The organism is Clostridium sp. 16K-1-R1 (assembly GCF_023921145.1).
GTDB lineage: Bacteria > Bacillota > Clostridia > Clostridiales > Clostridiaceae > Sarcina > Sarcina perfringens.
The window spans coordinates 2,902,843-2,960,513 of sequence record NZ_CP046515.1 but is presented as its reverse complement, the minus strand read 5'-3'; the positions used below and the strand labels follow the sequence as shown (position 1 = coordinate 2,960,513).

Annotated in this window: 66 protein-coding genes (1 of these 66 running past the window's edge); 62 read left to right on the top strand and 4 right to left on the bottom strand. The window is 30.7% G+C overall.

The features are described from left to right. Positions 1-49 precede the first annotated feature (49 nt). From rplC to cwlD, 39 genes are all read left to right on the top strand, one after another. The gene (gene rplC / locus GOM42_RS13310; RefSeq protein WP_003476250.1) at positions 50-679 is read left to right on the top strand and encodes a 50S ribosomal protein L3; all 630 of its coding nucleotides are present in this window, start codon (positions 50-52) and stop codon (positions 677-679) included. 24 nt (positions 680-703) lie between these two features. Continuing rightward, positions 704-1,318, top strand: a complete 615-nt coding sequence (rplD, locus tag GOM42_RS13305; protein WP_003454270.1) for a 50S ribosomal protein L4 — start codon at positions 704-706, stop codon at positions 1,316-1,318. Continuing rightward, positions 1,318-1,611 carry a 50S ribosomal protein L23 gene (rplW, locus tag GOM42_RS13300; protein ID WP_003454311.1) on the top strand — a complete coding sequence of 98 codons (294 nt, stop codon included), beginning with the start codon at positions 1,318-1,320 and terminating at the stop codon, positions 1,609-1,611. Before rplD ends, rplW begins: the two co-directional genes overlap by 1 nt. A 54-nt stretch (positions 1,612-1,665) precedes the next feature. Beyond that, a complete protein-coding gene (gene rplB / locus GOM42_RS13295) occupies positions 1,666-2,499 on the top strand; it encodes a 50S ribosomal protein L2 (protein ID WP_003460473.1) in 834 nt (277 codons plus the stop codon). A gap of 70 nt (positions 2,500-2,569) precedes the next feature. Continuing rightward, positions 2,570-2,851, top strand: coding sequence for a 30S ribosomal protein S19 (gene rpsS / locus GOM42_RS13290; protein WP_003454422.1), 282 nt, complete (start codon positions 2,570-2,572; stop codon positions 2,849-2,851). 27 nt (positions 2,852-2,878) lie between these two features. Further along, positions 2,879-3,214: a 50S ribosomal protein L22 gene (gene rplV, locus GOM42_RS13285; RefSeq protein WP_003454177.1), complete on the top strand. Its 336-nt coding sequence runs from the start codon at positions 2,879-2,881 to the stop codon at positions 3,212-3,214. A gap of 20 nt (positions 3,215-3,234) precedes the next feature. Then, the gene (gene rpsC / locus GOM42_RS13280; RefSeq protein WP_003454406.1) at positions 3,235-3,903 is read left to right on the top strand and encodes a 30S ribosomal protein S3; all 669 of its coding nucleotides are present in this window, start codon (positions 3,235-3,237) and stop codon (positions 3,901-3,903) included. A gap of 30 nt (positions 3,904-3,933) precedes the next feature. Continuing rightward, on the top strand, positions 3,934-4,368 hold the full coding sequence (rplP, locus tag GOM42_RS13275) for a 50S ribosomal protein L16 (RefSeq protein WP_003454381.1): 435 nt from the start codon (positions 3,934-3,936) through the stop codon (positions 4,366-4,368). Next, a complete protein-coding gene (gene rpmC, locus GOM42_RS13270) occupies positions 4,368-4,577 on the top strand; it encodes a 50S ribosomal protein L29 (protein ID WP_003454396.1) in 210 nt (69 codons plus the stop codon). Before rplP ends, rpmC begins: the two co-directional genes overlap by 1 nt. Positions 4,578-4,598: 21 nt before the next feature. Continuing rightward, complete coding sequence (gene rpsQ, locus GOM42_RS13265) at positions 4,599-4,853, top strand: 30S ribosomal protein S17 (RefSeq protein ID WP_003454312.1); 255 nt, start codon at positions 4,599-4,601, stop codon at positions 4,851-4,853. 30 nt (positions 4,854-4,883) lie between these two features. After that, complete coding sequence (gene rplN / locus GOM42_RS13260; protein ID WP_003454425.1) at positions 4,884-5,252, top strand: 50S ribosomal protein L14; 369 nt, start codon at positions 4,884-4,886, stop codon at positions 5,250-5,252. Positions 5,253-5,275: 23 nt separating this feature from the next. Beyond that, on the top strand, positions 5,276-5,590 hold the full coding sequence (rplX, locus tag GOM42_RS13255; protein WP_003454257.1) for a 50S ribosomal protein L24: 315 nt from the start codon (positions 5,276-5,278) through the stop codon (positions 5,588-5,590). Positions 5,591-5,612: 22 nt separating this feature from the next. Beyond that, the gene (gene rplE / locus GOM42_RS13250) at positions 5,613-6,152 is read left to right on the top strand and encodes a 50S ribosomal protein L5 (RefSeq protein WP_003454431.1); all 540 of its coding nucleotides are present in this window, start codon (positions 5,613-5,615) and stop codon (positions 6,150-6,152) included. Between the two features lie 16 nt (positions 6,153-6,168). Beyond that, positions 6,169-6,354, top strand: coding sequence for a type Z 30S ribosomal protein S14 (locus GOM42_RS13245; protein WP_003470274.1), 186 nt, complete (start codon positions 6,169-6,171; stop codon positions 6,352-6,354). Between the two features lie 33 nt (positions 6,355-6,387). Continuing rightward, positions 6,388-6,786, top strand: coding sequence for a 30S ribosomal protein S8 (gene rpsH / locus GOM42_RS13240; RefSeq protein ID WP_003454446.1), 399 nt, complete (start codon positions 6,388-6,390; stop codon positions 6,784-6,786). A 96-nt stretch (positions 6,787-6,882) separates the two neighbouring features. Beyond that, positions 6,883-7,422: a 50S ribosomal protein L6 gene (gene rplF / locus GOM42_RS13235; protein WP_003454268.1), complete on the top strand. Its 540-nt coding sequence runs from the start codon at positions 6,883-6,885 to the stop codon at positions 7,420-7,422. Positions 7,423-7,452: 30 nt separating this feature from the next. Beyond that, complete coding sequence (gene rplR, locus GOM42_RS13230; protein WP_003454424.1) at positions 7,453-7,812, top strand: 50S ribosomal protein L18; 360 nt, start codon at positions 7,453-7,455, stop codon at positions 7,810-7,812. A gap of 20 nt (positions 7,813-7,832) precedes the next feature. Then, positions 7,833-8,330, top strand: a complete 498-nt coding sequence (rpsE, locus tag GOM42_RS13225) for a 30S ribosomal protein S5 (RefSeq protein WP_003454272.1) — start codon at positions 7,833-7,835, stop codon at positions 8,328-8,330. A gap of 5 nt (positions 8,331-8,335) precedes the next feature. Next, positions 8,336-8,515 carry a 50S ribosomal protein L30 gene (gene rpmD, locus GOM42_RS13220; protein ID WP_034824315.1) on the top strand — a complete coding sequence of 60 codons (180 nt, stop codon included), beginning with the start codon at positions 8,336-8,338 and terminating at the stop codon, positions 8,513-8,515. Between the two features lie 33 nt (positions 8,516-8,548). After that, complete coding sequence (gene rplO, locus GOM42_RS13215) at positions 8,549-8,989, top strand: 50S ribosomal protein L15 (RefSeq protein ID WP_003454379.1); 441 nt, start codon at positions 8,549-8,551, stop codon at positions 8,987-8,989. A 2-nt stretch (positions 8,990-8,991) separates the two neighbouring features. Beyond that, complete coding sequence (gene secY, locus GOM42_RS13210) at positions 8,992-10,269, top strand: preprotein translocase subunit SecY (RefSeq protein ID WP_003460476.1); 1,278 nt, start codon at positions 8,992-8,994, stop codon at positions 10,267-10,269. Between the two features lie 26 nt (positions 10,270-10,295). Continuing rightward, positions 10,296-10,946 (top strand): adenylate kinase, encoded by a 651-nt coding sequence (locus GOM42_RS13205; protein WP_003454337.1) that lies wholly within the window; start codon positions 10,296-10,298, stop codon positions 10,944-10,946. Next, positions 10,946-11,695 carry a type I methionyl aminopeptidase gene (gene map / locus GOM42_RS13200; protein ID WP_003454388.1) on the top strand — a complete coding sequence of 250 codons (750 nt, stop codon included), beginning with the start codon at positions 10,946-10,948 and terminating at the stop codon, positions 11,693-11,695. Before GOM42_RS13205 ends, map begins: the two co-directional genes overlap by 1 nt. A gap of 88 nt (positions 11,696-11,783) precedes the next feature. Then, positions 11,784-12,062, top strand: a complete 279-nt coding sequence (locus GOM42_RS13195; RefSeq protein WP_003460478.1) for a KOW domain-containing RNA-binding protein — start codon at positions 11,784-11,786, stop codon at positions 12,060-12,062. A gap of 7 nt (positions 12,063-12,069) precedes the next feature. Next, the gene (infA, locus tag GOM42_RS13190) at positions 12,070-12,288 is read left to right on the top strand and encodes a translation initiation factor IF-1 (protein ID WP_003454491.1); all 219 of its coding nucleotides are present in this window, start codon (positions 12,070-12,072) and stop codon (positions 12,286-12,288) included. A 12-nt stretch (positions 12,289-12,300) separates the two neighbouring features. Continuing rightward, positions 12,301-12,414 carry a 50S ribosomal protein L36 gene (gene rpmJ, locus GOM42_RS13185; RefSeq protein WP_003373491.1) on the top strand — a complete coding sequence of 38 codons (114 nt, stop codon included), beginning with the start codon at positions 12,301-12,303 and terminating at the stop codon, positions 12,412-12,414. A 236-nt stretch (positions 12,415-12,650) separates the two neighbouring features. Then, positions 12,651-13,016, top strand: a complete 366-nt coding sequence (gene rpsM, locus GOM42_RS13180) for a 30S ribosomal protein S13 (RefSeq protein ID WP_003454489.1) — start codon at positions 12,651-12,653, stop codon at positions 13,014-13,016. A 16-nt stretch (positions 13,017-13,032) separates the two neighbouring features. Further along, positions 13,033-13,428, top strand: coding sequence for a 30S ribosomal protein S11 (gene rpsK, locus GOM42_RS13175; RefSeq protein WP_003454436.1), 396 nt, complete (start codon positions 13,033-13,035; stop codon positions 13,426-13,428). Positions 13,429-13,451: 23 nt separating this feature from the next. Next, entirely contained in the window at positions 13,452-14,072 is a 621-nt protein-coding gene (gene rpsD, locus GOM42_RS13170; RefSeq protein WP_003470276.1) for a 30S ribosomal protein S4, read from the top strand. Positions 14,073-14,156: 84 nt separating this feature from the next. Further along, positions 14,157-15,104: a DNA-directed RNA polymerase subunit alpha gene (locus GOM42_RS13165; protein WP_003454404.1), complete on the top strand. Its 948-nt coding sequence runs from the start codon at positions 14,157-14,159 to the stop codon at positions 15,102-15,104. 16 nt (positions 15,105-15,120) lie between these two features. After that, positions 15,121-15,462, top strand: coding sequence for a 50S ribosomal protein L17 (gene rplQ, locus GOM42_RS13160; protein ID WP_003454231.1), 342 nt, complete (start codon positions 15,121-15,123; stop codon positions 15,460-15,462). 422 nt (positions 15,463-15,884) lie between these two features. After that, positions 15,885-16,730: an energy-coupling factor transporter ATPase gene (locus GOM42_RS13155; protein ID WP_003454376.1), complete on the top strand. Its 846-nt coding sequence runs from the start codon at positions 15,885-15,887 to the stop codon at positions 16,728-16,730. Next, a complete protein-coding gene (locus GOM42_RS13150) occupies positions 16,715-17,572 on the top strand; it encodes an energy-coupling factor transporter ATPase (protein ID WP_003454522.1) in 858 nt (285 codons plus the stop codon). Before GOM42_RS13155 ends, GOM42_RS13150 begins: the two co-directional genes overlap by 16 nt. A gap of 15 nt (positions 17,573-17,587) precedes the next feature. After that, entirely contained in the window at positions 17,588-18,394 is an 807-nt protein-coding gene (locus GOM42_RS13145; RefSeq protein WP_003454368.1) for an energy-coupling factor transporter transmembrane component T, read from the top strand. Positions 18,395-18,551: 157 nt separating this feature from the next. Further along, the gene (gene truA, locus GOM42_RS13140; RefSeq protein ID WP_003460461.1) at positions 18,552-19,286 is read left to right on the top strand and encodes a tRNA pseudouridine(38-40) synthase TruA; all 735 of its coding nucleotides are present in this window, start codon (positions 18,552-18,554) and stop codon (positions 19,284-19,286) included. 146 nt (positions 19,287-19,432) lie between these two features. After that, positions 19,433-19,867 (top strand): 50S ribosomal protein L13, encoded by a 435-nt coding sequence (rplM, locus tag GOM42_RS13135; RefSeq protein ID WP_003454462.1) that lies wholly within the window; start codon positions 19,433-19,435, stop codon positions 19,865-19,867. A 26-nt stretch (positions 19,868-19,893) separates the two neighbouring features. Beyond that, positions 19,894-20,286 (top strand): 30S ribosomal protein S9, encoded by a 393-nt coding sequence (gene rpsI, locus GOM42_RS13130; RefSeq protein ID WP_003454434.1) that lies wholly within the window; start codon positions 19,894-19,896, stop codon positions 20,284-20,286. Positions 20,287-20,676: 390 nt separating this feature from the next. Continuing rightward, the gene (locus GOM42_RS13125; protein WP_003454505.1) at positions 20,677-22,290 is read left to right on the top strand and encodes a Na/Pi cotransporter family protein; all 1,614 of its coding nucleotides are present in this window, start codon (positions 20,677-20,679) and stop codon (positions 22,288-22,290) included. Between the two features lie 190 nt (positions 22,291-22,480). Then, positions 22,481-23,152 carry an N-acetylmuramoyl-L-alanine amidase CwlD gene (gene cwlD / locus GOM42_RS13120; RefSeq protein WP_011591131.1) on the top strand — a complete coding sequence of 224 codons (672 nt, stop codon included), beginning with the start codon at positions 22,481-22,483 and terminating at the stop codon, positions 23,150-23,152. Between the two features lie 260 nt (positions 23,153-23,412). On the opposite strand, the gene GOM42_RS13115 is transcribed toward cwlD, so the two are convergent. Continuing rightward, the gene (locus tag GOM42_RS13115) at positions 23,413-24,270 is read right to left on the bottom strand and encodes a YitT family protein (RefSeq protein WP_003454377.1); all 858 of its coding nucleotides are present in this window, start codon (positions 24,268-24,270) and stop codon (positions 23,413-23,415) included. A 253-nt stretch (positions 24,271-24,523) separates the two neighbouring features. Here GOM42_RS13115 and GOM42_RS13110 point away from each other — a divergent pair, with 253 nt between their 5' ends. The 6 genes from GOM42_RS13110 to rpsD (GOM42_RS13085) all read left to right on the top strand — a co-directional run bounded on the left by GOM42_RS13110 (position 24,524) and on the right by rpsD (GOM42_RS13085) (position 32,192). After that, positions 24,524-25,222 (top strand): response regulator transcription factor, encoded by a 699-nt coding sequence (locus GOM42_RS13110; RefSeq protein ID WP_003454428.1) that lies wholly within the window; start codon positions 24,524-24,526, stop codon positions 25,220-25,222. Further along, positions 25,200-27,026: a HAMP domain-containing sensor histidine kinase gene (locus GOM42_RS13105; protein WP_003457943.1), complete on the top strand. Its 1,827-nt coding sequence runs from the start codon at positions 25,200-25,202 to the stop codon at positions 27,024-27,026. Before GOM42_RS13110 ends, GOM42_RS13105 begins: the two co-directional genes overlap by 23 nt. A gap of 171 nt (positions 27,027-27,197) precedes the next feature. After that, complete coding sequence (locus tag GOM42_RS13100; protein WP_252597668.1) at positions 27,198-27,554, top strand: arsenate reductase family protein; 357 nt, start codon at positions 27,198-27,200, stop codon at positions 27,552-27,554. Positions 27,555-27,837: 283 nt separating this feature from the next. Beyond that, complete coding sequence (locus GOM42_RS13095) at positions 27,838-30,069, top strand: ribonucleoside-diphosphate reductase subunit alpha (RefSeq protein WP_003482361.1); 2,232 nt, start codon at positions 27,838-27,840, stop codon at positions 30,067-30,069. A 95-nt stretch (positions 30,070-30,164) separates the two neighbouring features. Beyond that, positions 30,165-31,199: a ribonucleotide-diphosphate reductase subunit beta gene (locus tag GOM42_RS13090; RefSeq protein ID WP_003454288.1), complete on the top strand. Its 1,035-nt coding sequence runs from the start codon at positions 30,165-30,167 to the stop codon at positions 31,197-31,199. A gap of 399 nt (positions 31,200-31,598) precedes the next feature. Then, on the top strand, positions 31,599-32,192 hold the full coding sequence (gene rpsD / locus GOM42_RS13085) for a 30S ribosomal protein S4 (RefSeq protein WP_003457936.1): 594 nt from the start codon (positions 31,599-31,601) through the stop codon (positions 32,190-32,192). 170 nt (positions 32,193-32,362) lie between these two features. On the opposite strand, the gene GOM42_RS13080 is transcribed toward rpsD (GOM42_RS13085), so the two are convergent. Then, the gene (locus tag GOM42_RS13080) at positions 32,363-34,369 is read right to left on the bottom strand and encodes a sigma 54-interacting transcriptional regulator (RefSeq protein ID WP_003457867.1); all 2,007 of its coding nucleotides are present in this window, start codon (positions 34,367-34,369) and stop codon (positions 32,363-32,365) included. Between the two features lie 474 nt (positions 34,370-34,843). Here GOM42_RS13080 and ptsP point away from each other — a divergent pair, with 474 nt between their 5' ends. From ptsP to GOM42_RS13060, 4 genes are all read left to right on the top strand, one after another. Further along, positions 34,844-36,463 (top strand): phosphoenolpyruvate--protein phosphotransferase, encoded by a 1,620-nt coding sequence (gene ptsP, locus GOM42_RS13075; RefSeq protein WP_003457916.1) that lies wholly within the window; start codon positions 34,844-34,846, stop codon positions 36,461-36,463. A gap of 164 nt (positions 36,464-36,627) precedes the next feature. Continuing rightward, the gene (iadA, locus tag GOM42_RS13070) at positions 36,628-37,797 is read left to right on the top strand and encodes a beta-aspartyl-peptidase (RefSeq protein WP_003457933.1); all 1,170 of its coding nucleotides are present in this window, start codon (positions 36,628-36,630) and stop codon (positions 37,795-37,797) included. Positions 37,798-37,913: 116 nt separating this feature from the next. Further along, positions 37,914-38,228, top strand: coding sequence for a thioredoxin (trxA, locus tag GOM42_RS13065; protein WP_003457895.1), 315 nt, complete (start codon positions 37,914-37,916; stop codon positions 38,226-38,228). A gap of 26 nt (positions 38,229-38,254) precedes the next feature. Beyond that, positions 38,255-39,115, top strand: a complete 861-nt coding sequence (locus tag GOM42_RS13060; RefSeq protein WP_003457940.1) for an NAD(P)/FAD-dependent oxidoreductase — start codon at positions 38,255-38,257, stop codon at positions 39,113-39,115. A 31-nt stretch (positions 39,116-39,146) separates the two neighbouring features. Here the strand turns inward: GOM42_RS13060 and GOM42_RS13055 are convergent, their stop codons facing one another. Next, positions 39,147-39,749 carry a cell wall hydrolase gene (locus tag GOM42_RS13055; protein ID WP_003457891.1) on the bottom strand — a complete coding sequence of 201 codons (603 nt, stop codon included), beginning with the start codon at positions 39,747-39,749 and terminating at the stop codon, positions 39,147-39,149. A gap of 70 nt (positions 39,750-39,819) precedes the next feature. After that, complete coding sequence (locus GOM42_RS13050; protein ID WP_252597667.1) at positions 39,820-40,782, bottom strand: hypothetical protein; 963 nt, start codon at positions 40,780-40,782, stop codon at positions 39,820-39,822. Between the two features lie 160 nt (positions 40,783-40,942). Between GOM42_RS13050 and cdaA the strand changes: the two genes are divergently transcribed. The 13 genes from cdaA to GOM42_RS12985 form a co-directional block, all read left to right on the top strand. Beyond that, positions 40,943-41,800: a diadenylate cyclase CdaA gene (cdaA, locus tag GOM42_RS13045; RefSeq protein WP_003454389.1), complete on the top strand. Its 858-nt coding sequence runs from the start codon at positions 40,943-40,945 to the stop codon at positions 41,798-41,800. Beyond that, entirely contained in the window at positions 41,767-43,095 is a 1,329-nt protein-coding gene (locus tag GOM42_RS13040; RefSeq protein WP_003457872.1) for a CdaR family protein, read from the top strand. Before cdaA ends, GOM42_RS13040 begins: the two co-directional genes overlap by 34 nt. A 75-nt stretch (positions 43,096-43,170) precedes the next feature. Further along, entirely contained in the window at positions 43,171-44,772 is a 1,602-nt protein-coding gene (locus GOM42_RS13035) for an FAD-dependent protein (RefSeq protein ID WP_003457870.1), read from the top strand. 181 nt (positions 44,773-44,953) lie between these two features. Further along, entirely contained in the window at positions 44,954-45,862 is a 909-nt protein-coding gene (gene ptb, locus GOM42_RS13030) for a phosphate butyryltransferase (RefSeq protein ID WP_003454254.1), read from the top strand. A gap of 23 nt (positions 45,863-45,885) precedes the next feature. Next, positions 45,886-46,956, top strand: a complete 1,071-nt coding sequence (gene buk, locus GOM42_RS13025; RefSeq protein WP_003454444.1) for a butyrate kinase — start codon at positions 45,886-45,888, stop codon at positions 46,954-46,956. Positions 46,957-47,181: 225 nt separating this feature from the next. After that, positions 47,182-48,900: a ferredoxin hydrogenase gene (locus GOM42_RS13020; RefSeq protein WP_003457946.1), complete on the top strand. Its 1,719-nt coding sequence runs from the start codon at positions 47,182-47,184 to the stop codon at positions 48,898-48,900. Positions 48,901-49,118: 218 nt separating this feature from the next. Next, positions 49,119-50,228, top strand: a complete 1,110-nt coding sequence (ugpC, locus tag GOM42_RS13015; RefSeq protein ID WP_003454369.1) for a sn-glycerol-3-phosphate ABC transporter ATP-binding protein UgpC — start codon at positions 49,119-49,121, stop codon at positions 50,226-50,228. Positions 50,229-50,262: 34 nt separating this feature from the next. Then, positions 50,263-51,204 (top strand): helix-turn-helix domain-containing protein, encoded by a 942-nt coding sequence (locus GOM42_RS13010; RefSeq protein WP_003462361.1) that lies wholly within the window; start codon positions 50,263-50,265, stop codon positions 51,202-51,204. Positions 51,205-51,661: 457 nt separating this feature from the next. Then, complete coding sequence (locus GOM42_RS13005) at positions 51,662-52,888, top strand: maltose ABC transporter substrate-binding protein (RefSeq protein ID WP_003467481.1); 1,227 nt, start codon at positions 51,662-51,664, stop codon at positions 52,886-52,888. 86 nt (positions 52,889-52,974) lie between these two features. Next, the gene (locus GOM42_RS13000) at positions 52,975-53,928 is read left to right on the top strand and encodes an ABC transporter permease subunit (RefSeq protein WP_025648348.1); all 954 of its coding nucleotides are present in this window, start codon (positions 52,975-52,977) and stop codon (positions 53,926-53,928) included. A 1-nt stretch (position 53,929) separates the two neighbouring features. Further along, positions 53,930-54,823 (top strand): sugar ABC transporter permease, encoded by an 894-nt coding sequence (locus tag GOM42_RS12995; protein WP_003454394.1) that lies wholly within the window; start codon positions 53,930-53,932, stop codon positions 54,821-54,823. A gap of 294 nt (positions 54,824-55,117) precedes the next feature. Further along, positions 55,118-56,131: a LacI family DNA-binding transcriptional regulator gene (locus GOM42_RS12990; RefSeq protein WP_003457851.1), complete on the top strand. Its 1,014-nt coding sequence runs from the start codon at positions 55,118-55,120 to the stop codon at positions 56,129-56,131. A 23-nt stretch (positions 56,132-56,154) separates the two neighbouring features. Continuing rightward, positions 56,155-57,671, top strand: the 5' portion of a protein-coding gene (locus tag GOM42_RS12985; RefSeq protein ID WP_003457922.1) for a TIM-barrel domain-containing protein. The gene runs 631 nt beyond the window's last position; 1,517 of the gene's 2,148 nt are visible here — the first part of the coding sequence; it begins with the start codon at positions 56,155-56,157; its stop codon lies beyond the right edge, outside the window.

Here is a 57,671-nt window from a genome sequence, read left to right as displayed (position 1 = left end):
GTTATGATTGCAGAGGCAATCCGCTAATATGTTTAGGAGGTGTAACCACATGAAAAAAGCTATAATAGGTAAAAAAGTTGGAATGACTCAAATATTCGATGAGAATGGTAGAGTAATCCCTGTAACTGTAGTTGAAGCTGGTCCATGTGTTGTAGTTCAAAAGAAAACAGTTGAAACTGATGGATATGACGCAATACAAGTTGGATTCGGTGAATTAAGAGAAAAATTAGTTAACAAACCAAGAAAAGGACATTTCGCTAAAGCAGGTGTTTCTTTAAGAAGAACTTTAAAAGAGTTCAGAATGGAAGATGTTGCTAATTACAATGTTGGAGACGAAATAAAGGTTGACACATTTGAAATTGGAGACAAAGTAGACGTATCAGGAGTTTCTAAAGGTAAGGGATTCCAAGGTACAATCAAAAGATGGAATGCTAGTAGAGGACCAATGTCTCACGGTTCTAAATTCCACAGAGCACCAGGTTCAATGGGAGCTGCTTCAGACCCATCAAGAACTTTCAAGAACAAAAGAATGCCTGGACATATGGGAGCTAAGAACACAACTGTTCTTAACTTAGAAGTTGTTAAGATAATGCCTGAAAAGAACATCATCTTAATCAAGGGTGGAATCCCAGGTCCAAATAAAGGCACAGTAGTTATAAGAAACAGCGTTAAGGCTTAATTTCTGTAGAAAGGAGGAAGCGTAATGCCTAAAGTAGGTTTATTTAATAAAGAAGGACAACAAGTTGGAGATATCCAATTAAATGAGCAAGTATTCGGAGTAGAAGTAAACAAATATGCTTTACACCAAGTAGTAGTAGCTCAATTAGCTAACAAGAGACAAGGTACTCAATCAGCTAAAACAAGATCTGAGGTAAGAGGAGGCGGAATCAAGCCTTGGAGACAAAAAGGAACAGGTAGAGCAAGACAAGGTTCTATCAGAGCGCCTCAATGGATCAAAGGTGGAGTTGTATTTGCACCAAAACCAAGAGATTACAGAATGTCAATACCAAAGAGCATGAGAAAAGTAGCTATGACTTCTGCTTTAACTAGCAAAGTTGCAGATATGGTTGTTTTAGAAGACTTAACTTTCGAAGCTCCAAAAACTAAGGAAGCAGTTAAAATGTTAAATGCTTTCGAAGCTAAGAAGACATTAATAATAACAGCTGAAGTTAATGAAAATGTATATAAATCAGCAAGAAACATAGAAGGTGTAACAGTTATGCCTGTTAACAACATCAATGTTTATGATTTATTAAACTGCAAAACATTAATGATAACTAAAGAAGCTGTAAACAAAATTGAGGAGGTGTACGCATAATGAAGTTAACAAGCCATGATATAATCAGAAAACCAGTTATAACTGAAAAGAGTATGGCAGCTATGGCTGAAAATAAATACACCTTCATAGTTCATATGGCAGCTAACAAAGTACAAATAAAGAGAGCTGTAGAAGAAGTTTTCAACGTAAAAGTTGCTGACGTTAAGACTATGAGATTCGAAGGAAAAACTAAGAGAGTTGGAGTTCACATCGGAAAAAGAGCTGACTTCAAAAAAGCTGTTATAACTTTAGCAGAAGGTAGCAGCATCGAATTCTTCGAAGGAATGCAATAATAAAAAGCAGGTATTGGTTGAAGGCCAGATAAGCTATAAGAAGGAGGGACAATAATGGCACTTAAAAAGTTTAACCCAACTACACCATCAAGAAGACAAATGACTATGCCAACATTTGAAGAAGTTACTACAAATGCACCAGAGAAGTCACTTCTTGTTTCTTTAAAGAAAACTGGTGGTAGAAACGCACAAGGTAAAATAACTGTTAGACACCATGGTGGTGGAGCTAAGAGAAAATATAGAATAATAGATTTCAAAAGAAATAAGGATGGAATCCCAGCAAAAGTTGCTACAGTAGAGTACGATCCAAACAGATCAGCTTACATAGCACTTGTTGTTTATGCTGATGGAGAGAAGAGATACATACTTGCTCCTGTAGGTTTAAAAGTAGGAGATACAGTAGTATCAGGACCAGAGGCTGATATCAAGCCAGGTAACGCTCTTCAATTAAAACACATGCCAGTAGGTACTTTTGTTCATAACATAGAGTTACAAGCTGGAAAAGGTGGCCAAATGGTAAGATCAGCAGGTACTTCAGCTCAGTTAATGGCTAAAGAAGGAAACTATGCTACATTAAGATTACCATCAGGTGAAATGAGATACGTAAGAATCGAATGTAAAGCTACTGTTGGAACAGTATCAAACACAACTCATGAGATCGTAAATATCGGTAAAGCTGGTAGAAAGAGACACATGGGATGGAGACCAACAGTTAGAGGTTCTGTAATGAACCCTTGCGATCACCCTCACGGTGGTGGAGAAGGTAGATCTCCTATCGGTAGACCAAGTCCAGTTACTCCATGGGGTAAACCAGCACTTGGATACAAAACTAGAAAGAACAAAAAATACTCAGATAGATTCATCATTAAGAGAAGAAACGCTAAATAGTTTGGAGAGAATTAAATATTCTCTTCACAGTTTGGCGGCATAATTAAGTTTATGAAGGGAGGAAATTCTAGTGAGTAGATCAATTAAGAAAGGACCTTTCGTGCATGCAGGTCTTTTAAAGAAAATAGAAGAAATGAACCAAAATGGAGATAAGAAAGTTATCAAAACTTGGTCAAGAAGCTCAACTATATTCCCACAAATGATAGGCCATACAATAGCTGTTCATGATGGAAGAAAACATATCCCAGTTTATGTTACAGAAGATATGGTTGGACATAAATTAGGAGAATTCGTTTTAACAAGAACTTTCAAAGGTCATATTAAAAACGAAAAAACATCAAAGAGAAAATAATAGTATCCGGGAAAGGAGGATCTTTAGATGGAAGCTAAAGCTATAGCTAAATATGTAAGAATGTCTCCAACTAAAGTAGGAGTTGTTCTTGATTTAATAAGAGGAAAGAACGTAAACGAAGCTTTCGCAATTTTAAAATATACTCCAAGAGATGCTGCTGAGGTTATAAGCAAAGTTTTAAAATCAGCGGTAGCTAATGCGGAGAACAATCACGAATTAGATGCTAACAGATTATTCGTTGCAGAAGCACATGTAGGTCACGGACCAACATTAAAAAGATTCAGACCAATGGATCATGGTAAAGCATTCAGAATAAACAAGAGAACAAGTAACATAACACTTGTTGTTAAAGAAAGAGCTTAATAAGGTAAGGAGGGAAAAGCATGGGACAAAAAGTACATCCTCACGGACTAAGAGTTGGTGTAATTAAAGATTGGGATGCAAAATGGTATGCTGATAAGAAAAATTTTGCTGATAACTTAATCGAAGACCAACAAATAAGAAAATTCATAAAGAAAGAACTTTTCTCAGCTGGAATCGCTAAGATTGAAATCGAAAGATCAGCTAAAAGAGTTAAGTTAAACATACACACAGCTAAGCCAGGTGTAATCATCGGAAAAGGTGGTTCAGGAATCGAAAGATTAAAAGCTAGCTTAAAAAATATAATAGCTGAGAAAAATGTTTTAATAAACATTGTTGAGGTTAAGAACGCTGAAACTAACGCTCAATTAATGGCTGAAAACATTGCTGCTCAATTAGAAAAGAGAATATCATTCAGAAGAGCTATGAAGCAAACTATCCAAAGAGCAATGAAAGCTGGCACATTAGGTGTTAAAACTGCTTGTTCAGGAAGATTAGGTGGAGCTGAAATAGCAAGAACTGAGCAATACAATGAAGGAACAATCCCACTACAAACAATAAGAGCTGACATCGACTATGGATTTGCTGAAGCTGATACAACTTACGGTAAAATCGGTGTTAAAGTGTGGGTTTACAATGGAGAAGTTCTTCCAACTAAAAAAGTTGAAAAAAAGGAAGAAGCTAACGCATAATAGGATGCACTAAGAAAGGAGGAATATAACATGTTAATGCCTAAAAGAGTTAAACATCGTAAGGTACAACGTGGTAGAATGAAAGGTAAGGCAACTAGAGGAAACTTTCTAGCTTACGGAGATTTCGGAATCCAAGCTACAACTTGTGGATGGATCACTAGTAACCAAATAGAAGCTGCGAGAATAGCTATCAATAGATATATAAGAAGAGGCGGAAAGCTTTGGATAAAAATATTCCCAGACAAACCTGTAACTGAGAAACCAGCTGAAACAAGAATGGGTTCAGGTAAAGGTTCAGTTGAATACTGGGTAGCAGTAGTTAAACCAGGTAGAGTTTTATTCGAGTTATCTGGAGTTGATGAAGAGAAAGCAAGAGAAGCTATGAGACTTGCTTCACACAAACTTCCTGTAAAGACTAAGTTCGTTACAAGAAGAGATTTTGAGGAAATGGGTGGTGAAGAATAATGAAAGCTAGAGAGTTAAAAGAACTAAGAACAAGCAATCCTCAAGATTTAATAAAGAAATTAGGAGACCTTAAAGCTGAGTTATTCAATTTAAGATTCCAATTAGCTACAGGTCAATTAGAAAACCCAATGAGAATCAGAGAAGTAAAAAAATCAATAGCTCAAATCAAAACAATCATAAGAGAAGAAGAGTTAAAGATTGAGCAGTAATCCTGAAAGGAGGTAACCGCTGTGGAAAGAAATTTAAGAAAAAAGAGATTAGGTAGAGTTGTTTCTGATAAAATGGATAAGACTATCGTTGTTGCGGTTGAAACAAAGGTTAGACATCCACTATACGGAAAAACTGTTAACAGAACAACTAAGTTCAAAGCTCATGATGAAAATAATGAGGCTAGATTCGGAGATAGAGTTCTTATAATGGAAACTAGACCATTATCAAAAGATAAGAGATGGAGACTTGTTGAGATAGTAGAGAAAGCAAAATAGTTTTCTAAAGTCTGAAAGGAGGTTAATTTCATGATACAACAACAAACCTTACTAAAGGTTGCTGACAACTCAGGTGCAAAAGAAATAATGTGCATAAGAGTTTTAGGCGGATCTAAAAGAAAATTCGGAAATATCGGAGATGTAATAGTTGCTAGCGTTAAAAGTGCAACACCAGGCGGAGTTGTTAAAAAAGGCGAAGTAGTTAAAGCAGTTATTGTAAGATCAGTAAGAGGACTAAGAAGAGCTGACGGTTCATACATCAAATTTGATGAAAATGCAGCTGTAATAATAAAAGATGATAAGCAACCAAGAGGAACTCGTATCTTTGGACCAGTTGCAAGAGAGCTAAGAGATAATGAGTTCAATAAAATCTTATCATTAGCACCAGAAGTTCTATAATAAACGATTAGGAGGTGGCTAAGATGAAGGTACATGTTAGAAAGAACGACACAGTAGTAGTTATATCAGGTAAAGATAAAGGAAAAACTGGTGAAGTTTTAAGAGTAATTCCTAAGACTGGTAAAGTAGTAGTTAAAGGAGTTAACTTAGTTAAAAAGCATCAAAAACCTAATAGACAAAACATGCAAGGTGGAATAATAGAAATGGAAGCTGCAATAAACAGCTCAAAAGTTATGTTATTCTGTGAAAAATGCAAAAAGGCTACAAGAATAAGCCATAAGTTATTAGAAGACGGTGCAAAAGTAAGAGTATGTAAGAAGTGTGGAGAAACATTCTAAAATTTGAAAGGAGGTACTTTACGTGAATAGACTTCAAGAAAGATATGAAAAAGAAGTAGTTCCAGCTATGATGGAAAAGTTCGGATACAAAAACATAATGCAAGTTCCTAAAATAGAAAAAGTTGTTATAAACATGGGAGTAGGAGAAGCTAAAGATAATCCTAAGGTTCTAGAATCAGCTGTTAGTGATTTACAAATAATCGCTGGACAAAAGCCTGTATTAACAAGAGCTAAAAAGTCAGTTGCTAACTTTAAAATAAGAGAGAACATGGCTTTAGGATGTAAAGTTACTTTAAGAAAGACTAATATGTACGAATTCGTAGATAAATTAGTTTCAATAGCTTTACCAAGAGTAAGAGACTTCAGAGGAGTTTCAGCTAAAGCATTTGATGGAAGAGGAAACTACTCATTAGGAATTAAGGAACAATTAATATTCCCAGAAATCGAGTATGATAAAGTAGATAAAGTAAGAGGAATGGATATAATCTTCGTTACTAGTGCTAACACAGACGAAGAAGCAAGAGAATTATTAAGATTCCTTGGAATGCCATTCGCTCAATAATAAGGAGGGGATACGCATGGCTCGTAAGGCAATGATCGAAAAATGGAAAAAAGAACCTAAATACAAAACTAGAGCGTATACTAGATGTAGATTATGTGGAAGACCACATTCTGTATTAAAGAAATTCGGAATTTGCCGTATCTGCTTCAGAGAATTAGCTTACAAAGGTGAAATTCCTGGATGTAGAAAGGCAAGCTGGTAATATAACTAGTAGAATGAAAGGAGGCACAATATAATGGTTATGACAGATCCTATCGCAGACTTACTAACTCGTGTGAGAAACGCGAACTCAGTAAGACACGAAGTTGTTGAAGTACCTTCTTCAAGTGTTAAGAAGGCTATCGTAAATATATTATTACAAGAAGGTTATCTTAAAGGAGTAGAGGAGTACAACGATGGTGTAGTTCCTATGATGAGATTAACTTTAAAGTACGGAGCAAACAATGAAAGAGTTATAACTGGTTTAAAGAGAATATCAAAACCAGGTTTAAGAGTTTACTGCAAGAAAGATGAAGTTCCTAGAGTATTAAACGGATTAGGTATCGCTTTAATATCAACTTCAAAAGGATTAGTAGTTGACAGAGAAGCTAGAAAATTAGGATTAGGCGGAGAAGTTATCTGCTACGTTTGGTAATTTTTTAGAGTGAGAAAATAACATAGATTTAAATAGATTGAAGCAAAGAGATGATTTAAAAAAATATAAGGACCAAATTCACAGGAGGTGCGCATTATGTCAAGAGTAGGTAAAATGCCTATAGCTATCCCTGCTGGAGTAACTGTTACTGTAACACCAGAGAACGTTGTTACAGTAAAAGGCCCTAAGGGTGAGTTAGTTAAAGCTATGCACAAAGACATTAATATAGCTGTAGAAGATGCTCAAGTAGTTGTTACTAGACCAAGTGACGTTAAAGAACACAGAGCACTTCACGGATTAACTAGAGCTTTACTTAACAACATGGTTGTTGGAGTAAGCCAAGGTTTTTCAAAAACTTTAGAGTTAAACGGAGTTGGATACAGAGCTCAATTACAAGGAAAGAAACTTGTTATGAACTTAGGATATTCACATCCAGTAGAAGTTGAAGCAGTTGATGGAGTAGACTTCAAATTAGACGGAACAACTAAAGTTATCGTTGAAGGTATCGATAAAGAAAAAGTTGGAGCAGTTGCTGCTAACATCAGATCATGGAGAAAACCTGAACCATACAAAGGTAAAGGAATCAAGTACTCTGATGAAGTTATAAGAAGAAAAGAAGGTAAAACTGGTAAATAATAAATACTAATATAGAAAGGAGTGAACCTTATGTTCAAAAAGGCAGACAGAAAAGAAGCAAGAGAAAGACGTCACCTAAGAGTTCGTAAGAAGGTATTCGGAACTCCAGAAAGACCAAGATTATCTGTATATAGAAGTGAAAAGAACATATATGCTCAAATAATAGACGACGTTAATGCTGTTACTTTAGTAGCTGCTTCAAGCTTAGATAAAGCTATCGAAGTTAAAGGAAGCAACAAAGAAGCTGCTAAATTAGTTGGAGAATTAGTTGCTAAAAGAGCTATAGAAAAAGGAATAAATGATGTAGTATTCGACAGAGGTGGATACGTATATCACGGAAGAGTTGAGGCTTTAGCTAGCGGAGCAAGAGAAGCCGGATTAAAATTCTAATCTACAAGGAGGGGAAATACATGAGAATCGATCCTAGCACACTAGACCTTAAAGAAAAGGTTGTTAGTATAAGCAGAGTTACTAAGGTTGTTAAGGGTGGTAGAAACTTCAGATTCAGTGCGTTAGTTGTTGTTGGAGACGAGAACGGACACGTTGGTGTTGGAACTGGTAAATCTATCGAAATCCCTGAAGCAATAAGAAAAGGAATAGAAGATGCTAAGAAAAACTTAGTAGAAGTTTCAATCGTTGGAACTACTGTTCCTCATGAAATACACGGAAAATTCGGTACAGGAGATGTACTTATAATGCCAGCTACTGAAGGTACAGGAGTTATAGCTGGAGGTCCTGCAAGATCAGTTCTTGAATTAGCAGGATTAAAGGATGTTAGAGCTAAATCATTAGGTTCAAACAACCCAAGAAACATGGTAAAAGCAACTATCAACGGATTAGCTAACTTAAGAACAGCTGAAGATATAGCTAAATTAAGAGGAAAATCTGTTGAAGAGATAATAGGTTAGGAGGGATAGCGATGCTAAAGGTAACATTAGTTAAAAGCTTAATTGGTAGAAAGAAAGACCATATCGCTACTGCACATGCCCTTGGACTTAGAAAAATAGGTAAAACAGTAGAGCATGAGGGAACTCCTCAAATAAAAGGTATGATAAACAAAATAAGTTATCTACTAAAAGTTGAAGAAGCATAATTAAATAGAGCGTTAGAGGAGGTGTAATAACATATGAAACTTCATGAATTAAGACCAGCAGCTGGTAGTAAATCAGCTCCAAAAAGAGTTGGTAGAGGTACTGGTTCAGGCTTAGGAAGAAATGCCGGAAAAGGTGAAAAAGGTCAAAATGCTAGATCAGGTGGTGGAGTTAGACCTGGATTCGAAGGTGGTCAAATGCCATTATACAGAAGACTTCCTAAAAGAGGATTCACTAACCCATTTACAAAACATTTTGTAACAATCAATGTTGATAGATTAAACATATTCGATAATGGAACAGAAGTTACTCCAGAATTACTATTAGAAAGAAGAGTAGTAAGTAAACTAATGGACGGAGTTAAGATCTTAGGAAATGGAAACATAGAAAAGAGCTTAACTATCGCAGGTTGCAAGTTATCAAAGCAAGCAGCTGAAAAAATAGTTGCAGCTGGAGGAAAAGTTGAGGTGAAATAATCGTGCTATCAACCCTACGTAATGCCTGGAAGGTTCAAGATTTAAGAAAAAAAATAATTTGGACTGTATTCTTAATAGCAATTTTCAGGATGGGAAGTTATATTCCTGTTCCTGGAATTGATACAGATAGTCTAAAAGCTTTAACACAATCAGGAAGCTTAGTAAGCTTCTATGATTTAATTTCTGGTGGTTCTTTTAGTAGATTTAGTATATTCGCTTTAGGTGTTGTACCATACATCAATGCTTCAATCATTATGCAACTTTTAACAGTTGCAATTCCTAAATTAGAACAATTATCTAAAGAGGGAGATGATGGAAGAAAGAAAATCCAAAAGATAACTAGATATGCTTCAATTGTTATTGGAGCAATCACTGCTTATGGAAGTTATGTGATAATTAACAATGTTGGCGCACTTAAGAGCAATTCTCCAGTTAGTATGTTTTTAATATTACTAACACTAGTAGTTGGATCAACTTTCTTAATGTGGTTAGGAGATCAAATTACAGTTAAAGGAGTAGGAAATGGTACTTCTTTGATAATATTTGCAAATATATTATCAAGCTTACCAATGACTGGTTATCAAATATATAACTTAAGTAAGATAGGTAAAATAAATGTTGTTGAAGTAGCATTATTTATTTTCTTTACATTAGCTTTATTAGCAGGTGTAATTTACTTATCATTAGCTGAAAGAAGAATTACTGTACAATATGCAGGTAAAGCCGTAGGTAATAAAATGATGAAGGGACAATCAACTCATATTCCATTAAGTATTATTGGAACAACTGTTATAGCAATAATCTTTGCTATGTCTGTTATGAGTTTCCCAACAACTATAGCTCAATTCTTCCCAGAAGCTGGATGGTCACAATGGATTACAGGATCTTCTTACAGTCCTTTCAATGCAAAGACTTGGATGTATCCAGTATTATATGCATTACTGACTATATTCTTTACTTGGTTCTATACTCAAATAACATTTAAGCCAGATGAAATGGCTGAGAATATGCATAAATCATCAGGTTTCATTCCTGGAATAAGACCTGGAAAACCAACAGAGATTTATTTAGAGAAAGTATTAAATAGAATTTCAATGTTTGGTGGATGTTTTGCTGCTATTATAGCAGTAGTTCCTATTTTAGTTGCAAACTATACTCCTTTCCAAGGAATACAGTTTGGAGGAACATCACTGTTAATTCTAGTTTCTGTTTCATTAGAGATAATGAGACAATTAGAATCTCAATTAACAATGAGACATTACCAAGGATTCTTAAAATAGAAATACAAGTTATGGAGATGATGCCCGTGAAGATAGTTTTATTAGGTCCTCCTGGAGCAGGAAAAGGAACACAGGCAAAATCAATTAGTAATAGATATTCAATTCCTCATATATCTACAGGAGATATCTTTAGAAAAAATATTTCAGAGAACACTCCTTTAGGTATTGAGGCTAAATCATACATGGATAATGGACAGTTAGTTCCAGATGAAGTAACTATCAACATGGTAAAAGATAGACTTCAACAAGATGATTGTAAGAATGGATATTTATTAGATGGTTTCCCAAGAACAGTTCATCAAGCAGAAGCTTTAGATAACTTTTTAACTGAAAGAGAAGAGTCAATAGACACAGCTCTTTTAATAGAAGTACCTAAAGAATTCATACTTGAAAGAATGACAGGAAGAAGAGTTTGTCCTTCATGTGGAGCAAGTTATCACATAAAGTTTAATCCACCAACTAATGATGGAAAATGTGATCTTTGCGGATCAGATGTTATTCAAAGAAAAGATGACACTGAAGAAACAGTTAAGGAAAGACTTGATGTGTATGAAAATCAAACACAACCATTAATTGATTTTTATAAAAACAAAAAGCAACTTTCAGTAGTAGATGGAACACAAGCAATAAACGAGGTCTTTGAGAGTATCTGTAAAATATTAGGGAGCGACAAGTAATGATAATTCTTAAGAATGAGAATGAAATCGACCTAATGAGGAAAGCAGGAAAGATTCTTGGAGAGACACTTAACCTGCTTAAGGAGAAAGTAAGACCTGGTATTACTACTACGGAATTAGATAGAATAGCTGAAGAGTTTATAACTAAGCATGGAGCTACACCATCCTTCAAAGGATTGTATGGTTTCCCAGCTTCATTATGTATATCTGTTAATAATCAAGTAATTCATGGTTTCCCAGGAAGTTATGAATTAAAGGATGGAGACATTGTTTCTATTGATTGTGGAGTTTGTCTAAATGGATTTCACAGTGATGCTGCTAGAACTTTTGGTGTAGGTAATATATCAGAAGAGGCAGAAAAGCTTATTAGAATTACTGAAGAATCCTTTTTTAAAGGTATAGAAAAGGCATATGTAGACAATAGATTAACGGATATTTCTAATGAAATACAGCAATATGTTGAAGCCAATGGATTTTCTGTTGTTAGAGACTTTGTAGGACATGGAATTGGCCGAAAAGTCCATGAAGATCCTGAAGTTCCTAATTTCGGTAGACCAGGCAGAGGTCCAAAGTTAATGGCAGGAATGGTATTAGCTATTGAACCGATGGTAAACATGGGATCATATAGAGTCAAGACTTTAGATGATGGCTGGACAGTAGTAACAGCAGATGGGAAACTTTCTGCACACTATGAAAACACAGTTGCAATTTTACCTAATGGTCCTGAAATATTAACACTTATAAAATAGTTTTAATATATATTGCTTAGTTATAAATTAACATTTGCCTATAAGGAATTTGTAGTTTATGACTAAGGTAATCTTTGAGGTGGATAAGTTGCAAGAAACTGATTTAATCGGTAGATTAGTTACTTCAAATGCTGGAAGAGATACAGGAAAATCATATATTGTGATTGGATTGGTAGATGATGATCTACTAGTGGCAAATGGAGCAACTAAGACTATTGAAATGCCAAAAAAGAAAAAAATAAAACATGTAGTGCTTACTGAGATATTGGATGATGAGTTAAAATCATGTATAATATCAAAGGATAAGAATGCAAATCTTAAAATAAAAAGATTTTTAAAGCTTAGTAGCACTAACAAGGAGGTTTGATTACCTTATGTCAAAAAGTGATATAATTGAAATGCAAGGTACAGTTTTAGAAGCTTTACCAAATGCAATGTTTGAAGTTGAATTAGAGAGTGGGCATAAAATATTAGCACATATCTCAGGAAAGTTAAGAATGAACTTCATAAGAATTTTACCAGGAGATAAGGTTACTGTGGAACTTTCACCATATGATCTTACAAGAGGTAGAATTACATGGAGAGCAAAATAAGGAGGGTTAGCGATGAAAGTAAGACCATCAGTTAAGCCTATTTGCGAAAAGTGCAAAGTTATAAAAAGAAAAGGAAGAGTAATGGTAATCTGTGAAAATCCTAAGCACAAACAAAAACAAGGCTAATAGGTAAATAAAACATAATAAAAAGGTCAATTGGGAGCGAATTCTTATTGACTTTTATTTAAAAGTAAAATATGATTATATAGGCATTTAAATAATAGCAAATAAATTTTAGGTGCGGCTGTGATGGATAAAACCATCAACCTAAAATTTTAAATATAAATAAACAATAGAGCAATTGAGTTACTTATTTAATGTAAATCAATTTCGTATTTTAATTACCAGGAGGTGTAACATTAATGGCAAGAATAGCAGGTATCGACCTACCAAGAGAAAAAAGAGTTGAAATAGGTCTAACTTATATATATGGTATAGGATTACCTACATCACAAAAAATTCTTGAAGTAACTGGAGTTAATCCTGATACAAGAGTTAAGGATCTTACTGAGGAAGAAGTAAACTCAATAAGAAACTACATTAAAGATTTAACAGTTGAAGGTGACTTAAGAAGAGAAGTTGCTTTAAACATAAAGAGATTAGTTGAGATTGGTTCATATAGAGGAATCAGACATAGAAAAGGTCTTCCACTTAGAGGACAAAAAACTAAGACTAATGCTAGAACTAGAAAAGGTCCTAAGAAGACAATAGCTAATAAGAAGAAATAGTTAAGGAGGGAAGACAATGGCAGCTCAAAAAGTTAAAAAAACTAGAAGAAGAAAAGAAAGAAAAAATGTTGAGCATGGTGCAGCACACATCCAATCAACATTCAATAACTCAATAGTTACTTTAACTGATGCAAAAGGAAATGCATTAGCATGGGCAAGTGCTGGTGGCCTTGGATTCAAAGGTTCAAGAAAGAGCACACCATTTGCAGCTCAAATGGCAGCTGAAACAGCAGCTAAAGCAGCTATGGAACACGGATTAAAAAGCGTTGAGGTTTACGTAAAAGGACCAGGTGCTGGAAGAGAAGCAGCTATAAGAAGCTTACAAGCAGCTGGATTAGAAGTTACTTTAATAAAAGATGTAACTCCAATCCCACACAATGGATGTAGACCACCAAAAAGAAGAAGAGTTTAGTAACGTCACGGGAGGTGTAATGAATGGCAAGATATACTGGAGCTACATGTAAGTTATGTAGAAGAGAAGGTATGAAATTATTCCTAAAAGGGGATAGATGTTATACAGATAAATGTGCTTTCGTTAGAAGAAGTTATGCACCAGGACAACACGGAGCAAGCAGAAAGAAATTATCTAACTACGGAACACAATTAAGAGAGAAGCAAAAAGCTAAGAGAATATACGGAGTTCTTGAAGGTCAGTTCAGAAACACATATGAAAGAGCTGAAAAAATGAGAGGAATCGCCGGTGAAAACTTACTTAAATTATTAGAAATGAGATTAGATAACGTTGTTTACAGATTAGGATATGGTGCTTCAAGAACAGAAGCTAGACAATTAGTAAACCACGGTCATTTCTTAGTAAATGGTAAAAAAGTTGATATAGCATCATTCAAAGTATCAGTTAACGATGTTATAACAGTTTGTGAAAAGAGCAGAGGATCAGAAAGATTCAAAATGTTTGCTGAAAATCCAAAAGCTTTACCAAAATGGTTAGAAGCTAACGTTGAAAATTTCGAAGGTAAAGTTGTTGCTGAGCCTGCAAGAGAAGATATCGACGTACCAGTTAACGAGACTCTAATCGTCGAGTTATACAGCAAATAATAATTATTGATCTTAAGAGTACTTTTACAATTGGATCAGTTGCCCTCATAAGGTTGCCATTTTAATATTAAGGAGGGTTTTTAAATGTTAGAAATAGAAAAGCCAGTAATTCAATGTGTTGAATCAAACGATAACGGAACATATGGTAAGTTTGAGATAGAACCATTAGAAAGAGGTTATGGAATAACTCTTGGTAATGCATTAAGAAGAATATTACTTTCTTCTTTACCTGGAGTGGCTCCAACTTCAGTTAAAATAGATTCAGTTCTTCATGAGTTTTCAACAATAACAGGTGTTAAAGAAGATGTTACAGAGATAATCTTAAATCTTAAAATGTTAGCACTTACTATGGAAGGTGAAGGACCAAAAACTATTTATATTGATGCTCAAGGACCAGGTGTTGTTACTGGAGCAGATATAAAAACAGATGGTGATGTAGAAGTTGTAAACAAAGATCTACATATCGCTACATTAGACAACGATGGTAAGTTATATATGGAAATCGTAGTTAATAGAGGAAGAGGATATGTTACTCAAAACAAAAATAAAACAGAAGATCTTCCATTATCAGCTATTGCTATAGATTCTATATACACTCCTGTAAAGAGAGTTAATTTCTCTGTTCAAAATACAAGAGTTGGTCAAATTACTGACTATGATAAACTTACATTAGAAATTTGGACTAATGGAACTATAAGAATAGAAGAAGCGATTTCATTATCAGCTAAAATTCTTATAGAGCACTTCAAATTATTCATGACTTTAACTGACAACGCTAATGATGTTGAGATAATGATTGAAAAAGAAGAAGATAAAAAAGAAAAAGCTTTAGAGATGACTATAGAAGAGCTTGACTTATCAGTAAGATCATACAATTGCTTAAAGAGAGCAGGTATAAACACTGTTCAAGAGCTTGCGGGCAAGAGCATGGATGATATGATGAAAGTTAGAAACTTAGGTAAGAAATCTCTAGAAGAAGTAGAAAGAAAGTTAAACGAGTTAGGCTTAAATTTAAGACTAAATGACGAGTAGGTGAGGAGGTAAAGCCATGGCAGGATATCGTAAGTTAGGTCGTCCTACTGATCAAAGAAAAGCTATGCTTAGAAATCTTGTTACAAGCTTCTTAAAGCATGGTAAAATAGAAACTACTGAAACAAGAGCTAAGGAAACTAGAAGCCTTGCAGAAAAAATGATCACTCTTGCAAAAAGAGGAGATTTACACGCAAGAAGACAAGTGTTAGCATTTGTTACAGAAGAAGAAGTTGTTAAAAACTTATTTGACAACATAGCTCCAAAGTACGCTGAAAGAAACGGTGGATACACTAGAATGTACAAAGTTGGTCCTAGAAGAGGAGACGGAGCTGAAGTTGTTATACTTGAATTAGTATAATATATTTCTTTAGAGAGGATTAAGTTTTTACTTAATCCTCTTTTGTCATATAAAATATTTTATATTATTTTTTATCATGAGTATTTTAAATATATATAACAAAGTAATATATAATAAAACAGAATATATTATTTTTACTACTAGTATAAAATTTTAGATTTAACCTATAATAGTTTTGAATTTAAAGGTATATTATGTGTTTAAAGAAATTTTTTAATAAACATATTTTAAGGAAGATAATTTTATATAAAAGGTTAAAATAAGGAAATATCTATTTACAAAATAAAATTATTAATAGTATTATTTTATAAGTAGGTATTTTTTTTATACATAAAAAAATTATTAAACTCAATACATATTGAGAAAAAGAGTTATGTATTTTAACTCTAAAGTAGTTAAAGGTAGCTTTACAGGAGGCTAGTATGGGAGAAAATATGATTAAAAGTGAAGACTTAGTTTTTAAATATGTCAATGCTGAAGAACAAACTGAAAAGGTTGCAATAAATCACGTTTCTATGGAAGTTAAAAAGGGAGAATTTTTAGTTATATTAGGTCATAACGGTTCAGGAAAATCAACTATGGCAAAGCATATGAATGCTTTATTACTTCCTAGTGGTGGAAAGATGTATGTAGATGGATTAGATACTTCTGATATAGAAAATCTTTGGGAAGTTAGAAGAAGAGCTGGAATGGTTTTTCAAAATCCAGATAATCAATTAGTAGCAACAATAGTTGAAGAAGATGTGGCTTTTGGACCAGAGAATTTAGGTGTTGATCCGAAGGAGATAAGAGAAAGAGTAGATGATTCATTAAAAGCAGTAGGTATGTATGAGTATAGAAAACATGCACCACATTTATTATCAGGAGGGCAAAAGCAGAGAATTGCTATTGCGGGTATATTAGCAATGAGACCTAAATGCATAGTATTAGATGAACCTACAGCAATGCTAGATCCTTCAGGTAGAAATGAAGTAATGAAAACTATAAAGGAAGTAAATAAAAAGTTTGGAATTACTATAATACTTATAACTCACTATATGGATGAAGCTGCACAAGCTGATAGAATAATAGTTATGGATAAAGGTGAAAAGGTAATGGAAGGGGTTCCTAGGGAAATTTTTTCTCAAGTAGAAAAAATAAAGTCAATTGGGTTAGATGTTCCTCAAGTTACTGAATTAGCTTATGAGCTTCAAAAAGAGGGAGTAGATATATCAACAGAAATATTAAATATAGATGAGATGGTGAATGCTTTATGTCAATTAAAATAGAAAATTTAAATCACATATATATGCCTAAAACACCTTTTGAAAAAATAGCATTAAATAATATAAACTGTGAAATAGAAGATGGAGAGTTTGTAGCATTAATTGGGCATACTGGCTCAGGAAAATCAACATTTATACAGCATTTAAATGGATTATTAAGTCCTACTAGTGGGAATATAATAGTTGATGGTGTTAATATAGCAGATAAAAAAGTTAAATTAAGCGATATTAGAAAAAAGGTAGGATTAGTATTTCAATATCCAGAGTATCAATTATTTGAAGAGACTATTGAAAAAGATATTGAGTATGGTCCAAGAAACTTAGGAATCAGTGAAGAAGAAATAAGTAAAAGAGTTAAAAAGTCCATGGAGATGGTTGGGCTTGACTATGAAACATATAAAGACAAATCTCCTTTTGATCTAAGTGGAGGTCAAAAGAGAAGAGTTGCCATAGCTGGGGTTATAGCTATGGAGCCTAAGGTTCTTATATTAGATGAACCAACAGCTGGGTTAGACCCAAAGGGAAGAGAAGACATACTTGCTCAAATAAGACTTCTTCATAAAGAGTATGGAATGACTATAATAATGGTTAGTCACAGCATGGAAGATGTAGCTAAGATTGCTGATAGAGTAATTGTTATGAATAGTGGAGAAATAGTTTTAGATGGAAAGATTGCAGAGGTATTTAAAGAGGTTGAAACTTTAGAAAAAATAGGATTGGCCGTTCCTCAAGTAACTTATCTAATAAGAGAGTTAAGAAACAAGGGCTTTAATATATCAGAAGAGATATTTACAATTTCTCAAGCTAAGGAAGCTCTTTTAGAAATAATAAGGAATAATAATTAGGAAGGATAAGAAATTATGTTAAAGGACATTACTATAGGTCAATATATTCCTGGGGATTCTTTTGTACATAAATTAGATCCAAGGACTAAGATATTAATATCATTTATTTTTATTGCTTCATTATTTATAGTAGATAAGTTTTGGGGATATATATTCATAATTGCCTTTTTAGGTGCAACAGTATTAATATCTAAATTACAATTTAAATATTTATATAAAGGACTTAAACCTGTATTTTTATTAATAGCTATAACAGCAGCACTTAATATTTTTATGATAAAAGGTACAGAAGATACCCTTATATGGCATTGGAAGTTTTTATATATTTATAAGGAAGGAATAAGAACAGCTATATTTATGGCATTAAGACTTATCTTGCTTATAATGGGAACTTCAGTATTAACACTTACAACATCACCAATAGAATTAACTGATGGTATTGAAAGTTTATTAAAACCATTTAAAAAGATAGGGGTTCCAGCTCATGAATTAGCAATGATGATGACAATTGCTTTAAGATTTATACCAACTTTAATTGATGAAACTGATAAAATAATGAAAGCACAAAAAGCTAGAGGTGCAGATTTTGAATCAGGAAACATAATACAAAAAGCTAAGAGTTTAATACCACTATTAATTCCTTTATTTATTAGTTCTTTTAGAAGAGCTGATGAGTTAGCTATGGCTATGGAAGCAAGATGCTATAGAGGTGGCGATGGAAGAACTAGAATGAAGATATTAAAGTATTCTAAAAATGATTTTATTTCTTTTGGAATGGCTGGAGTACTTTTAGTTTTATCAATAGTAGTAAGAGTTTTCTAGTATAAATTAAATTTTGTTTTTACATTTAGACTTTTAATATAAAATAAATATTGATAATATAAAAGAAAGACTGCAAATTTGTAGTCTTTCTTTGTTTGAAGAATTAATTATTTATGATTTAAAATATTGTTTTATAAAAAAATAAAGGAATGATTATATGAGGAATATAAAATTAACTATAGAATATGATGGAACATCTTATTTTGGGTGGCAAAAACAGCCTATAGGAAATACTATTCAGCAGAAGGTAGAAGAGGCTATAAAGAAGGTTACTAAAGAAGAGGTAGAAATATTAGGAAGTAGTAGAACAGATTCAGGAGTCCATGCTAAGGCCTATGTGGCTAATTTTAAAACTAATTCTAATATACCAGGAAAAAATTTTAAGGCTGCATTAAATTCAAAATTACCAAAGGATATAGTAATAATGAATTCAGAAGAGGTAGCTGAGGATTTTCATGCTAGGTATATGACTACAGGTAAAACTTATTGTTACACAATACTAAATAGAGAAGAGCCACCAGCCTTAGAAAGAAATTATGTATATCATGTTAAAAAGCAATTAGATGTTGAATCTATGAAAGAAGCATGTAAATACTTTTTAGGAAAACATGACTTTAAGGCCTTTCAAAGACCAGGTGGGACAGTTAAGACCTCTGTAAGAACAATAACCGATATTCATATTGAAACAGAAGGAAATAAAATTAAAATATATGTGTCAGCAGATGGTTTTTTATATAATATGGTAAGATTAATTGTAGGAACATTACTTAAAGTGGGAAGAGGAAAAGAGAAGCCAGAATATATAAAGGAAGTCATAGATTCTGGTGATAGAAAAAAAGCTGGAATTTGTGTTCCTCCAACAGGATTATGCTTAGAAAAAGTTTTTTACTAAAAGTAGATGAAATGTATTGACACGCCCGTAAGCGTGTATTATAATTGTATTTGTTTGTAAGAGAGATGTACGGGATTCAATATGAATCTTAACATAAAGTACGAGGACATATAAAACCTATTTTAAAATTCTAGGGAGGGAAAACGATGAAATCATACATTGCAAAAGCACAAGAAGTTGAAAGAAAATGGTATGTTGTTGACGCTGCTGGAAAGCCACTAGGAAGAGTTGCTAGCCAAGTTGCTTCAATATTAAGAGGAAAGAACAAGCCAACATTTACACCAAATGTTGACTGTGGAGATTTCGTTATCGTTATAAACGCTGAGAAAGTTGTTTTAACTGGTAAGAAATTAGACCAAAAAATGTTAAGAAAACACAGCTTATACGCTGGTGGATTAAAAGAAACTCCATACAGAGAAGTTTTAGAAAAGAAACCTGAATTTGCTTTCGAAGAAGCAGTTAGAAGAATGCTTCCAACAGGCGTTTTAGGAAGAAAAATGTTAAAGAAATTAAACGTGTACAGAGGAGCTGAGCACGATCACGCTGCTCAAAAACCAGAAGTACTTGAGTTAAGATACTAATTATAAGCTCGGGAGGAGGAGTTCAAATGGCAAAAGTTCAATACATGGGAACTGGAAGAAGAAAGAAATCAGTTGCAAGAGTAAGACTTGTACCAGGTGAAGGTAGAGTTATAGTAAATAATAGAGAAATCGAAACATATTTCGGATTAGAAACTTTAAGAGTTGTAGTTAACCAACCATTAGTTTTAACTGAAACTAAAGACAAATATGACGTTTTAGTTAACGTTCATGGTGGTGGATTATCAGGTCAAGCAGGAGCTATAAGACATGGTATATCAAGAGCTTTATTAAAAGCTGACGAAAACTTAAGACCAGAATTAAAGAAAGCTGGATTCTTAACTAGAGACCCAAGAATGGTTGAAAGAAAGAAATGCGGTTTAAAGAAAGCAAGAAGATCTCCACAATTCTCAAAGAGATAATATATTGCTTTTATGGAAAGAAGGAGGAATACCTCCTTCTTTTTTTATACATTTATATATTTTAAAGAAGTTATTTTTAGTTTCAGTTATTAACAAATTAGAAACAAATATGAGAAAATATATGCTTTGACAATAAATATTAAAAAGTTTTACAAATGGCTATATAACTAAGTATTAGAGGAGTATTATTTTAGTTTGTTTTAATAATTTGGATATTATTTGTAGAAAATTTCAATTAATTGGATACTGTATTAAGTTTAGGTTAAAAAGAAGCTTTAAAACTTAACAAAGCAGATATTATATTGTAAAATGTTATAGGATTGATATTTTAAAATTAAAAATAAAATAAGTTTGTATTTTACAAATTAAGCAAAGTGGAGGAGAAGTATCTTGAAAGATGCAATTTTTACCTTAATTCAAGTTGCCGGTGGATTAGGTCTATTCCTTTTTGGAATGAAGTTAATGGGAGAAGGATTAGAAAATGCCGCAGGTGATAAATTAAAAAGTATATTAGAGAAAGTTACTAAAAATCCTATATCAGCAGTTTTAGTTGGTGCCTTTGTTACAATGGTAATACAAAGTTCAAGTGCCACTACGGTAATGGTAGTTGGATTTGTTAATGCTGGACTTATGAATATAGCACAAGCTGCTGGGGTAATCATGGGAGCAAATGTAGGTACTACCATTACTGCACAACTTGTTGCTTTTAAGTTAGATGAAATAGCGCCATTGTTTGTTATAATAGGTGTTGTTTTATTAATGTCAGCAAAACAAAAGAAAAGAAAAGATATTGCTGATATAATATTAGGTTTTGGTATTTTATTTATGGGAATGGGAATAATGAGTTCAGCTTTAAAACCATTAGCTGATTCACCAATGTTCTCAGAACTTATAATGGCTATAGGTGAAAACTGGGTATTAGGAATATTTACAGGTTTAGCACTTACAGCTATATTACAAAGTTCATCAGCTACTACAGGTATATTAATTGCCTTAGCATCAACTGGTTCTATAAATATAAATATAGTTCTGCCAATATTATTTGGATGTAATATAGGTACATGTGTAACTGCGTTGATAGCAAGTATTGGGGCAAATAAAACAGCACATAAGGCTGCTGCCATACATTTAATGTTTAATATACTAGGTACACTTATATTTATACCATTTTTAAAACCTTTAGCATATATTGTTCAAGAGATTAGCCCTGGAGATGTTCAAAGACAAATAGCTAATGCTCATACAATATTCAATATAACTGCTACTATAATACTTGTACCATTAAGTAAGTACATGATTATGATAGTTAACAAATTAATAAAAGGTGAAGATGAAATTGAACTTTGTGGACCTAAGTATCTTGATGAAAGATTATTAGAAACACCAGTAATAGCTGCAGGTCAAGTTCAAAAGGAAACTTTAAGAATGGCTAATAAAGCTAAAGAAAACTTAGAATTAAGTATGAAGGCTTTTAGAGAAAATAATGAAAGCTTAGTTAAAAAAGTATATGATAATGAAAAACTTATAAATATATTAGAAGAAGAAATAACTGCTTACCTAGTTAAATTATCTAAATGTGATTTATCTGCTAAAGAAAGTAATTTAGTAGCATCAACTTTCCATATTGTAACTGATATTGAGAGAATAGGTGATCATGTTGAAAATATAGCCGATTTAACTTTAGAAAAGGTAGGAAGAAAATTAAAATATAGTGAAGATGCTTTAAAGGAAATAGATTATATATATGATCAAACAATTAGAGCTCTAGACATAACAATTGATGCTTATGCAAATGAAAATGTAGAGGAAGCTGGAACTATCTATGAAATAGAAAGAAAGATAGATGCTTCTCAAAAAGAATTTAGAGAAAATCATATTAAGAGATTAAGCCAAGGTTCTTGCAATGCTTATGATGGTGCAATATTTATGGACTTATTAAGCAACTTTGAAAGAATTGGTGATCATTCTACTAACATAGCTGAAAGTGTTATGGAAGTGCATTAAAGATATTAAAGAATACCTAACATTAGGTATTCTTTTTTCTTTTACTTAGAATATTTCTTTATATATAGGAAAAAATAAATTGAGTTTCATAATTCTAAAAGAGATAATATTTTGAAGTATTTACTAGTAAATATATTCTTTTTAGGATTTAGGATTATAATAATTTAGATTTAAATAGGAGGTATTCTTAATGAAGAAAATAATGAAAATAGTGTCAATTATGATGATATCTTTTTTAGTATTAAATATTAGCTTATTAAAGGTTAATGCAGAAGAAAATAATAAGGTAATAGTTATTGACCCAGGTCATGGAGGCATAGATGGTGGCGCAAAGAGTGAAAATGGAGTAATTGAGAAGGACATTAATTTATCAATATCACTTAAAACAAAAGCTGCCTTAGAGAGTAAGGGATATAAAGTCATAATGACTAGAAGTGAGGATGTAGGACTATATACTGAGGGCAAAAAGGTTAGAGAAAAGAAAATAGAAGACTTAGGAAATAGAGTTAAGATTAAAAAAGAAAATAAGTGTGATGCTTTTATAAGCATACATCAAAATATGTTTCCTCAAAAGAATTGTAAAGGGGCACAAGTATGGAGTGCCAACAATGAACCAAGTCAAAAGCTAGGCAAAATAATACAACAAAAATTTAAGGAAGAAGTTGACCAAAATAATAAGAGGGAAGCAAAAGTTGCAAAAAAAGAATATAAGATTTTAAATGATGGATATGAAGGAGCTTCTGTAATAGTTGAATGTGGTTTCTTATCTAATCCAGAAGAATGCGAACTATTAGGTAAAGAAGATTATCAAAATAAAATTGCAAATACCTTAGCAAATGCTATAGATGAATATTTTAAATAATATAATTTAAAGAAAATTTAGTAATGGCAAACTAACTTCCATATCATTTGGGGTAATTGAGTAAAATTTATAAGATGAAAATATAAGGTTTATAATTAAGAAAAATAATATAATAAATAAAAAACATATTAAGAAATTCACTAACTTAAACTTATTCATAAAAGCTCCTAAAAATCATTCCACTATTATATATATTTTAGTAGATTAAGTTATTATGACATTAAAAAAGCTATGCCCTATGAGCATAGCTTTATTTGCTTTTATATATTTTTAAAGCCTTTTCCTTTAACTTCTGAAACGTCCATTATAGTTATAAAGGCATTTGGATCTATATAATGTATTGTATTTTTTAATTCAATCATTTGTCTTGTAGTAACTAGACAGTAAAGCATTTTCTTTCTGTCATGAGTATATTCTCCTTCAGCTAAAAGAGAAGTTACTCCTCTATGAAGATCTTCTATTATATAATTTATAACTTGTTGTTCCTTATCTGTTATTATAAGCAATAATTGTTTTGAATGTATTCCTTTAATAACTTTATCAACTAAAACTGTTTGTACAAATATAGATATAAGAGTATAAAGCGCTGTTTCTAGTCCAAAGAAAATTGCTCCTACAGCAACGATACACATATTTAATACGAAGCTTAATGAACCTATATTAAAATTTGAATATTTTTTACGTATAATCATGGTAACTATATCTGTTCCACCAGTTGATCCACCTTTAGAAAATACTAAACCATAACCAAATCCACAGATAGCACCACCAAAAACACAGTATAGTAATTTATCATCTAAGGTAATAAGATGTGATACTGGTGCTGTTATCATTAATGAAAGTGATAAAGCTAGCATTCCTATAGCTGAGTTAAATGTAAACTTCTTTGATAGTTTAAAATAACTAAGTATAAATAATGGAATGTTTATAAGTAAAACAACAATACCTGAGTTAACTCCCATTAAGTATTGAAAGATAAGTGCAATACCTGTTGCTCCACCACTAAGAAGTTTTGCATTTGATAAAAATAGGTTTACTCCTAAAGATGCAATAAAGCAACCTATGAGAATAAATGCATTATCAATTAGTAATTCTTTTTTCTCTTTGATGTAATTCATTGGGATTCTCCTAAATTTACAATAAATAATTTCATAGGTAATTATAATGCTTTTTTTGGTAAAGTAAAGCCAATAAATACATTGAAAAAGCAACTAATGTGTTTTTATGGTAAAATACATTGTATATACTAAGAATTTCATTAAATTAATAGTAGAAGGTATATCTTAAGAAAATCGTAATAAATAAATAGGTTAATTTTAATTTTCCTCCTTTACTATTTAGAGGAGGCATAAGTTTAAGGAGTGCTTTATTATGGAAAAAGAAAAGTTTAATGTTTTAGTTGTAGATGATGAAAAAGAAATAAGAGATGCAATAGATATATATTTAAGAGGAGAAGGAATAAATGTAATAAAGGCTGGAGATGGATTTGAGGCCTTAGAGATTTTAGATAAGGAAGACATACATCTAGTGGTTTTAGATATAATGATGCCTAAGTTAGATGGAATGAGAACTTGTTTAAAAATAAGAGAAAGTAGAAATATACCAATAATATTACTATCAGCAAAATCAGAAGATAGTGATAAGATATTAGGTTTAAACATAGGGGCAGATGATTACGTTACAAAACCTTTTAATCACTTAGAACTTGTTGCAAGAGTAAAATCTCAATTAAGAAGGTATGATTATCCTTTAAATAGGGAAAATACTCAAGATTTAATAGTAATAAAAGATTTAACTATAGATACTGTAAATAAGCAGGTTTCTTTAAGAGGAGAAAATATAAAATTAACTGCAACAGAGTATAAGATATTAACACTTTTAGCATCACATCCAGGAAGAATATTTTCAATTAAGGAAATTTATGAAAGAGTTTGGGAAGAACCTTTTTATAAAAGTGAAAATACAGTAACAGTTCATATAAGAAGAATGAGAGAAAAAATAGAAATAAATTCGAAAGAACCTGAGTATATAAAGGTGGTGTGGGGACTTGGGTATAAAATTGACAAATAGTTTTTCAAGATGGTGGAAAAACTATAGCCTTTCAGTAAGAAGCATAGAAAATATGTTTATAGTAATATTTGCTGTGTTTATACCTGTTTTATATATTATCTTATTTGGAGGATACTCCTTTGATAATATAGCAAAATTAAATTCTAAGGCAAATCCTGATATATGTAATAGAGTTATTTATAGGGATGCATTAATAAATCCACATAAGTATAAAGAGTGTAGGTTATTAGCTCAATCTGTAGATATATCAGATTTTCTTTATAATGAGACTAACTATTTAAGCAAATTAGATAGCTTAGAGACAAAAGAACAAAAACAAGCATTTATTGCAAAGCTTCAAGAAAGGGCTACTAGTTATTCTGGTGTAGTTCTTATAAATAAGAAAACAGGAGAATATTACTCTAATAGAGTATGGTTTTATGAAAAACCTTATAATCTTTCAACGCCAAAAGAAGTTTTAGAAAGTTTATCTAAAAATGATAATGTAGTCTTTAAAGAAATAAATTCTTCAGATAATTATGAAGAAATATATTTCTCAAGAGGAGAACTTTATGATTCTGAAATAAATTCAATTAGAATTGCTTTTATAGCAACTATGACTACAACTCTTTTAATGTTACTTTTAATCATAAAAAAATTAGTTATGATTAAAAATATGGGAATAAGAGCATATAAAGACAGCTGGAAAAATGGATATTTCTTTAGATTTTTAGATAGTTTAAATGTTTTAATAACAAAGAAGATGTTTATAGAAGAATTTTTAAAAGATAAGGTTGTTATGTTTGTTATTTCATTTACTATAATATATATTCTTATAAATGGATTTATGAGAAATATAGAATTTGTATGGAAGCAATATCACTATGTTTTAACAGACAATAGATACCTATGGATAATTCCAATTGTTTTAGTTATTCATTTTATAGTAAAGTTTATAAGAAAATATGATGGATTAGATACTGTAATAAAAGGAATAGAAAAAGTTAAAAAAGGTGATACGGATATAGAGATAAAAGATAATGACGATAGACAAATAAGGGAATTAGCAGATGATGTTAATGATTTAAGATTAGGCTATAAGGAACTTGTTGAAGAAGGTATAAAGAATGAAAAGTTAAAAACTGAGCTTATATCAAATGTTTCACATGATTTAAAAACTCCATTAACATCCATAATAAATTATGTAAATATACTTCAGTTAAATAATATAAAGGAAGAGGAAAGAAAAGAATATATAGAAATACTAGATAAAAAATCTCAAACTTTAAAGAAACTTATAGATGATTTGTTTGAGGTTTCTAAGATGTCTTCAGGAAAGGTAGAATTATTTAAATACAATATAGATATAATTCAACTTGTATATCAATGTATAGCTGAAGTAGAAGATGTATATTCAGAAAAGGAAATTGAATTTAAAATAAATGGGCCAGAGGAATGCATGGTTAAAATAGATCCTCAAAGAATGTCTAGGGTATTCCAAAACCTAACTACTAATGCTTTAAAATATAGTTTAGAAAAAACTAGGGTCTATGTGGAAATAAAAGATTTAGAAAATTACGTGGAAATATCATTTAAAAATATTTCTTCCTATGCTTTAGATTTTGATGAGAAGGATATTTTAGAAAGATTTGCAAGAGGAGATGAATCAAGAAATTCAACCATAGAAGGATCTGGATTAGGATTAGCAATCGCTAAAACTATTGTAGAACTTCACAACGGAAAGTTTAGGGTTGAATGTGAAGGTGACTTATTTAAAGCCTTTGTAATAATTCCTAAAAATAAAGATGATAATAATGAAGAATAATAACATAGAGGTTGTTTAACTTAATTTCAATAAATTTTAAAAAATCTATAGCTGTAAAAATTTATGAAGGTTTTTAATTAACATATTTAAAAATAAAGTTATAAGGAGTATAATTACTATATAATAATTTTTATTGTATAAATATTATGATTTTAAAGAAGGTGTAAGAAAATGAGTTGTTTATTTTTAGAATATCCTAAATGTAGTACTTGTAGAAAAGCTAAGAAATGGTTAGAAGCAAACAATATAGATTTTACAGATAGAATGATTGTGGAAGAAAATCCTACTAAAGAAGAATTAAAGGCTTGGTACGATAAGAGCGGAGTTAAATTAAATAAGTTCTTTAACACTTCAGGCAAGCTTTATAGAGAGATGAATCTTAAGGATAAAGTAAAAACAGCTAGTGAAGATGAACTTTTAGACATCTTATCAAGCAATGGTATGTTAGTAAAAAGACCTTTACTTATAAAAGAGGATTTAGTTCTTATAGGATTTAAGGAAGAAGAATGGGCTGAAAATTTAAAATAATAAAAAGACTACAGAGTAAATATCTGTAGTCTTTTTATTTATGCCTACTTAAAAGCTCTAGTACTCTTATTGCAGAAGTAACTTTAAAATGTCAATAATCATTATTAGTCGAATAAAACTAAAAAAAGAAAATATGACTTATATAATAAGAGTTATTCATAGAATAAGCTAACTTTTTCAAGAAATCTGAGTTTTACAAAACAACTTTAAATTATTATAATAAATTGTCAAGATATTGTGCGAAATTTAAAAATAATTACTATATATTGTGGAGGGCTAGTTGATGACACTATTAGAGAGATATTGTGCATGGTCTATAGAAGAACTGAATGATGAAACAGGATTATATACTGAAGAAAAGTTAATGGTTGCTTTAGATAATATAGTTACATCAAAAATGGGAGAAAAAGAGATAATAAAATCTTTCATACAAGTTTCGTTAGAGTTAACTTCTCAAGTAGAACCAAGATGGCAGGAAATTGCGGCGAAGTTATATGTTAAAAATTTATATGAAGAAGTAAGAGTAAATAGAGGACTAGAAGAAGGGGCAAATCCATATGATAATTTCTATGGTTTTATAAAGGAACTTACTGATAAAGGATTATACGGAAAATATATTTTAGATAATTACTCTAAGGAAGATATAGAAGAATTAGAAAAAGAAATAAAAAGAGAGAGAGACTTTTTATTTACATACAGTGGAATAAATTTATTAGCAAAAAGATATTTAGTTCAAGATTTTAATAGATTACCATTAGAACTTCCTCAACAAATGTTTATGGGAATTGCTATGCACCTTGCTATCCCTGAGAAGAAGGAAAAAAGACTTTATTGGGCAAAAAGATTTTATGATGTTTTAAGTTCTATAAAGGCTACAATGGCTACTCCAACTATGTCTAATGCTAGAAAGCCATTCTACCAATTAAGTTCATGTTTTATAGATACTGTAGATGATAGCTTAGCTGGTATATATAAATCATTAGATAATTTCTCAAAGGTTTCTAAGTTTGGTGGCGGAATGGGAATTTATATGGGTAAGGTAAGAGCCTTAGGCTCAGCCATAAGAGGTTTTAAAGGTGCATCAGGTGGAATTATACCTTGGATAAAATTATTCAATGATACAGCCATAGCTGTTGACCAATTAGGAGTTAGAAACGGATCAGTTGCTATTTGGTTAGATGCATGGCATAAAGATTTACCAGAGTTTCTTCAAATAAGAACAAACAACGGAGATGATAGAAAGAAAGCTCATGATATATTCCCAGGACTTTGTTATCCAGATTTATTCTGGAAGTTAGCAGAAAATGATATAGATGCTAACTGGTATATGATGTGTCCTCATGAAATAAAAACTGTTAAAGGATATTCTTTAGAAGATTTCTATGGGGAAGAATGGGAAAAGAAATATTATGAGTGTGTAGAAGATGATAGAATAGAAAAGAGAGTTATGAGTGTTAAGGATATTGTAAGACTTATCATAAAAAGTGCTGCAGAAACAGGAACACCATTTGCTTTCTATAGAGATACAGTAAATAAATTTAATCCTAATAAACACAAAGGAATGATATATTCATCAAATCTTTGTACTGAAATAATGCAAAACATGAGTGCTATGGAGATAGAACAAACAGAAATTAAGGACGAAAATGGTGATGTAGTAGTTATTGAAAAAACTAAGCCAGGAGACTTTGTTGTTTGTAACCTTTCTTCAGTGGTATTAGGAAATGTTGATGTTACATCAGATGAAGAAGTGGAATACGTTGTTGAAACTCAAATAAGAGCAATGGATAACGTAATAGACTTAAATTATTATTCAGTTCCATTTGCTGAAATAACAAACAAGAAATATAGAGCTGTTGGATTAGGAACATCAGGATACCATCATATGCTTGTAAATAATAAGATTGTATGGGATTCAGAGGAACACTTAAACTTTGTAGATAAAGTTTATGAGAGAATAAACTTCTATGCTATAAAAGCTAGTTTAAACATAGCAAAGGAAAAGGGAAGCTATCCATTATTTGAAGGATCCGACTGGAGTAATGGTGATTATTTTGAACTAAGAGAATATAATTCACCACAGTGGAAAGAACTAAAAGAAGAGATTGCTAAATATGGTATGAGAAATGGATACCTATTTGCGGTAGCTCCAAATGGTTCAACTGCCACTTTAGCTGGAACTTCAGAGGGGGTAGATCCTGTTATGAATAGATTCTGGTTAGAAGAGAAAAAAGGAAGCATAACTCCAAAGGTAGCACCTGGATTATGTCAAGAAAATTTCTGGTACTATGTTTCAGCTTACAATGTAAATCAAGAATTTACAGTTAGAGCAAACGGAGTAAGACAAAGACATATAGACCAAGGACAATCATTTAACCTTTATATAACTACAGATTATACTATGAGACAAATAATGAATCTTTATATTTCAGCTTGTAAAAATGGAGTTAAAAGTATTTATTATGTAAGAAGTAAATCTCTAAGTGTTGACGAATGTGAGAGTTGTTCAGCTTAGAATATAAATTAAGAATTTTAAAGATACTCATCTAGGCTTAGGTGAGTATCTATTAATTATAGATAGAGAAATAAAGAGATGAAAGGTGACGTAAAATGGAAATAAATAAAAGACCGCTTTTTAATGAGTTTGGAGATATTGAAACTAATAAAAAGAAAATGATAAACGGTAATACAACTAATTTAAATGACTTTAATAATATGAAATATACTTGGGTTTCAGAATGGTACAGACAAGCAATGAATAATTTCTGGATACCAGAGGAAATAAACTTAGCTCAAGACTTAAAAGATTATAAAAAGTTGACTAAGGAAGAAAAAACAGCATATGATAAAATCTTATCTTTCTTAATATTTTTAGATTCAATACAAACAGCTAACCTAGGAAATATAAATAGTTATATTACTGCTTCAGAAGTTAACTTATGTTTAACTATACAAGCTTTCCAAGAAGCGGTTCACTCACAAAGCTATAGTTATATGCTAGATAGTATTTGTTCACCAGAGGAGAGAAACGAAATATTATTCCAATGGAAGGATGATGCTATATTACTTCAAAGAAATAAATTTATAGGAGACTTATATAATAATTTCTTAGAAGATTCAAGTATGGAAAACTTTATAAAATCAGTAATGGCTAACTATATTTTAGAGGGTGTTTATTTCTATTCAGGATTTATGTTTTTCTATAATTTAGAGAGAAATGGAAAAATGCCTGGTTCAGCTCAAGAGATTAGATATATAAACAGAGATGAAAATACTCATTTATGGTTATTTAGAAGTATAATAAAAGAATTAAAAGAAGAAATACCAGAAGTATTCACTAAAGAGTTAAAAGAAGAATTAAGAGAAATGGTGAGAACTGGTGTTGAACATGAAATCGCATGGGGTCACTATGTTATAGGTGATAATGTTACTGGAATAAATAAAAATCTTATAGAAAGATATATAAAATATATAGGAAACTTAAGAGTTAAAGCTATAGGTTTAGAGCCTTTATTTGAAGGATATAATGAGAATCCAGCACCATGGGTAGATTATTATGCTGATGCAAACCAAGTAAAAACAGACTTCTTTGAGGCAAAATCAACAGCATATGCTAAAGCAGGAGCTTTAATAGACGATCTATAAAAATAGAATTTAATATTTAATTGCATGAATTATAAAGAGAGCTATATCAATACTATTTATGAGAGAATTTATAAATATAAAATTTATGAATTCTTCTAAGTTAAGGTTTGATATAGCTTTTTTATGCCTATACTAAAATTCATATATAAATAAGAATGATTTAAGTGGTAATAGATTAAGAGTTAATGGAAGATAATTACTAAAATTAGAGTTTATTATAAATGAATTTATTTTATAGAATAAATAAGTTTAAATTTATAAGCATAAGTTAGTATTTTAAAGATTTAATAAGATAATTTTAATTAAATGAGTTATACAATAATGATAATCATTTTCAATAAGTAAGGTTTTATGTTAATATAGCATCATAGAAAACAAAAAAACATTTGGAGGTTAAGTATGGCTAAGATGATGGGACCTCGTTTCAAAATGTGCAGAAGACTTGGATTAAATGTAGTTGGACATCCAAAAGCAATGAAACGAGCTGATAGAGGAACAAGCAGAGCAGATAAGAAATTATCTGATTACGGTATTCAATTATTAGAAAAGCAAAGATTAAGAGCTTACTACGGTGTTATGGAAAGACAATTTACTAGATACGTAGATCAAGCTTTCAATAGTAAAGAACAACCTGGTGAGGCTTTACTTATGATTTTAGAATCAAGACTTGATAATATGGTATATAGAATGGGTTTTGCTAGCTCAATAAGACAAGCAAGACAAATGGTTAACCATGGACATTTCTTAGTAAATGGAAAGAAAGTTAATATACCATCTTTCAGATTAAATATAGGTGATGAAGTTGTTTTAAGAGAAAAATCAAGAAAAACAGAAATGTTTGTAAACAACTTTAAAGATAGCATAGGAAGTGAAGTTCCTTACGTAAGTAAAGAAGAAGATAACTTTAAAGGAATTTTCACTAGAAAGCCTAAGAGAGAAGAAATTCCAATAACAATACAAGAGCAATTAATAGTTGAATTCTATTCTAAATAATAGAAATACTGTATAACTTGTTTAATATTAAATTTAGTTTTAATTATTAGCTGTTCCCGTAGTTAAAACTAAAAAAGTCTTGTCATAATTATACTTCAGAATGTTACTAAACTCTTACTAATAAAAAAACACTTGGAGATGTGCTGGTCTCCAAGTGCTTTTTTCTTTTATTATTTTTTTACATCTATATTATACTTTTTACATTTCAAAGAAACTGTTCTATGAGTTAATCCTAAAGCTTTTCCAGCCTTATTAAAGGATTTGTACTTCTTCATAGCTGCTTCTATTATTTGTTTTTCATATTCTTCAAAGGGAAGTATATGATCAATATCAATATTTAAATTAAAAGACTTTGATTCAACTGGCTTTAAATATGAAGGCAGATAAGAACTATCTATATAATCTCCATCACAAAGATTTATGGCCCTTTCCATTATATTTTCAAGCTCACGTATATTTCCAGGCCAAGAATACTCAATTAGTAGATTAAGGGCATCTTGTTTTATTCCTAATATAGTTTTATGTAACTTTTTATTTAGCTTAGTTATAAAATGTTCGGCTAGTTCAGGAATATCTTCTTTACGTTCTCTAAGTGGAGGAAGATTAATACCTAAGACATTAAGTCTGTAATAAAGATCCTCTCTAAAGGAACCCTCTTCAATCATTTCTTCTAAATTTCTATTAGTTGCAGCAATAACCCTCACATCAATATTTCTAGGAGTTATTCCTCCAACACTTTCAATCTCTCTTTCTTGTAAAACTCTAAGGAGTTTAACTTGCATTGATAAGGGCATATCACCTATTTCATCTAAGAATATAGTACCTGTATCAGCAATAGCAAATTTACCAGGTTTGCTTTGAACTGCCCCAGTAAAAGCTCCCTTTTCATATCCGAACAATTCACTTTCTAAGAGATTTTCAGGAATTGAAGCACAGTTAACCCTTACGAAAGGCTTATTTTTTCTATTACTATTATTGTGTATAGCCTTTGCAATAAGTTCCTTACCTGTACCACTTTCACCACGAATAAGAACAGTTGATGTGGTTTCTGAAGCCTTTTGACACATGTACATTATATCCTTTAGAGTTCTAGTTGAACCTATAATATTATTAAAAGAAGAATTTTTAGATAACTGTCTTAAAAACTCATTTTTATAATAATCTAATTCCTGTTCAGATTTATTTAGTTTTGACATAAGTTCTTTAATTAAACTAACTGGTCTAGAAGTAGAAATAACTCCTTTAAACTGTCCATCAATAAATAAAGGATCAATAGTACTTATAACATTTATACCGTTTTTCTTATGAATTACATCTTTTAATAAAGTTTTTTCTTTAAATACTTTAGCTCTAAGTCCATTAGGAGCAATATCAAAAATACTTTTTCCTATAACATCAGAACTAACTTTAGAAAAGTTTTTAATATATGCAGGATTTAAATAATTTATTATACCATTTTCATCTACAAAGCAAATCATATCCTGTGAATTTTCAAGTATCTTAGTAAATTTCTCATTTATTTCTTTCATACCTATAATATCAGATACATCTTGAATAACACTTACAGCCCCTATAATCTTATCGTTTATGAAAAGAGGAGAGCTATTTACTAAGCCAACTCTGTTATTTATATGAAGAGTTGAGCCATACTTTTTTAAATTACTAAGCATAACATGAGGAAGCTGAGATGATGGAATAACTTCATTAATCTTTTTTCCTTTAACATCTTTTTTATTGCATCCAATAAATCTTAAAGCATATTGATTAATTGTTATTATATTTTGATCTATATCTATAACAACAATACCTATTGGCAAACTTTCAAGAACCTGTTCATTAGCTACTATGCTAGCATCTATTATTTCATCTATTTCACTATCCTCAGATTCAATGGGATTATTTATGTTTTTATCAATAAACTCAAGAAGAGATTGAACAGCTAACTTTTCAATCATTCCTTCATTTTTAGATCCAATTAATATACTTTCATTAGGCAACACCTTAAGAGAAAGTATTGCAAGCATACTTATTCCAAGCCAATCTGTATAGGATTCTTTTTTTATATAGAGTTTAACTTTATACTTAGACTCTATTTCAGAAGCCTTATTAACAATCATAGCAGAGTATCTAGTGTGTAATCCTAAGGGCGTCTTTATAATCAATTCTCTTGAATACATGGAGTAAATCACCGTCCAAAGTTTTATTTTTTTATGAATTTATATAAAAAGTGAATAAGGTTGATATTTTTTATCAAGTATTAATAATATATTATCAGAAAAAAGTACTATTTTAAAGGCTTTATGTATATATATCTTAATAAAAAGATTATTTCAAAAAGAAAATTTGATAAAAAATATCAATGGTAAAATTAGTTTGATATTTTTTATCACATTTAGTATAATAAAAACAACTAATATGACTGAGTATTTTAACGTAAGTTTTTAATAAATAAAATATTTTTATAAGATTTATAGGCATTTTTACTAGGGTTTATGAGTATAATATATTTTGAAAAATATTAATAATTAAAAACTTGGCACGCAAATTGCTGTTATATATAAGCAGTGAATTTGAAAAGTGAATTTAGTTGAATTGTGATTGATATTTAATGTTGTATTTAGTTGAGTACGAACTTAAAGGAGGACTACATAATGAAAAAAGGTATTGCTGCTTCAAAAGGATATGCAATAGGAACTGTATTTATACAAGAACATGAGGAAATAATAATATCTGATGCGAAGGTTTCAGATATAGCAGCTGAAAAAGAAAAATTATCTAAAGCTTTAGCTCAATCAAAAGAGCAATTAGAAGCAATAAAAGAAAAAACAGCTAATGAAATTGGAGAACATGAAGCTCAAGTTTTTGAAGCTCATTTAATGTTATTAGATGATGTAGAGTTTACTGGTCAAATGGAAATGACTATAGAAAATGACCAATTAAACGCTATGAAAGCTGTTCAAAATGTTACAGATACTTTCGTTATGATATTTGATTCTATGGATGACCCTTACATGAGAGAAAGGGCAGCAGATATAAAAGACGTTTCTAAGAGAATAATAGCTAACCTAGCTGGCAAGGGTGGAAACGGAATGGAAAATGTAGGAGCTAACACTGTTGTTGTAGCTCATGACTTAACACCTTCAGATACTGCTCAATTAGATAGAAGTAAAGTTATTGGTTTCTTAACTAATATCGGGGGAAGAACTTCTCACTCAGCTATAATGGCTAGAACTTTAGAAATACCAGCTGTTGTTGGATTAGGTAATATAACAACTTCAGTTAAAAATGGGGACACTGTAATAGTTGATGGTATTGAGGGTGTAGCTATAATCAACCCAGATGAAGCTACTATAAACGAATATAAAGCTAGATTAGAAAAATTTAAAGCAGAACAAGAAGAATTAAAGAAGTTAATAGATGTTAAAACAACTACTAAATCAGGTAGAAGAATAGAGGTTTGCGGAAACATAGGTAAACCAGAAGATATAGATCAAGTTTTAGCAAATGGTGGAGACGGAGTTGGACTATTTAGAACTGAGTTCTTATACATGGACAGAGATGAAGCTCCAACTGAAGATGAACAATTTGAAGCATACAAATATGTTTTAGAAAAAGCAGATGGTAAGCAAGTTGTTATCAGAACATTAGATATCGGTGGAGATAAAACTCTTCCATACTTACCATTACCAGAAGAGATGAATCCATTCTTAGGATACAGAGCTATAAGATTATGCTTAGACAGAAAAGATATCTTTAGAGTTCAAATAAGAGCTTTATTAAGAGCTTCTGTTTATGGAAATCTTGCAGTAATGTTCCCAATGATTTCAGGATTAGAAGAATTCCAACAAGCTAAAGCATTTGTTGAAGAATGCAAAGCTGAGTTAAAAGCAGAAGGTATAGCATACTCAGATTCAATTCAATGGGGTATCATGGTTGAAATCCCAGCTGCAGCAGTTTATGCTGATGAATTAGCTAAGCATGTTGATTTCTTCTCAATAGGAACTAACGATTTAATACAATATACATTAGCTGCTGACAGAATGAGTGAAAAGGTATCATACCTTTACAATCCAATGCATCCAGCTGTATTAAGATTAATCAAAATGACAATAGATGGAGCTCACAAACATGGTAAGTGGGTAGGAATGTGTGGAGAGATGGCAGGAGATGAAAGAGCTATACCAACATTAGTTGAATATGGTTTAGATGAATTCTCAATGAGTGCTACATCAATCCTAACTGCTAAGAAAATAATAATGGAACAAGAATAGTCAATAATATTAAAAATTAATATAGAACACTCAAAACCCTAAGTTTTGGCACGAATTAATTCGTGCCTTTTTTTTATAAAAAAATAAGTTTTTATAAAATTAAATTATTTATTATTGAGTTTTAGGTAAAAATAATAATAATTTAAATAAAGGAGGTGTATTTTTTGTTAAAAGTAATAAAAAATATTGAGGTTTATGACCCAGAGTATTTAGGGAAAAAGGATATTGTTATATTAAGTGATAAGATTGAAGGATTATATGATTCTGTGAATATTCCTAAAGATTTTATAAACATACAAGTAATTGATGGAGAAGGGATGATAGCTGTACCAGGCTTTATAGATTGTCATGTCCATATAATTGGTGGCGGTGGTGAAGGTGGTTTTAGAACCAGAACTCCAGAATTACAATTAAGTAGTATAGTAAAAGGTGGAATAACTACCCTAGTAGGGTGTATAGGAACTGATGGTGTTTGTAGAGATATGAAAGGATTAGTGGCAAAAGCTCATGCTCTTTGTGAAGAGGGAGTAACTTGTTACTGTTATACTGGGTCTTATGATGTACCTGTAAATACCATAACTAAAACTATAAAAAGTGACTTATTATTAATAGATAAAGTTATAGGTGTAGGGGAAATAGCATTATCAGACCATAGAAGTTCTCAACCAACATACGAGCAATTCGTCAATATAGTAGCTCAAGCAAGAGTTGGAGGACTTTTATCAGGAAAGGCTGGAATAGTAAATGTTCATTTAGGTAATGGGAAAAGAATGATTGAATATATAACTAGACTTATAAATGAAACAGAGATTCCAGCAAATCAAATAATTCCTACTCATATGGGAAGAAGTAGAGAGCTTTTTGAAGCAGGAATAAATCATGCTAAGGCTGGAGGCCAAATTGATTTAACCACATCTTCAGATCCTCAACATTTAGAAGAAGGAGAAGTAAGAGCAGGTGAAGGGCTTAAAAAGCTTTTAGATGCTGGAGTAGATATAGAAAAAATAACTTTTTCTTCAGATGGTAATGGAAGTATGCCATTATTTGATGAAAATGGAGAGCTTAAAGGTTTAGGAATCTGTTCTGTTGAAAGTCTTTTTAATGAAGTAAAGGAAGCTATAAAGCTTGGAGTACCTTTAGAGAAAGCAATAAGAGTTATAACTAGTAATGTTGCCAATGTTTTAAAACTATCTCATAAAGGATTTATATCAACAGGAAAAGATGCAGATATAATTTTATTAGATAAGAAAAATTTAGACATAAATTCTGTTATATCTAGAGGTAATATTTTAATGGATAATAAAAAATTATTAGTAAAAGGCACCTTTGAATAACAAAATTATAAAAATTAGATAATAATTATTATTTGTAACATTGACTTAATTTTTTAAATATAATATAATTGTAAATAATAAAGTACCCCTTAGGGGTATATCGGGAGGCGTATATAATGGTAAAACATATAAATGATCAAGATTTTAATACAGAAGTAATAGAAGCAAGTGAAGTAGTAGTTGTTGATTTCTGGGCAACTTGGTGTGGACCTTGTAAAATGATAGCACCAGTTATAGAAGAATTAGCAAATGAAATGGAAAATGTTAAATTTGTAAAGGTTGATGTTGATAAAAACCCAGGTTCAGCTGGAAAATATCAAATTCAAAGCATACCAACTTTATTAATATTTAAAGATGGAAAAGTTGTTGATACTTTAGTTGGCTTTAGACCAAAGGCTGCATTAGTTGAAGCCATCAAAAAATACGTTTAATAAGCTTCTTAAGGAGATGAATAATTTTGAGCGAAAGATATGATATAGCTATAATAGGAAGCGGACCAGCTGGCCTTTCAGCTGCATTAAATGCGAAAATTAGAAATAAAAAGTTTATTCTTTTTGGTAATAATGATTTAAGTACAAAGCTTGTTAAAGCTCCAAAGGTAAATAACTATCTTGGATTCGTTGGAAAAGATGGTATGGATCTTAAGAATCAATTTATGGGTCATCTAAAAGAGATGGATATAGAAATAACAGAGGAAAGAATAAATAGTATTTATGCTATGGGAGAATATTTCGCTCTTATGGTAAATGAAAAGATGTATGAAGCCACTTCAATAATCATAGCAACAGGTATTGAGTACACAAAACCTATGAAGGGTGAAGAAGAATTCTTAGGTAAAGGTGTAGGATACTGTGCCACTTGTGATGCCCCTTTATATAAAGAAAAAACTGTAACTATAATTGGCTATAATAAAGAAGCTGAAGAGGAAGCTAATTTTGTAAGTGAATTAGCAGCTAAGGTTTACTATATTCCTAGATATAAGGGAGAATTTGATTTAAATTCAGAAATTGAAGTTATTAATGATATTCCTGTAGAAATACAAGGGGATAGTAAGGTTACTAAATTAGTAACTAAAAATGGTGAAATAGAGACTGATGGTATATTTGTATTAAGAGATAGCATATCACCAGGACAATTAGTGCCAGGATTAAAAATAACTGATGATCACATAGAAGTTGATAGATTAATGAAGACTAATATAGAAGGCTGTTTTGCTGCGGGAGATTGTACTGGTAGACCATACCAATATATGAAGGCTGCAGGTGAAGGAAATGTGGCTGCTTTAAGTGCAGTAGCATACTTAGACAGTAAGAAATAAAAAAAGCTAACACATTGTGTTAGCTTTTTCTTTAGGTAACATTAAAAAATACATGTTGACCTATACTTTTTTCTCCTGTCTTTTCGACGCCTTTCATCCACGAGCATGTAGCGATTTTAGGGTTATAAAAATATAATGCCTCATTTGTTGGGTCATATCCTTCTATGGCTTTTAGAACGGCATTATAGCTATCACCATCAGGTACTACGTCAATTTTGCCATTTCTAACACAAGAAAAGGCATTTTTCTGTGTTATTACTCCATGAATTGTATCTGGAAATTGAGAATCCGTTGTTCTATTAAGTATTACTGATGCAACGGCTATTTTTCCATCAAAAGGTTCACCTTTACTTTCAGCATAAACTACTTGAGACATTAAATATATGTCATCTTTAGTAAGTGAAATTGTAGAGTTTGAACTTTGGAATACAGCAACAACTTCATTATTTGAATTACTACTTTGTTCTGCTTCAGGATTTGGCGAATTAGAAGCCATTTCTGTTAATTCTATATAATTATTTTTGGTTACATGCTCATTTGATAGAGAAAGCCCTAAAACTTCTTTCTCATTAAGTGTAGTGATAATTAATAAGGCGAAGGTGAAGATAAAGTAATTATAAATACTTTTTTTCATAAGAACCTCCTTTTAGGTAATTATTTTACTTTGTATATTGTAACCAAAAAAATAGAATTAATACTCCTATTTAATTTTTATTATAGTTATCTAAAGACTTTTCAGCGGCTTCTAAGGAATAGATAAACTCATCAAATAAAGTCGAAGATTTATCATAATAATCTTCTGGTGTCTTTTTATTTTCAATTTCATCTAAAAGGCCTTTATAGAAATAGTTAATATACTTATCATAGGATTTTAATGCATTTTCAAGAGCTAAGAAAGAATCATTAGCTTGTTCGGGAATAGGTAAGGAATATAAATTATTTTTTAACTCTTGAATAGAAGAAAGTTTATTTTCTATATCTGTAACTAAAACCTTTAAATCTCTATTTGATTCTTTTATTAGGTTAGCTGTTTCAAAAAGTTTTTCATCCATTGAAGAAAGTTTAAGAAGTAATGATTTCATAGAAACAACAAAATCATTCTTTTGGCTTTGGACAAATCCTTTATCTCTATTAGTTTTTATTAGCTCATTTATATAATAAAAAATATCCTGTAGATAATTATTTCCTTCTTTATATAGATATACAGGTATTAAGTTAGACCTACATATAGAATAATAATTTTCACATTCTTTCTTTAGCTTTGAAGCAATAGCGTATTCATCAGATATATTTAAAGCATCTGGAGTTTTCAATATAGAAAGTAATTTATTAAACAATTCTATATTTTTATCTAATCCATCCTTAAGTGGAGAGGATAAATTTTGATGCTTTTGAGAAACTTTTAAAGATTTTAAAGCCGAATTTGTTTCTTGAAGTTTCTCTAATTTATTTTCTATAGAACTAACATAATCTTCAGATGTTATACTATCTTCAGAAAAATCATAAGTAAGATTAATTTCAGAAATAGTTCTTCCTAGGTCTTCAAGTTTAGATTTTTCATTATGTGATCTGAAAAATAAAAAACCTATTATAAATATTAATATAAGAACTACAAATATTATATATATTAAGGAATTATCAATATATTTTTTATATTTAAAGTCCATAGCAAGTACCCCCTTATATAATTTTCTATTAAAATATATGAGAGAATGTATAATAACATTACCTAGAATATGTAAAACTGAAAAGAAATCATTTAAAATGTATCTTATAATTAGATTTTTATTGTATAATTTAATTGTTACGGTAATGGAGGTGAAATTTGTGCAAGAATTAATAATGATATTTACAAATAGTTTAAAGGATATATCTATTTGGTCCATCATAGATATATTAATTGTAGCTTTTATATTTTATAGGGGATATATATTAATAAAAGAAACAAGGGCAGAGCAATTATTAAAGGGAGTAATATTATTATTGATTTTAATTCCTATAAGCTATGTTTTAAGACTTCAAATGTTGAATTTTATATTAACTAAAACATTAACCATAGGTGTTTTATCAATAATTATTATTTTCCAACCAGAAATAAGAAGAGCACTAGAACATATAGGAAGTACTGCCTTTGATGATTTTCATGTTATTCAGGATGATCAAAAGCTAGAAGAAGTTATTGATCAACTTATAGTAGCAGTAGAGGATATGGCTGAAACTAAAACTGGTGCCTTAATAGCTATAGAGCAAGGAACAGGATTAGCAGAAATAATTTCTACGGGAACCCAGTTAGATGCAGTAATAACTTCTGCATTAATAGAGAATATATTCTTTAAGAACACTCCATTACATGATGGAGCAACTATAATTAGAAATGATAGAATCGTTTCAGCAGGTTGTGTCTTACCATTAACAAATAATAATACTATAAATAAAAAACTTGGTACTAGACATAGAGCTGCTATAGGGTTATCTGAAATATCAGATGCTTTAGTTATTGTTGTTTCAGAAGAAACAGGAGCTATATCTTTAGCTGTAAAAGGTAGATTAACAAGAAATTATGATGGTAAAAAATTAAAAAATATATTATTAAAAGTTATGAGAAATAGACGTGATAAGAGAGGGAAAACTTATGGAGAGAAGGTGAAAATATGCTTAAAAAAATTGAAGGAAAGAATTTCTTAGTAAAATTTATATGCTTATTATTATCCTTTTCTCTTTGGCTATATATAATAAATGTAGAAAATCCAGTGAGAGAACTTAAATTAAACAACGTGCCAGTTCAGGTTGTTAATAGTGAAGTACTTAAGGATTATGATTTAGTAATAGTTCCTAATCAAAATCTGACTGTAGATTTAGATTTAGAAGGACCATCTACTGAAATATATAAGGTCAAAAAAGAACAATTTAAGGTGGTTGTTAATTTAAGTGAGTATGTTTTAAAAGAGGGAGACAATAATATACCAGTACAAATAGAAAGTTATCCTAATAATATAAACATAAAAAACAATGGATTTCTAAGGGTAAATGTTATTCTTGATAAATACCAAGAAAAGAGTTTGCCTATTGTTAGCAAAATAAAGGTAAATACAGAGCATGGTACTTATGCAGATAAAATAAATATAAGCCCACAAAATGCCACTGTATCTGGAGCTCAATCCTTAGTAAGTAAAGTTAAGACTTTAGAAGTAAAAGGTGAGATAAACGATGTTAGCAAGGCTGTTAATATGAATTTACCTGTTGTGGCAGTAGATGGAGAGGGAAACGAAATTAAGGATGTTAATATAAGTCCTAATAAAGTAGATGTATCCTTTGGAGTTAAGAAATCTAAGGAAGTACCAGTTAGTGTAATTACAACTGGCACTCCTAAGGAAGGGCTAGCACTAAAATCAATAACACCAAGTATTGCAAAGGTGACTTTACTTGGATCAGAGGATGCTTTAAGTAAGATTAGCTCTATTGAGACATCACCAATAGATGTTTCACAGTATGGAGATGATTCAGAGGTATCAACAGTACTAAAAATTCCAGATGGAGTAAGTTTAGCCTCTAATGATCAAGCTCAAATTAAAGTTAAATTAGATTTTAGTAAAGATGCTCAAAAGGAAATAGAAGTACCAGTAACTACAGAGGGTACTTTAGATGGATATACTCCAGAATTAGATACTAAAACTATAAAAGTAACAATTAATGGGCCTGAAGATTCAGTAAATAGTATTGATTTAAGCAAATTTAAATGTACTATAGATATATCAAAGCTTACAGCTGATGGAGGAAGTGTAAAGCCTAATATATCAAACTCTTACGATAATATAAAGGTTGTTAGTATAAATCCTACAGAGGTTAAGGTAACCTTTAAAAAGAATACTGATTCAACAGAAAGTACAGAGAATAATTCTACAAAACCAAGTGATAATTCAAATAATAATAATAATACTTCAAACGGAAGTAATAATGAAAATTCAAATAATAAACAATAAATATTTACCACAGATTACTTTAAGCGTATTCTGTGGTAAAATAATTTACTAAAGAAATAAAATGGAGGAAGTTTTATGACTATTAGAATAAATAATATTAGTTTAGATATAAATGAAGATTTAAGTCTTTTAAAAAATAAAGTAGCTAAAAAACTAAGGATGTCTAAGGATGAAATTGGAGATATAAAAATAATAAAAGAATCTTTAGATGCAAGAAAAAAGAATCTTATAAAGTTTAATTACTGTATAAACATAGAACATGAAGATGAAGAAAAAATAGTAGCTAGACTTAATGATAAGGATGTAAAGATAGATAAGGTAAATTATGATTTTGATTTTAACTTTGGGGAGAAAAAACTTCAGCATAGACCAGTAGTTGTAGGATTAGGGCCAGCAGGACTTTTTGCAGCTCTTTTATTAGCTAAGAAGGGATTTAATCCAATTGTCTTTGAAAGAGGAGAAGATGTAGATTCTAGAACTAAAACTGTAGAGGAATTTTGGAGAACTGGAGAATTAAATCCAGAGTCAAATGTACAGTTTGGTGAAGGTGGAGCAGGAGCCTTTTCAGATGGAAAACTTACAACTAGAATAAAAGATACAAGATGCGATTATGTTCTTGATGCTCTTGTGAGAAATGGAGCACCAGAGGAAATAATATATAAAGGGAAACCCCATGTAGGAACTGATATATTAAAAAATGTAGTTAAGAATATCAGAGAAGAAATAAAAAGAAATGGTGGAGAAGTTCATTTCAATTCAAGGTTTGAAGGAATAATAAAAAAAGATAACAAATTAAAAGGGATAAAAGTAAATGGAGAAGAAGTACCTTGTGAAGTAGCAATTTTAGCTTTAGGACATAGTTCTAGGGATACATATGAAATGTTATTTAATGAAGGTGTATTTATGAAACAAAAACCCTTTGCTATTGGAGTTAGAATAGAGCATCCACAAGAAATTATAAATTTAAGTCAGTATGGAGAAAAATATGCTAACCATCCAAGATTAAAGGCTGCCGAATACAGATTAGCATATCAAAGTAAAACTTTAGATAGAGCAGTTTATTCATTCTGTATGTGTCCAGGAGGCGTAGTTGTAAATGCTTCTTCGGAGGAAAAAAGATTATGCGTAAATGGAATGAGTTATCATGCTAGAGATAAAGAAAACGCTAACTCTGCTTTAGTTGTAACTGTAGGGCCCAATGATTTTGGAGGAGATCATCCTTTAGAAGGAATGAAGTTCCAAAGACACTATGAAGAACTTGCCTTTAAACTAGGTGGAGGAAATTATAATACTCCAGTTCAATTAGTTGGAGATTTTATGAAGGATAGAGTTACAACTAAGTTAGGAAAGGTTAATCCAAGTGTATTAAGCAATGGATATAGATTTGAAGATTTAAGAAAGTGTTTACCTTCTTATGTAATAGATGGATTAAAAGAGGGAATAACTGATTTTGATAGAAAGATAAAGGGATTTGGACATAGTGATAGTGTATTAACTGGTATAGAAACAAGAACATCAGCTCCAGTTAGAATTGAAAGAAATGAAAAGTTACAAAGTATATCTTTAGAGGGTTTATATCCAGCAGGAGAGGGTGCTGGCTTTGCAGGAGGTATTGTTTCAGCCGCTGTAGATGGGTTAAAAGTAGCTGAAAATATAATGAAAGAATATCGTGTTTAAAATTTAACAATTTAATAAAAAATAATAAATTGAATATTCTGAAAACTAATGCTTTCAGAATATTTTTTGGTAGAATATAGTTATGGAGAATTAATTTTGAATTGATAAATTTATATAGTCAGTTTTTTTTGTTTGCAATTGTTATAAATTTAACAAAATTCAAGGAAGAGGGTTGAGTATTATGGCTAAAAATTTTAATGAATTGTTTTCAAAACTAAGAGAGAATGGTATGAAGAAAGTTTCTGTTGCAGTTGCTCAAGATGAACCAGTTTTAGAGGCTGTAAGAGAAGCAAAAGAATTAGGAATAGCTGAGGCTGTTTTAGTTGGTAATGAAGAAAAAATAAAAGAAATAGCTAAGAAAATAGGTATGAATTTAGCTGACTTTGAAATTATAAATGAACCTAACGATAAAAAAGCAGCATTATTAGCAGTAGAACTAGCATCAACAGGAAAAACTGATATGGTAATGAAAGGTCTAGTTGATACTGCTACTTTTTTAAGAAGTGTATTAAATAAAGAAGTTGGTTTAAGAACAGGTCAATTAATGTCACATGTATCTGTATTTGAAATACCAGGAATGGATAGATTACTTTTCTTAACAGATGCAGCTTTTAATACTTATCCAGAGTTAAAAGATAAGGCATCAATGATAAATAACTCAGTTAAGGTTGCACATGCTTGTGGAGTTCAAGTTCCTAAGGTAGCTGTTATAGGGGCAGTAGAGGTTGTAAATCCTAATATGCCAGCAACAATAGATGCAGCATTATTAGCTAAGATGAATGATAGAGGACAAATAAAGGGTTGTATAGTTGACGGACCATTTGCCTTAGATAATGCTATATCAGAAGAAGCTGCAGAGCATAAAGGGGTAAAAGGAGAAGTTGCAGGAAAAGCAGATATATTATTATTACCAAATATAGATGTTGCAAATGTAATGTACAAGACTTTAACTTACATGTCAGAGTGTAAGAATGGTGGGTTATTAGTTGGTACATCAGCTCCAGTTATATTAACTTCTAGAGCAGATAGTTTTGAAACAAAAGTTAAATCAATAGCTATAGCAGCAGTAGTTGCTCATGATTTAAAGTAGAGAATTTGGGGGAGGAAAGTTATATGGCATATAAATTATTAATAATAAATCCAGGGTCTACATCAACTAAAATTGGTGTTTATGAAGGTGAAAAAGAAATCTTAGAAGAAACTTTAAGACATTCAGCAGAAGAAATACTAAAATATGATACAATATTTGATCAACTTGATTTTAGAAAAGAAGTTATTTTAAAGGTATTAAAAGAAAAAGGCATTGACATAAATGAGTTAGATGCTGTTGTTGGAAGAGGTGGAATGCTTAAGCCAATAGAAGGTGGAACTTATGAAGTCAATGAAGCTATGGTTGAGGACTTAAAAATTGGGGTTCAAGGACCACATGCTTCAAATTTAGGTGGAATATTATCTAATGAAATAGCAAAAGAAATTGGTAAGAGAGCATTTATAGTAGATCCAGTTGTTGTTGATGAAATGGAAGATGTAGCAAGATTATCAGGAGTTCCAGAATTACCAAGAAAAAGTAAATTCCATGCATTAAATCAAAAGGCTGTTGCTAAGAGATATGCAAAAGAACATAATACTTCATATGAAGATGTTAATTTAATAGTCGTTCATATGGGGGGCGGAGTTTCAGTAGGAGCACATAGAAAAGGTAGAGTTATAGATGTAAATAATGCATTAGATGGTGATGGACCATTTTCGCCAGAAAGAGCAGGTGGAGTTCCTTCAGGTGAATTATTAGAAATGTGTTTCTCAGGAAAGTATAGCAAAGAAGAAGTTTATAAAAAGTTAGTTGGAAAAGGCGGATTTGTTGCGTATGCTAACACAAATGATGCAAGAGATTTAATAAAGCTATCACAAGAGGGTGATGAAAAAGGCTCATTAATATTTAATGCTTTCATATATCAAATAGCAAAAGAAATAGGATCAATGGCTGTAGTTTTAGATGGAGAAGTTGATGCTATAGTATTAACTGGTGGAATTGCATATAGTGATTATGTAACTAATGCTATAAATAAAAAAGTAAAATGGATTGCACCTATGGTTGTATACGGTGGAGAAGATGAACTTTTAGCTTTAGCACAAGGAGCTATAAGAGTTTTAGATGGAGTTGAAGAAGCAAAGATATACAAATAGATTAATTAATATATATAAATTTGAATAGTTTAGATTGTTTAAGGGAAGAATTTTGTAATTCTCCCTTAAATTTTGTTTTAAAAAAGTGTTCATAAAAGTCTGAAATATTTATATTTCACAAATATTATGTTAGAATAATAACGACGATTTTTAAATTAACTGATTTTTACAATGTATGAGTTGAGGTTTAGTATTAATTAAAAAACCAAAAATTGGAGGAACAGCATGAATAAAATAATAATCAATGATAAGACTATCGAATTTGATGGTGATAAGACGATACTTGACTTAGCAAGAGAGAATGGATTTGACATTCCAGTGCTTTGTGAGTTAAAAAATTGCGGAAACAAAGGACAATGTGGAGTTTGTCTTGTTGAGCAAGAAGGAAATGATAGACTATTAAGATCTTGTGCAATAAAAGCTAAAGATGGAATGGTTATTAAAACTGATAGTGAAAAAGTACTAGAAGCTAGAAAAGAAAGAGTTGCAGAACTTTTAGATGAGCATGAGTTCAAATGTGGACCATGTAAAAGAAGAGAGAATTGTGAATTCTTAAAACTTGTAATTAAAACAAAGGCAAGAGCTCACAAACCATTTGTAGTTGCAGATAAATCAGAATATGTAGATGACAGAAGTAAATCAATAGTTTTAGATAGAAGTAAATGTGTTAAATGTGGTAGATGTGTTGCAGCATGTAGAACAAGAACTGCTACTAACTCAATAAAATTCCACAGAATTGATGGAGTAAGATTAGTAGGACCAGAAGAATTAAAATGTTTCGACGATACAAATTGTTTATTATGTGGACAATGTATAGCTGCTTGCCCAGTTGATGCATTATCAGAAAAATCACATATTGAAAGAGTTCAAGACGCATTAAATGATCCAGAAAAGCATGTAATAGTTGCTATGGCACCAGCTGTAAGAACATCAATGGGTGAATTATTCAAGATGGGTTATGGACAAGATGTTACTGGAAAATTATATACTGCTTTAAGAGAATTAGGTTTTGATAAAGTATTTGATATAAACTTCGGTGCTGATATGACAATAATGGAAGAAGCTACTGAGCTTATAGAAAGAATAAAAAATAACGGACCTTTCCCAATGTTAACTTCATGTTGTCCATCATGGGTTAGAGAAGTTGAAAACTACTTCCCAGAATTAGTAGAAAATCTTTCATCAGCTAAATCACCACAACAAATATTTGGTGCAGCATCAAAAACTTATTATCCACAAGTTGCTGATATAGATCCTAAAAAAGTATTTACAGTAACTGTAATGCCTTGTACTTCTAAAAAATTCGAGGCTGATAGACCTGAAATGGAAAACGAAGGAATAAGAAATATAGATGCAGTTATAACAACTAGAGAGTTAGCTAGAATGATAAAAGCTGCTAAAATAGATTTTGCTAAATTAGAAGATGGTGAAGTGGATCCAGCTATGGGTGAGTACACTGGAGCAGGTGTTATATTTGGAGCTACTGGTGGAGTTATGGAAGCTGCTTTAAGAACAGCTAAAGATTTCATGGAAAATGACAACTTAGATAATGTAGATTACGAAGCTGTTAGAGGATTAGCTGGAATAAAAGAAGCTGAAGTAGAAATAGCAGGAAATGAATATAAATTAGCTGTTGTAAGTGGAGCTGCTAATGTATTTGAACTAGTTAAGTCAGGTAAAATAAATGACTACCACTTCATCGAAGTAATGGCATGTCCAGGTGGATGTGTTAATGGTGGAGGACAACCACACATCTCAGCTGAAGATAGTGATAAAATGGATATTAGAGAAGTAAGAGCTTCTGTTCTTTACAATCAAGATAAGAATTTAGAGAAGAGAAAATCACATCAAAACTCAGCTTTATTAAAAATGTATGAAAACTACATGGGTAAACCAGGTCATGGAAGGGCTCATGAGTTATTACACATGAAATATAAAAAATAATATTTAAAACATAGACAGGATGTTTAATACATCCTGTTTTTTTATATTTAAAAATATCACAATAAAAATAAAATTTATACACTCTATTTAGATTATCATACAAAAAATAAGGAATTCTTTTGTAAATAATGCTCATGGATGAAAACGGTTAATTGGTATAAAATAAAATCATAAAAGAAATTCGAGAAAATAATTGGAATTTATGGGGGAATATTAATATGGCAAATTTATCACTTAAACATATTTATAAAGTTTATCCAGGAGATGTTACAGCAGTTAAGGACTTTAACTTAGAAATAGCTGACAAAGAGTTTATAGTATTTGTTGGACCATCAGGTTGTGGTAAGTCTACTACTTTAAGAATGATTGCTGGACTAGAAGAAATATCAAAAGGTGAATTATATATTGGAGATAGATTAGTTAACGAAGTTGAACCAAAGGAAAGAGATATAGCGATGGTTTTCCAAAGTTACGCACTATATCCACATATGACTGTATATGATAACATGGCATTTGGACTTAAGTTAAGAAAAGTTCCAAAGGATGAAATAGATAAAAAAGTTAAAGATGCTGCTAAAATACTTGATATAGAGCATTTATTAGATAGAAAACCAAAGGCTTTATCAGGAGGTCAAAGACAAAGGGTTGCCTTAGGAAGAGCTATAGTAAGAGAACCTAAAGTATTCTTAATGGACGAGCCTTTATCAAACTTAGATGCTAAATTAAGAGTTCAAATGAGAACTGAGATCTCTAAATTACATCAAAGATTACAAACAACATTCATATATGTTACACATGACCAAGTTGAAGCTATGACAATGGGTACAAGAATAGTTGTTATGAAAGATGGTATAGTTCAACAAGTTGACTCACCACAAGAAATATACAATAACCCAGCTAATATATTCGTTGCAGGATTTATAGGAAGTCCACAAATGAACTTTATAGATGGTACTATAAAAGAAGAAGGCGGAAAATATTTTGCTTGCTTCCAAAGCGAAAAAATTGAAATGCCAATGGATAAAGCTAGATTATTAAAAGAAAAAGGATATATAGGAAAAAATGTTATAATAGGTGTAAGACCTGAACATTTAGATGATGACCAAGAATTAGTTGCAGCAAATCCAACAACAGTAATAAAATCAAAAGTTGAAGTTACAGAGTTAATGGGAGCAGAAAGTTATATCTATACTAAACTTGGAGATCAAAACATAACAGTTAGGGTAAATGGAAGCACTAAGTTACAAAATGGTCAAGAAGCTAAGTTCTACGTTGATGCTAATAAGATTCATATATTCGATAAAGAAACTGAATTAAAATTAGTTTAATCAGCAATAGCTTTAATATAGAGGGGTAATTAATATGTACAGTTTTCATAAGTTCTTAGAAGAGTTATATTTAAATACTAAAATACCTTTTATAGTTGTTTTGGATGACAAGAAATTTGTACTATCAGATTTTGATAATTGTGATAAGGTTTCTTTAGAATTCGAGGTTAATGGTAAAAAGGGAAAAATAATAACTCAAAAGGAATATGAAAGCTGTACTTCTTTATTAAGATATTTAATTGAAAATAAGATTAAAGAAGTTTCAAATAACAAGGAAAAACTTATTAGGAAGGCCTTAAATGGAGTTACTATAGACAAAAATATTATTCATAAGGAATTGGGATTTTTAAAAGGTGATTTCTACATAATTAATGTTTATTTAGCTTCAAACCTTCAAGAAGGTTTAGAACTTGTTAATGAATGCTATGGTAATAAAAATATAGTTAGCATTTTAAAAGAGGATAACATAGTAATTATTGGTGCTTTAGAAGATGTTGATGATCATGTTAATAGTATAAGAGATTCTATTGATTCAAACCTTTATGTAAAATGTTATATAAGCTATATGAAATTAAATAATATAAATGAAATAAAAGAGGCTTATGAGATAAATATGTCTAAGATAAATCTAGCAATAAAATATGATTTGGATGAAGTCATTTATGGAGAAAGAGATTTACTTTTTGAAACTTTAGTTGATTCCATAGATGAGGACTTAAAGATGAAGATGTATGAAGATTTTGGGTTAGGATTTTCTAAGTTAGATAGAGAGATGATAAAGACTATAGAAACATTTTTTAAGTGTGGACTTAATATAAGTGATGCATCTAAGGAATTATATGTACATAGAAATACTCTCATCTACAGATTAGATAAAATTCAGAAGTGTACATCTTATGATATAAGGAATTTTAATGAAGCTGTAATCTTTAAAATAGCTTTTTTAATATGGCGTGGCAAAGAAATAAGTAAGTAATATAATTAAAAGTATATTTATGATAGTAGGAAACCATATCAAAGGAAATGATTAAATTAACTTTGATATGGTTTTTTATTTTATAGTTAAATTCTATTATATATAAAGTTTTAAATGAAAATTAAATTGTTTAATTAGGTATTTTAATATATTAAGTAGAATTTTTACTAAAATATATTTTTATTTAAGATTGTTTGTAAATTATATAGCAAAAATGGTAAAAAAATTAATGGATAAATTTTATACAAAATAATAATAAATTGCAAAAAAACTATTGAAAATGTTTTCTTGTTATTATATAATAAGGTTGGAAACGATACCGAAATGCTTTTAAAAAGATTTTAAATAATTAGTTATTATGAGATATTTTTTTAGAATGTTTTGGTATCGTTTCCGAAAATGAGAATGTAAATTTATAGCTTTTTAGCTAATTAAAAGTTATGAGGGGGATTTTATAATGGGAAAACGTACAAAAATTCTAGCGACTGTAATGGCTGCAACAATGTTATTTGCAGGATCATTAGTAGGATGTGGAGGAAAATCTGATTCAGGTAGTGCTGATGGTTCAGGAAAAGAACTTACAGTATGGTCACATTTAACAACTCCAGAAGTAGAAGAATTAAATAAAATGGCTTCAAAATGGGGAGAAGAAAATGGAGTTAAAGTTAAGGTTGTAGAAGACAAATCAGAAATGCAAGCTTACATACAAGCTGCAAATAGTTCAAAGGGACCAGATATAATGTTTGGACTAGCTCATGATAACTTAGGAACATTCCAAAAGGCTGGACTTTTAGCAGAAGTTCCAGAAGGAATTATAAATGATTCTGATTATGCATCACATCAAGTTTTAGATGCTGTAACAATAGACGGGAAAAGATATGCAGTTCCAATAGCACAAGAAACATCAGCTCTTTTCTACAATAAGGATAAAGTTAAAGAAGTTCCAAAAACTATGGAAGATTTAGTTAAGGTTGCAGAAGAAGGAGCAGGATTCAAATACGATATTAATAACTTCTATGCTACTTATGGATTTATAGCAGCAGATGGAGGATATGTTTATAAAGATAATAATGGAACACTTGATCCAACTGATATAGGATTAGGCACACCAGGAGCTATAAAAGGATATCAATTCGTTCAAGACTTAGTTCAAAAAGATAAATTAATGCCAGCTGATATAACTGGAGATATAGCAAAAGGAGATTTCTTATCTAAGAACACTGGATTCTATATCTCAGGACCTTGGGATGTATCAGCATTTAAAGATGGAGGAGTAAATTTTGGAGTAGCTCCAATGCCAACATTATTTGGAAAACAAGTACCAACTTTCTTAGGTGTTCAAACTGCTTTCGTAAGTGAAAAATCTCAGAATAAAGATTTAGCATGGAAATTAGTTAAATACTTATCAGAAAATTCAGGTGATGTATTGTTAAGTAAAGGTAACAGAATTCCAGTATTAAATAAATACTTAGATAGTGCAGATTTCAAAAATAATGAGTATATGAGTGCTTTCGCAGAACAAGCTAAATTCGCTACACCAATGCCTAACATACCAGAAATTCAAGCTATGTGGGGACCTGCTGGAGCTAACTTACAATTATTAACTTCAGGACAAGTTACACCAGAAAAATGTGCTGAAATGACAGTAGAACAAATTAAACAAGGTATATCTCAACAAAAATAATTAAGAAGTTTTTATAGGGGGATGTAAATTCCCCCTTATTTATAGAAGTTTATATTAAAAAGAGGTATTTGAGGAGGCGAGATATAATGCAAGTTACGAGTGATAGAAGGGCAGATAAAAAGCAGAAAAGGTTAAAAGATACAATAAAAGCAATGCCATATTTGTTACCAGCATTAATATCAATAATTATATTTACTATTATTCCTATAGTTTACACTGTAGTAATAGCATTTACTGATTACACAATGTATTCACAAGGACATATTAAATTTGTAGGGTTTGCAAATTTTATAGAGGTTTTAACAGGACCATTTAAAGAAGTATTTTTACCTGTTTTTGGATGGAATATAATTTTTGCAGTAGTATCAACTGCGGGTACATTTTTCTTAGGATTAATAGTTGCCATGGCAGTAAATAACCCTAATATAAAAGAAAAATCAGTTTATAGGGCAATACTTATAATTCCATGGGCTTTACCAGCTACAGTAGCAATACTTTCATGGCAAGGTCTTTTAAACGGAAGTTATGGAGCGATAAATAATTTATTATTAAATTTACATTTAATATCAAACCCAATTCCATGGTTAACAGATCCAACATGGGCAAGGGTAGCACTTATAATAGTTAATATATGGTTAGGATTCCCTTATATGATGAATGTTTGTTTAGGAGCTTTAGGAGCAATTCCTGATAGTTATTATGAAGCGGCAGATGTTGATGGTGCTAGTAAATGGCTTCAATTTAGAAAAATAACATTACCATCATTAGCTCAAATATCTTATCCACTATTAATTTCATCATTTGCATTTAACTTTAATAACTTTGGATCAGCATTCTTAATCACTAAGGGTGGTCCACCAAGAATGGCTACTCAATTTGCTGGTTATACAGATATTCTTGCATCTGTAAACTATAAATTATCAACACAGTTTGGTAGATTTGAAATAGCATCTGCAATTAGTATAATAATATTCTTAATTTTAGGAACTATATCATACTATCAAATGAAATTAAGTGGACAATTCGAGGAGGTAGAATAGAATGCAAAGTAAAGTACAAAAAAAGAGCGGAATAGTAACTACCTCAGAACTTAAATATGAAAGAAAACTAAGACCTGCTGAAAGAAGAATGGCATGGATATCAAGAATATTTATATGGTTCATGTTACTTGTAGTATTATTCCCTGTATTTGCAGTAGTTTCTGCATCTATGGCTAAAGGAGAAGTTTTTACTCAAACAACTTTAATTCCATCAGCATGGACATTAGAAAATTACGCAAAAGTTTTAACAGAAACAAATTTCTTAATATGGGTTAAAAACTCATTAATAATATGTGTAGTTGTATCAGTAATACAACTTTTATTAACAGTACCTATGGCTTTTGCTTTCTCAAGATTAAAATTCTGGGGAAGAAAGAATGGATTAATGATGTTATTATTACTTCAAATGTTCCCAGCAGCTATGTCATTACCAGCAATATTAGCACTTGCTTATAGACTAGATGGTATGGATCATATAATTACATTGATAATAATACAAGCTGGTGCTGGTGCATTTAATGTTTGGTTACTTAAAGGAGCTATAGATGGTATTCCAAAAGAGCTTACAGAAGCAGCTTATGTTGATGGAGCATCAACTTTCCAAACTTTCACAATGATAATACTACCTTTATTAAGAAATATGCTTTTAGTAATATTCTTATTTACATTCATAGGGGCATATAGTGAATTTATTTTTGCATCTGCCTTATTAAAGAGCCCAGAAAGTTTAACACTTGCTGTAGGTATGCAACAATTTATTACAAATAACTTCTCAGCTAACTGGACTCAATATTCAGCAGCTGCAATAATGGCTTCAATTCCAATAGTTGCATTTGCTACTATTGCACAAAAATATATGGCTAAAGGATTAACTGCTGGATCAGTTAAAGGCTAAGATAATAGAAATTTTATGTGGAATAAATCTTAAATACCTTAAATTTAATAAATACTTCTTATAAGATAAAATATATTGATGGATTTTGTGGAAGAAAAAGTGCCTTCCACAATCCATCAAAATATAAAGGTATCTAAGATTATTAAATTAAAAATATAAAAAATTAGTATATTTATCTAAACTCTTGTAAGTATTATTGCTAATGTTTTCAAAGCGGTTTATAATTAAACTGGTATCGTTACCGAAACAATTTCCAAGTTTTTAAAAATTATAGGGGAAATCAGGAGGAGTTATATGAATATAAGAGACATAGCAAGACTTGCTGGCGTTGGTGTTAGTACAGTATCAAGAGTTATAAATGATCATCCAGATGTAAAGGATGAAACGAGAGAAAAAATCTTAAAGATAATAAAAGAAAGTAATTACATACCTAATAATAGTGCTAGGATTCTTAAGAAAAATAATACAAATAACATAGGAGTTTTAGTAAAGGGGGTATTTAACCCATTCTTTGCTGAGATGATAAACATTATAGGTAATAGAATAAATGAAGCTGGCTACACAATGATATTACAGCAAAATGACTATGCCACAGAGGATGATGTGGATAATTTAATAGCTTTTGTTAAAGAGAAAAGACTTCAAGGTATTATCTGCTTAGGAGGAAACTTTTTAAATATAAATGATGAAAGTTTTCAATTCTTAGATATTCCAGTAGTTTTAACCTCTGTTAATACACTTTCTAAAGAAAGTAAAAGTAAGTTTTCATCAATAGGAATAGATAACGTATTAGCAGCTAAGGCCTCAATTCAATATCTTATAGATAAAGGTCATAGAAACATAGGAATTTTATTAGGAGAAAAAAATGACGTTGGAATAAGTGGATTAAGACTTGAAGGCTATAAAAAAGCTTTAGAGGAAAATAATATACCTTATTCAGAAGAAAATGTATTTATAGGTGATTATGATTATAGTGGAGCTTATAGAGTTACAAAGGAAATTATTAATAATAGAAAAGATATAACAGCTATATTTTCAATATCAGATATTATGGCTGTAGGGGCAGCAAAATCAGTTATAGATCAAGGATTGCAGGTAGGAGAAGATATTTCTATTATGGGATTTGATGGAATGGATATAAGTAAATATTATAATCCAGGAATTACAACTGTAAAGCAGCCTAAGAAAAATATGGCTAATAATAGCATAGATTTACTATTAGCTCTTTTAGCTAAAAAAGAAGATCATAAGCATATAATTTTTGAAACAAAGATAATAGAAAGAGAGTCATGTAAGGAAGTAGTATAGTAATTATAATTGGGGGAGATATTATGAGAATTAATTGTATTAATAATCACATAACTAAATATACTTTTGGAACTCCTTTTAATACTGAGTCAGTTGTTTTAAAAGAAGGTTCAGAAATAGAGAACCAAGGATTAAAGTATTTAAATTTTGAGAATAACACTTTTACATTAAAACTTAAAGAGGAAGATATAGTTTATGGACTAGGTGAAAATGTAAGAGGATTAAATAAAAGAGGATGGAGATATGAAAGTTTTTGTACAGATGATTTTTCACATACTCCAGAGAAAAAAAGCCTTTATGGAGCTCATAACTTCTTAATGATATATGGAGAAAAAACTTTTGGGATATTTATAGATTATCCTGGAAGAGTAAAGTTTGATGTTGGATACACAAGAAGAGATGAATTAAAGATAGAAATTGATGATGAAAATTTTGCTTTATATATTATTGAAGGAGATACTTTAAAGGAAATAGCAAAAAGCTTTAGAGAGCTTATAGGTGAAAGTTACATAGCTCCTAAATGGGCCTTTGGTGCTCAACAAAGTAGATGGAGTTATAAGGATAGTAAAGAGGTTCTTGAAGTCCTAGATAATTTTAATGAATCAGAACTTCCTCTTGATTGTATATATCTTGATATAGATTATATGGAGGATTTCAAGAACTTTACCATAAATAAAGAAGCCTTCCCTGATTTTGAAAACTTTGTGAAGGAAGTTAAAGAAAAAGGAGTCAGACTTATTCCAATAATCGATGCTGGATGCAAAATTGAAGAGGGATATGATGTTTATGAGGAAGGTGTTAAAAATGGTTATTACTGTTTAGATGAGGAAGGAAAACCTTTTGTAGCAGCAGTTTGGCCAGGGAGAGTTCATTTCCCAGACTTCTTAAATAAGGATGCAAGATTATGGTTTGGAAACAAATATAAAGTGCTTACTGATAAAGGAATAGAAGGTTTTTGGAATGATATGAATGAGCCTGCAATATTCTATTCTGAAAAAAGATTAAATGAAGCTTTTGAAAAAATATCAGAGGCTAAAGGAAAGAATTTAGGTATATATGATTATTTTGATGTTAAGGATACATTCCCAAGACTTCAAAATAGTATGGAGGACTATCAAAGTTTCTATCATAGAGTAGGAAATGAAAAAATAAGACATGACAAGGTTCATAATCTTTTTGGATTTAATATGACAAGAGCAGCAGCTGAAGGCCTTGAAAATATAGATGAAAATAAGAGATTTTTACTATTTTCTAGAGCATCAACAGTTGGGATGCATAGATATGGAGGTATATGGACTGGAGACAACATGTCTTGGTGGGAACACATTAAGTTAAACCTTCAAATGATGCCAAATATTAATATGTGTGGATTTATCTATACAGGAGCTGATACTGGCGGATTTGGAGGAGATGCAACAGAAGATTTAGTTATAAGATGGTCACAATTTAGTATGTTTACACCTTTATTCAGAAATCACTCAGCTTTAGGTACAAGACATCAAGAACCATATTCATTTAGAGGTGAAATTGTCAAAGTATT

What these genes read in the sequence shown, in the direction of transcription:
- trxA (WP_003457895.1), top strand. Translation starts at nt 37,914, where the DNA reads ATGGTAAAACATATAAATGATCAAGATTTTAATACAGAAGTAATAGAA.
- GOM42_RS13090 (WP_003454288.1), top strand. Translation starts at nt 30,165, where the DNA reads ATGGAAATAAATAAAAGACCGCTTTTTAATGAGTTTGGAGATATTGAA.
- rpsC (WP_003454406.1), top strand. Translation starts at nt 3,235, where the DNA reads ATGGGACAAAAAGTACATCCTCACGGACTAAGAGTTGGTGTAATTAAA.
- truA (WP_003460461.1), top strand. Translation starts at nt 18,552, where the DNA reads ATGAGGAATATAAAATTAACTATAGAATATGATGGAACATCTTATTTT.
- rplQ (WP_003454231.1), top strand. Translation starts at nt 15,121, where the DNA reads ATGGCAGGATATCGTAAGTTAGGTCGTCCTACTGATCAAAGAAAAGCT.
- GOM42_RS13155 (WP_003454376.1), top strand. Translation starts at nt 15,885, where the DNA reads ATGGGAGAAAATATGATTAAAAGTGAAGACTTAGTTTTTAAATATGTC.
- ugpC (WP_003454369.1), top strand. Translation starts at nt 49,119, where the DNA reads ATGGCAAATTTATCACTTAAACATATTTATAAAGTTTATCCAGGAGAT.
- GOM42_RS13050 (WP_252597667.1), bottom strand. Translation starts at nt 40,782, where the DNA reads ATGGACTTTAAATATAAAAAATATATTGATAATTCCTTAATATATATA.
- rplW (WP_003454311.1), top strand. Translation starts at nt 1,318, where the DNA reads ATGAAGTTAACAAGCCATGATATAATCAGAAAACCAGTTATAACTGAA.
- buk (WP_003454444.1), top strand. Translation starts at nt 45,886, where the DNA reads ATGGCATATAAATTATTAATAATAAATCCAGGGTCTACATCAACTAAA.
- ptb (WP_003454254.1), top strand. Translation starts at nt 44,954, where the DNA reads ATGGCTAAAAATTTTAATGAATTGTTTTCAAAACTAAGAGAGAATGGT.
- rplF (WP_003454268.1), top strand. Translation starts at nt 6,883, where the DNA reads ATGTCAAGAGTAGGTAAAATGCCTATAGCTATCCCTGCTGGAGTAACT.
- GOM42_RS13110 (WP_003454428.1), top strand. Translation starts at nt 24,524, where the DNA reads ATGGAAAAAGAAAAGTTTAATGTTTTAGTTGTAGATGATGAAAAAGAA.
- infA (WP_003454491.1), top strand. Translation starts at nt 12,070, where the DNA reads ATGTCAAAAAGTGATATAATTGAAATGCAAGGTACAGTTTTAGAAGCT.
- map (WP_003454388.1), top strand. Translation starts at nt 10,946, where the DNA reads ATGATAATTCTTAAGAATGAGAATGAAATCGACCTAATGAGGAAAGCA.
- GOM42_RS13080 (WP_003457867.1), bottom strand. Translation starts at nt 34,369, where the DNA reads ATGTATTCAAGAGAATTGATTATAAAGACGCCCTTAGGATTACACACT.
- rpsI (WP_003454434.1), top strand. Translation starts at nt 19,894, where the DNA reads ATGGCAAAAGTTCAATACATGGGAACTGGAAGAAGAAAGAAATCAGTT.
- GOM42_RS13000 (WP_025648348.1), top strand. Translation starts at nt 52,975, where the DNA reads ATGCAAGTTACGAGTGATAGAAGGGCAGATAAAAAGCAGAAAAGGTTA.
- rplD (WP_003454270.1), top strand. Translation starts at nt 704, where the DNA reads ATGCCTAAAGTAGGTTTATTTAATAAAGAAGGACAACAAGTTGGAGAT.
- GOM42_RS13010 (WP_003462361.1), top strand. Translation starts at nt 50,263, where the DNA reads ATGTACAGTTTTCATAAGTTCTTAGAAGAGTTATATTTAAATACTAAA.
- GOM42_RS12990 (WP_003457851.1), top strand. Translation starts at nt 55,118, where the DNA reads ATGAATATAAGAGACATAGCAAGACTTGCTGGCGTTGGTGTTAGTACA.
- GOM42_RS13095 (WP_003482361.1), top strand. Translation starts at nt 27,838, where the DNA reads ATGACACTATTAGAGAGATATTGTGCATGGTCTATAGAAGAACTGAAT.
- rpsK (WP_003454436.1), top strand. Translation starts at nt 13,033, where the DNA reads ATGGCAGCTCAAAAAGTTAAAAAAACTAGAAGAAGAAAAGAAAGAAAA.
- GOM42_RS13055 (WP_003457891.1), bottom strand. Translation starts at nt 39,749, where the DNA reads ATGAAAAAAAGTATTTATAATTACTTTATCTTCACCTTCGCCTTATTA.
- rplN (WP_003454425.1), top strand. Translation starts at nt 4,884, where the DNA reads ATGATACAACAACAAACCTTACTAAAGGTTGCTGACAACTCAGGTGCA.
- GOM42_RS13035 (WP_003457870.1), top strand. Translation starts at nt 43,171, where the DNA reads ATGACTATTAGAATAAATAATATTAGTTTAGATATAAATGAAGATTTA.
- rplB (WP_003460473.1), top strand. Translation starts at nt 1,666, where the DNA reads ATGGCACTTAAAAAGTTTAACCCAACTACACCATCAAGAAGACAAATG.
- rpsD (WP_003457936.1), top strand. Translation starts at nt 31,599, where the DNA reads ATGGCTAAGATGATGGGACCTCGTTTCAAAATGTGCAGAAGACTTGGA.
- GOM42_RS13245 (WP_003470274.1), top strand. Translation starts at nt 6,169, where the DNA reads ATGGCTCGTAAGGCAATGATCGAAAAATGGAAAAAAGAACCTAAATAC.
- GOM42_RS12995 (WP_003454394.1), top strand. Translation starts at nt 53,930, where the DNA reads ATGCAAAGTAAAGTACAAAAAAAGAGCGGAATAGTAACTACCTCAGAA.
- rpsM (WP_003454489.1), top strand. Translation starts at nt 12,651, where the DNA reads ATGGCAAGAATAGCAGGTATCGACCTACCAAGAGAAAAAAGAGTTGAA.
- rplR (WP_003454424.1), top strand. Translation starts at nt 7,453, where the DNA reads ATGTTCAAAAAGGCAGACAGAAAAGAAGCAAGAGAAAGACGTCACCTA.
- GOM42_RS13115 (WP_003454377.1), bottom strand. Translation starts at nt 24,270, where the DNA reads ATGAATTACATCAAAGAGAAAAAAGAATTACTAATTGATAATGCATTT.
- GOM42_RS13100 (WP_252597668.1), top strand. Translation starts at nt 27,198, where the DNA reads ATGAGTTGTTTATTTTTAGAATATCCTAAATGTAGTACTTGTAGAAAA.
- rpmJ (WP_003373491.1), top strand. Translation starts at nt 12,301, where the DNA reads ATGAAAGTAAGACCATCAGTTAAGCCTATTTGCGAAAAGTGCAAAGTT.
- ptsP (WP_003457916.1), top strand. Translation starts at nt 34,844, where the DNA reads ATGAAAAAAGGTATTGCTGCTTCAAAAGGATATGCAATAGGAACTGTA.
- rpsH (WP_003454446.1), top strand. Translation starts at nt 6,388, where the DNA reads ATGGTTATGACAGATCCTATCGCAGACTTACTAACTCGTGTGAGAAAC.
- rpmC (WP_003454396.1), top strand. Translation starts at nt 4,368, where the DNA reads ATGAAAGCTAGAGAGTTAAAAGAACTAAGAACAAGCAATCCTCAAGAT.
- GOM42_RS13145 (WP_003454368.1), top strand. Translation starts at nt 17,588, where the DNA reads ATGTTAAAGGACATTACTATAGGTCAATATATTCCTGGGGATTCTTTT.
- rplV (WP_003454177.1), top strand. Translation starts at nt 2,879, where the DNA reads ATGGAAGCTAAAGCTATAGCTAAATATGTAAGAATGTCTCCAACTAAA.
- GOM42_RS13005 (WP_003467481.1), top strand. Translation starts at nt 51,662, where the DNA reads ATGGGAAAACGTACAAAAATTCTAGCGACTGTAATGGCTGCAACAATG.
- rplC (WP_003476250.1), top strand. Translation starts at nt 50, where the DNA reads ATGAAAAAAGCTATAATAGGTAAAAAAGTTGGAATGACTCAAATATTC.
- GOM42_RS13150 (WP_003454522.1), top strand. Translation starts at nt 16,715, where the DNA reads ATGTCAATTAAAATAGAAAATTTAAATCACATATATATGCCTAAAACA.
- rpsE (WP_003454272.1), top strand. Translation starts at nt 7,833, where the DNA reads ATGAGAATCGATCCTAGCACACTAGACCTTAAAGAAAAGGTTGTTAGT.
- GOM42_RS13040 (WP_003457872.1), top strand. Translation starts at nt 41,767, where the DNA reads ATGCTTAAAAAAATTGAAGGAAAGAATTTCTTAGTAAAATTTATATGC.
- cwlD (WP_011591131.1), top strand. Translation starts at nt 22,481, where the DNA reads ATGAAGAAAATAATGAAAATAGTGTCAATTATGATGATATCTTTTTTA.
- GOM42_RS13165 (WP_003454404.1), top strand. Translation starts at nt 14,157, where the DNA reads ATGTTAGAAATAGAAAAGCCAGTAATTCAATGTGTTGAATCAAACGAT.
- rplP (WP_003454381.1), top strand. Translation starts at nt 3,934, where the DNA reads ATGTTAATGCCTAAAAGAGTTAAACATCGTAAGGTACAACGTGGTAGA.
- GOM42_RS13020 (WP_003457946.1), top strand. Translation starts at nt 47,182, where the DNA reads ATGAATAAAATAATAATCAATGATAAGACTATCGAATTTGATGGTGAT.
- rplX (WP_003454257.1), top strand. Translation starts at nt 5,276, where the DNA reads ATGAAGGTACATGTTAGAAAGAACGACACAGTAGTAGTTATATCAGGT.
- rplM (WP_003454462.1), top strand. Translation starts at nt 19,433, where the DNA reads ATGAAATCATACATTGCAAAAGCACAAGAAGTTGAAAGAAAATGGTAT.
- rplO (WP_003454379.1), top strand. Translation starts at nt 8,549, where the DNA reads ATGAAACTTCATGAATTAAGACCAGCAGCTGGTAGTAAATCAGCTCCA.
- rpsD (WP_003470276.1), top strand. Translation starts at nt 13,452, where the DNA reads ATGGCAAGATATACTGGAGCTACATGTAAGTTATGTAGAAGAGAAGGT.